This window comes from Nocardia sp. NPDC002869 (assembly GCF_046764065.1).
Classification (GTDB): Bacteria; Actinomycetota; Actinomycetes; order Mycobacteriales; family Mycobacteriaceae; genus Nocardia; species Nocardia rhamnosiphila.
The window spans coordinates 1-56,750 of record NZ_JBKOOL010000012.1; the positions used below are offsets into that span (position 1 = coordinate 1).

Here is a 56,750-nt window from a genome sequence, read left to right on the forward strand (position 1 = left end):
TCCCCCCATCTCTCCCCGTGGACGATATTCAAAAGGACGGGGTGGCCGTGCGCGCCACGGGAGTGGGTCCCCGCGCGGCCCCGCGGCGCACCACGATAAGGGTTGCGTGGTCCGCCGCGCAGCGGGTTCAGCGACGACCGAAGAGGCGGCCGCGTGCCGGTTGCCCGGCGCGTAGTACCGCTCCGCCCGGCCGCGCCTGCGGCCGGCGCCCGCGCAACAGGCGGTCGAAGGCCTCCGCGCTGCCCGCGGGTTCGGGTAGGCGGCCCGCGTTGAAATCGTCGGCCAGCTGCTGGACCGTCTCCTGCGCACAGGATTTGTTGGTACCGATGAACCCCGTGGGCCCCCGCTTGATCCAGCCGGTGACATATGTGCCCGGGAACACCGCCCCGTCCGGCGCCTCCAGCACCCGCCCGGCCTGGTTCGGGATGATCCCGCGCTGTTCGTCGAACGGCAGGCCCGGCGTGGGCACCCCCCGGTAGCCCACCGAGGTGAGCACGAGCCCGGTCTCCAGGAGATCGAGATCGCCGGTGGGCACCGCGCGTACCCGGCCGTCGTCGCCGAGCACCGGATCGGTGCGCTCCACCTCGATCCCGGTGACGGCATCGGGGCCGAGAATGCGGCTCGGCGCGCTCTGATAGCGGAAGACGATGCGCCGCCGCCCGCCGGACGGCCGCTCGGCGGCCCGGCGCAGCAGATCCAGTTTGCGCTCGACCTGATAGGGCAGGCCGTCCGTGGGCGGAGGCAGTTCGCCGTCCACGACAATATCCACCTCCGCGCCCAGCAGCCCGACGAACTCCGGGACGGTGAACGCCGATTCGGCAGGGCCGCGCCGGCCCAGCACCACGACCTCTTCCACGCTGCTGCGCCGCAGCGCCTCGAGCGCGACCGGCGAGATGTCGGTCCCGGCCAGCGCTTCCGGGTCGCTGGTCAGGATGCGCGCCACATCGAGCGCGACATTGCCGTTGCCGACGATGACGACCCGGCGCCGGGAGAGATCGAAATCGTGATCCAGATGGTCGGGGTGACCGTTGTACCAGGCCACGAAATCGGTGGCGGAGACATTCCCGGCCAGACCTTCGCCCGGGATGCCGAGTTTGCGGTCGGTCGACGCGCCGACCGCGTAGACGACCGCGTGATGATAGGCGAGCAGTTCCTCGTGCGAGATGTGCTTGCCCACCTCGACGTCGAAGTAGGACCCGAAGCCCGGCTGCTCCGACATCACCTCGAAGAGGTCGGCCACCTGCCGGGTCTTCGTATGGTCCGGGGCCACACCGTATCGGGCCAGCCCGTAGGGCACCGGCAGCCGGTCGAACACCGTTACCCGCACCTCGGGTTGGGTGAGCAGTTCGTCGGCCGCGTACATGGCCGAGGGTCCCGAGCCGACCACGGCCACCCGCAGCGGCCCGCGCCCGGCGGTGTCGATCGCCGCTGCCGGCACCGGTGGCGCCAGCAGCGGGCGCGGGCGTGCCTGCCGGTAGAAGTCGGCGTTGATCTCGATGAACGGCTGCTGCTCGGCGGTCAGTTTCTTCGAGGAGGTGATCGCGTCCACCGGGCACGCCGAGGCACAGGCGCCGCAGTCCACGCAGGCCGCCGGATCGACATAGAGCATGTCCGCCGTGCGGAAATCCGGCTCGTCCGGGGTGGGATGGATGCAGTTGACCGGACAGGCGTAGACGCAGGACGCGTCGCTACAGCACGACTGGGTGACGACGTAGGGCATGAAGGTACTACCGCCGCTCAGGCCGCTTTGCCGGAGACCGCGCGCAGCGGCTCGGAGCGGTACCGGGTGGTGTGGCCGTCGATCCCCAGCGCCTTCCATACCCGCTTGGCGACCGGGTTCATCAGGCCGATCTCCTCGGCCAGGGCGCGCACGTCGCCGAAGTAGTCGCTGAAGGTCTGCTTGGCGTCGGCGGACCCGTAGAACAGTTCCTTGCGCACGCTCTCCGGAATATCGAACTCGTCGAAGAACGCCTTGGGCGGCGTCACGATGGCACGGCCGAGGATCCACATGACGATCGGCATGGCCAGCGACAGCACGAACTTGTTCCGGGCCGAGGACTCCGGTACATGCTTCTTGAGGAATTCGTGCGCGAAGGAGATGTGCCGCGCTTCTTCGGCCACATGGATGGCCATCACACCGCGCATGATCGGATGCACTTCCTCGCCGGAGCGCAGAACTTCCTTCTGGATGTGATCGATCGGCTCCTCACCGCCGAGAACGGCCATGAAGAACAGGTTCGGGAAGGCCACCGCCACCGGGACGGCGATATGCCGGATCTGACGCACCAGCGGGCCCATACCCGGGACGTCGACCCCGATCCGGTTCACCATCTCCTGGAACATCAGGGTGTGGTTGTGCTCCTCGATCATCTCGTGGGAGCAGTAGCGGAACTCCGGGTCACCGTTGGGCAGGCCGAAGATGTGCTGCATCATGCCGCTGATCAGGATGGCCTCGAACTGCAGGCCCACTTTGGCGACATTGGCCTGGCGGTACTTGCCGAGCGCGATCTTCTTCTCGTACGGCAGCGCCTGATACCAGGGATGGCGGCCGACCGTATCCCCCGAGACCGGCAGGATCCAGCGCTCCGGCCGGGCATCGGCGGCGAAGTCGGGATTGTCCCAGTCGATATCGGTGAACGGATCGAAGTTCCGGTTGACCGAACCCTCCGACAGCAGCAACAGCTTCTCCGCGTATTCCTGAGCCTGCGCGACCAGTTGGTCGTCGGAGACCGTGGTGGCTGAAGACGTCATCGTCACTGCCTCTCGTCGATGATTCGGGCTTAGCTGTTTCCCATAGTTACAGCTACGCCGGGGTACGTCAACACGACTACCCGCGGGGACCGGATCACACCGTGGACGTGGCGAGGATCACTCCAGCTCAGCGCGGGGTGGGCGGTGGCCGAACAGTCCAGGAGTACGGAATACAGGTCGTGGCCCACGGTGGTACCCGGGCACCGCTCGCGTCCGCTCCGGATGAACGACGCCGGTGGGGCCGCCCCGGTCCTGGAGCGACCGAGCGGGCGTGATGCGCGAAGCCCGCAGAGATCGGCGGCCATCGGGACCTACCCGGCCGGGGCCTACTCCGGCTGATGGCGGTGGATCTCCGTGCCGCGGCGCCGAAGGCGACCGCCCTCGATCACCGCACCGGCAGCTGCGGGATCCGGGTCGCGCGGGCGTAGACCGTCTCCCCCTCCGCCAAGCGCAATGCCTCGGCGTCACCGCGGGTGACCTGGGCGGTGAACAGGTCCCCGGTTGCGGCGTTGCGCAATTCCACCCGGACCTCGAACCCGAGCCGCACCACCCGCTCGACCGTCGCCCGGGTGACGCCCGCCGATTCCGCGGTGCCCTCGTAGGCGGCCAGCGCCATATTCGAATCCCGGCCCACCCGGATATCGTGCGGCCGCACCAGATGCCCGTTGAGTCGCGCCACCGCACCCAGGAACGACATGACGAACTCGCTGGCGGGCCGGTCGTAGACATCTTCGGGACTGCCGACCTGCTCGATCCGGCCGGCGTTCATCACCGCGATCCGGTCGGCCACGTCCAGGGCTTCTTCCTGGTCGTGGGTGACCAGCACGGTGGTCACGTGCACTTCCTCGTGCAGGCGCCGTAACCAGGTGCGCAGATCCGCGCGGACCTTCGCGTCGAGCGCGCCGAACGGCTCGTCCAGCAGCAGCACCTGCGGGTCCACCGCCAGCGCCCGGGCCAGCGCCATCCGCTGCCGCTGCCCGCCGGACAGCTGCGCCGGATACCGGTGCTGGAAACCGTCGAGACCGACGATGCCGAGCAGTTCGTCGACCCGTTTCGCGATCTCGGGCTTCGGCCGCTTCCGGATGGTCAGCCCGAAGGCCACATTGTCGCGGACGGTCATATGCTTGAACGCCGCGTAGTGCTGGAAGACGAAACCGATATCGCGTTTCTGCGGTGGTACCCGGGTCACATCCCGGCCGCCGATGGTCACCACCCCGGAATCGAGATTTTCCAGCCCCGCGATCGACCGCAGCAGGGTCGACTTCCCGGACCCCGAGGGGCCGAGCAGCGCGGTCAGCTCGCCGGAGGGGATATCCAGGCTGACATCGTCGAGGGCGGCGAACGAACCGTAGTTCTTGCGCGCATTGGTCACGGTGATCATCGGCGGCCTCCGGCATACACAATCAAGACGCGTTCCGCTTACGTTCCAGGAGCGTCATCAACAGCAGGGTGACGAGCGCGAGTCCCATCAGCAGAGTGGCGGCGCAGTACGCGCCGAAATCGTTGTGATCGTTGATATAGCGTTCGTGCACCAGCAGCGTCAGCGTCTGCGATACACCCGGGAACCCCGACGACACCATGATGACCGCGCCGAACTCCCCCAGCGCGCGGGCCACGGTGAGCACCACGCCGTAGGTCAGCCCCCAGCGGATGGCTGGGACGGTGATCCGCCAGAAGGTCTGCCGGCGTGATGCCCCCAGGGTTGCCGCCGCCTGTTCCTGATCGTCGCCGATCTCGTGCAGCACCGGTTCCACCTCGCGCACCACGAACGGCATGGTGACGAAAATGGTCGCCAGCACCATGCCCGGCAGCGCGAAGATCACCCGGAAACCCCGGTCGGTGACCACACCGAACCAGCCGTCGACCCCCCACAGCATGATCAACGCCACGCCGACCACCACCGGCGAGACCGCGAAGGGCAGGTCCACGATGCCCTGCAGCAACCGGCGGCCGGGGAAATCGCCACGTACCAGTGCCAGGGCGATCACCACGCCGAGAATCACGTTCACCGGCACCACGATCACCAGGATGATCATGGAGAGGTTGAAGGCCGAGATGGCGGCGGGCGTACTGATCTGATCGATGAAGGCCCCGACCCCCTGGCCGAACGCCCGGTACAGGATGATCCCGAGCGGCAGCACCAGCAGGACGAACAGGTAGCCGAGGGCCAGCACGCGCAGCGTGATCCGGCCGGGAGCGGACAGGTTCATCGGGCCTCACGTTCCTTGCGGGCCGTCCGCTCGGCGAACACCCGCAGCACCAGCAGCGCGACGAATGCGATCAGCAGCAGCGCCACCGAGACCGCCGCCGCGTTCACCGGCCGGTCGATCTCGATCTGCTGCTGGATGTATTGGGAGGCCACCTGCGTCTCACGGGGGATGTTGCCGCCGATCAACACCACCGAACCGAATTCACCGATGGCGCGCGCGAAGGCCAGGCCGCCGCCGCTGATGATGGCCGGCGCCAGGGCCGGCAGCACCACGTGGCGGAAGGTCGTCCAGTTGTCGGCGCCCAGCGACAACGCCGCCTGTTCCACCTCGCGATCGGCCTCGATGAGCACCGGCTGCACCGAGCGCACCACGAACGGCAGGGTCACGAAGGCCAGTGCCACCACCAGGCCCGGCCGGGTCGCGTTGAGATGGACGTCCACCGGACTCTGCGGTCCGTACAGGGCCAGCAGCACAATGCTGGCGACAATCGTGGGCAGCGCGAACGGCAGGTCGATGAGCGCGTTCACCAGGCCCTTGCCCGGGAAATCGTCGCGGACCAGCACCCAGGCGATCATCGTGCCCATCACGACGTTCAGCAGCGCCACCGCCAGCGAGACCAGCACCGTCACCCGCAGCGACGCCAGGGCCGGGGGGTCGGTCACCGCGCCCCAGAACCCGGACCAGCCGTCGTCGAACGCGCTGAAGGTCAGCGCGGCCAGCGGCAACAGCACGATCACACTGAGCCACAGCATCGCGGTGGCGATACCGAGCGGGCCCACCGAACCGGTGAACCGCAACCACGACCGGATCGGCCGGCGGGTGGACACGTCCGGGCCGACGCCGCCGGCGGGCGCGGGCTCGGTGGCGGTGCTGCGATCGGTCACGAGTATCGAGTATCGCGTGTGGGCCGGGTCACCCGGCTACTCGGTCGCGTTGTCGTAGGCGACGGCGATGGTGCCGGATTCGGGCGCGAACAGTTCCGCTTCCACCGCCTCCCAGCCACCGAGGTCGGCGACGGTGTACAGGGTGGGCGGCTGTGGGAAGACATCGGTGTACTCGGCGGCCACTCCCGGATCGACCGGACGGAAGCCCGCGTCGGCCCAGGCACGCTGCGCTTCGGTCGTATAGAGGAAGTCGCGGAAGGCGACCGCCTTCTCCGGATGCTGGGCATGGGTGAGCACCGCGACCGGGTTCTCGATCTTGAAAGTGTTCTCCGGCACGAGGTGCTCGACCGGGTCGCCGTGCCGTTCGGCGAAGATCGCCTCGTTCTCGTAGCTGATCAGCACATCGCCGGCGCCCTGCAGGAAGGCCTCGGTGGCCTCCCGCCCCGATTTCGGCTGCACGCGCACATGGGTCAGCATCTGGTTCAGGTAGTCCACCCCGGCCTGCGGGTTCTGCCCGCCCGCGCTGGCCGCGGCGTAGGGGGCGAGCAGGTTCCATTTCGCGGAACCGGAACTGAACGGATTGGGGGTCACCACCTCGACATCGGGGCGCAGCAGATCGTCCCAGGTCCGGATGTTCTTCGGATTCCCGGCACGCACCACCAGCGCCACCACCGAGCCGAAGGGCACCCCGCGAGTGGCGTCGGCGTTCCAGTCGGGATCCACCAGTCCGGCGTCGACCAAGCGGGTGATGTCGGGTTCGAGGGAGAAACTCACCACATCGGCGGGCGCGCCGCGCGCGATCTTGCGGGACTGGTCCCCCGACGCGCCGTAGGACCGGCGCACCTCCACGCCCGCGCCCACCTCGGTCTCGTTGAACTTCGGGACCACCTCGTCGTAACCGGACTTGGGGATGGCGTAGGCGTACAGGTCGACGATTCCGCCGCTGCCGTCGGCCCCGCCGCCGCCGACCTCGTCACTGGATCCCCCGGCACAGCCGGCCAGCAGCATCGGCACCGCGACCAGCACCGCCAGCAGGCGAGGCACAGCCCGCGTCACCGGGTGAACAGCCAGGCGACGATCACCAGCACCAGCAGTGCCAGCAGTGCGATCTGCACCCGTGAGCGCGGCATCAGCACACCTCGTTTCCGGCGTCGCGGTCCCCGTCGGCGTCGTCGCGGCCCAGCGCGACGCCCGCCACGTGCAGGAGCCGGTCGATCAGGTAGGCGATCGCGAAACTGATCGGCACCATACCCACCAGCACCACGAGGAACTGAGGGATGAACGGCAGCCCCGCCACCCACATCTCGAACCCGTCCCACCAGTCGGCAATACGCTCCACGGCGACCAGCGTAGAACACCGCGCAGTGGCCACCCCGACCCGCGCCTTGACCTCAACCCGACTCGAGATTGCAGGCTGGGGTCATGACACAGGCACCAGAGGTATGGAACTCCGCCTACGACAACGACACCGCGCCGTGGATCATCGGCGAACCCCAGCCCGCGATCGTCGAACTGGAACGGGCCGGCCGGATCCGTGGCCGCGTCCTGGACCCCGGCGCGGGCGCCGGCGAGCACACCATCGCGCTCACCGCCCTGGGCTACGACGTGCTCGGCGTGGATCTCTCCCCGAGCGCGGTCGCCTACGCCCGCCGCAACGCCGCGGCCAGAGAGGTGCCGGCCGCACGCTTCGACGTGGCCGATATGGTCGCGCTCGCCGATGCCGGCGACAACCCGCTCGGCACTTTCGACACGATCGTCGACAGTGCGCTGTTCCACGTGTTCGTCTCCGACGCCGAGGCGCGGGCCGACTACGTCCGGACACTGCACCGGCTGTGCGCGCCGGGCGGCTACGTGCACATTCTGGCGCTCTCGGACACCGAGCCCGGGTTCGGCCCGCGGATCGGCGCGGCGATGATCCGCGACTCGTTCACCGGCCCGGACTGGGAGGTCGAGGACCTGCGGCCCGACCACTACTACGGCCGGATCACCGAGACGGTCGCCGACCGGGCCGGGGACCTCACGCCCGACGCCGCGGGCAAGGTGGAGCTCGCCGCCTGGCTGGCCCGGATCCGGCGCGTCGGCTGAACCGTGGTGGACGGCTCGGGCCGCGCGACCCATGATGGGGTATGCCGAGTCCCGAGCACGCACCGTCGGCCGACGGGAAACCGGGCACCTTCCCGGCCCTTCCGCCGGAGACCAAGCTGCCGCAGAGCAACTTCCCGGTCATCGACGACTATGCCTTCCTGTCCGACTGCGAAACGACCTGTCTGATCGCCAGCAACGGCTCGGTCGAGTGGATGTGCGTCCCACGCCCGGATTCACCAAGTGTTTTCGGCGCCATCCTGGATCGCAGTGCCGGCCATTTCCGGCTGGGCCCCTACGGGCGCACCGTGCCCGCCGCCCGCCGCTATCTGCCCGGCGGAATGATCCTGGAGACCACCTGGCAGACCGAAGCGGGCTGGCTGATCGTCCGGGACGCGCTGGTGCTGGGCCCGTGGCACAGCACCGACCAGCGCAGCCGCACCCATCGCCGCACACCGACCGATTGGGACGCCGCCCATATGCTGCTGCGCACGGTCAAATGTGTGAGCGGCACGGTCGAACTCGAACTGAGCTGTGAACCGTCGTTCGACTACCACCAGGCCTCGGCCACCTGGGAGTACACGGGCAAGGTGTACGAGGAGGCCTCCGCGGTCTGTGCCGCCGACCCCACGGCCGGGCCCACCCTGGTACTCACCACCGATCTCCGGCTGGGCCTGGAGGGGCGCGAGGCCCGGGCGCGGACCCGGATGCACGAGGGCGATTGCGCCTATGTCGCGCTCACCTGGTCGGAACTGCCCGCGCCGCAGAACTTCGCCGAGGCCACCGAGAAGATGTGGACGACCATCGAATGCTGGCGGCAGTGGGTCACCCTCGGTGATTTCCCGGACCATCCCTGGCGTCGCTATCTGCAACGCAGCGCCCTCACCCTGAAGGGCCTCACCTACGCCCCTACCGGCGCCCTCATGGCCGCCGCCACCACCTCGCTGCCCGAGTCCCCGGGCGGGGAGCGCAACTGGGACTACCGGTACTCCTGGGTGCGCGATGCCAGTTTCGCCCTGTGGGGTCTGTACACCCTGGGCCTCGACCGGGAAGCCGACGATTTCTTCGCCTTCCTGCACGACGCCACCACTGGACCCGATGGCGAGCCGGTACCCCTGCAGGTGCTGTACGGCATCGGCGGGGAGCGCGAACTCACCGAGCGCACCCTCGATCACCTGTCCGGGTACGGCAACGCCCGGCCGGTCCGGATCGGTAACGCCGCCTACAACCAAGAGCAGCACGACATCTGGGGCACCATGCTCGATGCGGTCTACCTGCACGTGAAATCCCGCCAGCACGTACCTGAAACGCTGTGGCCGATGCTGGAACGCCAGGTCGGCGCCGCCATCGACCACTGGCGCGAACCCGACCGCAGCCTCTGGGAGGTCCGCGGCGAACCCCAGCACTTCACCTCCTCGAAGGTGATGTGCTGGGTGGCGCTGGACCGCGGTGCGCGAATCGCGGAACTGCACGGTCAGGCGCATATCGCCCAGGAATGGCATCGGATCGCCGAGGAGATCCGGGCCGATGTGCTGGCCCACGGCGTGGACGACCGCGGTCGCTTCACCCAGGTGTACGGCGGCACCACCCTCGACGCCTCACTGCTGCTGGTGGTACTCACCCGTTTCCTGCCCCCGGACGACCGGCGGGTCCGCGCCACCGTGCTCGGCATCGCCGACGAGCTCACGCAGAACGGCCTGGTACTGCGCTACCGCAACGAGACCACCGACGACGGGCAGGTCAGCCCCGAGGGCAGCTTCACCATCTGCTCGTTCTGGCTGGTCTCGGCGCTGGTGGAAATAGGCGAGATCGGGCGCGCCCGCAGACTGTGCGAACGGCTGCTCACCCATGCCAGCCCGCTCAAGCTCTACGCCGAGGAGATCGACCCGTCCACCGGCCGGCATCTGGGCAACTTCCCGCAGGCGTTCACCCACCTCGCGCTGATCAACGCGGTCACCCACCTGATCCGGGCCGAGGGCTCCCAGGAGGCCGGAACATTCCGCCCGGCGCACAACAAGACCGGCGGCACCCCGTGGCGCAGCCGCCCCCGGCGCTGATCGGGCCCGGTCAGGCGGCGACGAAACTGTCGGCCTGCTGGCGCAGGTCGCGCAATTTACCCATCTCGCTGTCCAACCGGGCGAGCCGCTCCGCACCCCGATCGCCGTACTGGGCGCCCGCTTCCTCGGCGACCCGCAGCGCCTCGTCCGCGGTACGCAACGCGTCGGTGGCTATATCGGTGAAATGATCGCGCAGCACCCGCTGCACCTCACGCAGGCGGGTCCGGGATTCCTTGCCGACCTGGAACACCACATCGTCCATCAGACGCGCCAGCGCCACCTTGGCCTCGGCCTGCCGCCGCTGCCGGCGGGTGCGCCGGTCCTCCCACAGGGCATGCAGACCGAGCAGGATGCCGGCACCGGCCGAATACCAGTTCACCAGGGACATGCCGAGCAGACTGGTGGCCAGGCCGACCATCAGGATTCCGCCGTAGGAACCGCGCAGCGCGGTCAGGAACTGCTCGGTGACACCGGCTTTGGCGCTCTGCAGCGGCTCCAGCGGCGCGACGTTCTCCAGCAGTTCGGCGGGATACTGCGGACGGATATCGGGCAGATCCGGGCGACGGTGGTCGGCGGGAAACCGCGCGGCCACCTGTTCACCCAGTTCCTCGGCACGATAGTTGGCCGTGTCGAAATTCTCCGCGATCGCCCCGGCGATCCTGGTTTCCAGATCGGTGCCGAAGCGCGCCCAGTGGGCCGCCGGGTCGGTACGCGAGATCTCGGCTTCGGCCTCGCGCACCAGGATCCGCAGCCGGTGCCGGAGATCGTGTTCGATATCGGCCATGAGTTCGGTGCTGCCGTCGGCGAGCGTGATCTGCCAGGTCGCGGTGCGCTGGCGCAGCTGATCGGCCTGGTCCCGGGCGATTGCCAGCTGCTGGGTCACATGTGCCCGGCGACGCGGATCACGGAGCGCGTCGGCCTCGGTGCGCAGCGTGACACCGAGATGGTCGCCGACCAGCCGGATATCGCGTACCGCGGACTGTACGGCTGCCGCGTCGGCGTGGGCGACCACGTAGTCGCGCAGATGTTCGACCAGTTGCGGCAGACCCGATTCGATCGCACGCTGCTGATCGCCCGACTGCTGCGCCTCCTGATGGATGGCGGCCGAGACCGGCGCCACCGCGAAACCCAGTCCGGCGGCGTCGAGCAGTTCGCGGTTGCGTTCCTGCACATGCGTCCAGTGCGGGTTGCGGTCGATCTTGTTGAGCACGCAGATCACCGTGGGGCACACCTGCCCGATCCGGTGCAGATGCGCGATCTGATCCCGGCTGTACTCGTTGTCCGCGTCGCTGACGTAGAGCACGGCGTCGGCGGCGGCGATCATCGACCAGGTGCTGCGTTCCTGCACGGAAGCGCCGGGCGCGTCCATCAGCACGATCCCCTCGGCCAGCAAGGGACTGGGCTGAGTGAAATCGGCCCGGATCACCCCCTTGGCCGTGAGCGCCGGAGCCGGATTCAGCGGATCGACGGGCTGCCGACGGATCCGCCCGCCGCCCTCGCGGCGGATGAGCGTGGCGGAGGGTTCCGGGCCGTACTCCACGATCGCGGGCACGCTGATCGCGCTGTCGGTGGCGCTGACCGGCGCCCCCGCCATGGTGTTGACCAGGGTGCTCATCCCGCTCTTCGGCGGACCGACCACCACCAGCCGCACCCGGGTATCGGCCACCCGGGCACGCACCATCCCGAGCCGGCCCCGCAAGTCGTTACGACTCGCGGTACGTGATACGTCCCGCAGCTCATCGATGATCTGGATGAGGGGGGCCATCACATCCGGGTTCTTCACCGTGGCGGCCCGCGGTCCGGCTACGGCAGACAAGCCCTGCTCCTCACTGTCGGTCACAACATCCCGTCATCGACCGAGCCCGGTCGAATCACCCCCTGTACGACCGGACAGCACCCCCGCCGGTCGTGAACCGTCACATGAATACCCAGTGGCCGTGATCGGCAATCGGGTCCTCGGTCACCGCCACTGGATGTGGCAGTAATCCGCCGGACAGATCACCGGTCAGGCCACCGCCCGCGATACCGAACGCGGCGTGTTCGGTATGCGGCGTGACGGCCACCGCGTGCACATCGTACGGAACCGGCGAACCGTGATCGGCGATCGGCTGCACCTGGGGCGCCACCGGGAGTGGTGTCGGCAACGGATGCGGCGCCACCGGCGCCGGGGCATCCGGCAGCGCCGGCTGCTGGGTCGGCACGCTCACGGTGGGCACCGGGGCCTGTGGTTGATCCGCGGTGGGCACCTGCTGGGTGGGCACCGGCCGGGTGGGGACATCCACCGTGGACGGGGTTCCGTCCGGTGTCTGATCGCCCGGGCCCGGGACGTTCGGGCTGGTTCCACCGATAGGGTCGGTGGTGGTACCGCCGGTCGCGGTCTCGCCGGTGGAGGAGCCGGGGCCCGTGGTGGTGGCGCCGGTCGATTCGTCGGTACTGCCGGTGGACCCGCCCTCGGAGGTGGGGGTTTCCGGCGATGTGGTGCCGGTGGACGGGCCCCCGGTGCCGGTGGTGGTTTCCGGTGAGGTGGTCGAACCGTCCGGAGACGTGCCGGTGCTCCCACCGGCCGACGGTGTGGTGCTCCCGCCCACCGTGGTGCTGCCGTCCGGAGACGTGGTCGTACTGCCGTCGGGGCCGGTGGTCGTGGGGCCGGTGGTGGACGTGGCGTCGCCGGTGGTCGTCGGCGCGGTGGTGGTCGGCACGACCGGAGTGGAGGACCCGGGCAGGATCGGCTCGGCCGGCGGCTGCGGGTCCGGCGCCTGCGGCGGCCGGTGGAACAGATCCGGGAGCTGCGCGGCGGGCGCGGTGAGCGGCGACGGTCCCGCCGGCGCATGAAGGACATGGGCCATCGGGGTGGTCGCCGCATCGGGTTGAACCGCGGTCTGCAGCGGGGTCGCCGCGACCGGCTGCACAGCCGGTGCCATGGCAGCCGGTGCGACGACCGGCGGCGGGACCGGCGCCGGAGCCATCGGAGCCGGCGCGACCGGAGCCGCCGCCATCGGTGCCGGCGCCATCGGAGCCGGGGCGATCGGCCCGGGAGCGACGGGGCCCGGGGTCATCGCTGCGCCCGGGAGCGGCCCGGGAGCCGCGGCGCCCGGGGCCATCGCTGCCCCGGCGCCGGTCGACGCCGCGGCGCCGGAGGCCGCACCGGCGCCGGAGGCGACACCGGGAACCGCGGCGTCCGCCCCGGCCGCGGTACCGGTGTCGGCGCCGCGAGCCGCGGCCGCCGCACCCGCGTCCGCCCGTGCGGCGGCGTCCAGCGGATCGCGGCCGGCGGACTGCCACAAATCGGACGCGGCGGTGTCGGACTGGGCCCAGTCGAGGTACTGATCGAGCCGATCATCGAGCAGGCTGCCGTCACCGACGGTGATATCGAGATCCCAGTCGCTGGTGACCCAGAAACCGTCGGCGCCCGCCGAGACGTCGAGTCCCATACGGGAATCCATGGCCGCCGCATGACCGAACCCGTCGGCGACGACGAACCCGCCGTCGGCCCCGTAGTCGATGGCCAACTCACCCGTCGGACCGCCCTCGCCGTACCAGCCGGACGCCGGATCACCGGCCGGGCGCGCGAGAAGATCGGCGAGGTCGAAACCCCAGTCGCCGTCGTCGGCGCTGCGCGCCACCGCCTGCGCCGAGGAATCGGGACTCAGGTCGAACCGGGGCAGGTCGAAGATATCGGTCTGAAAGGCGTCGCCCGGTGCCGGAAGCTCGAATTCGCCCGGGGCACCCGCACCTTCGTTACCGGGCAACGGAAATCCCTGTCCCCATCCGGGGATACCGCCGAAACCCGGGATGTTGTCGGGCGGCAGACCCGGATCCGGCGCGCCGAACTCGGGCATACCCGGGATCTTGGGTTCGGGTATCCCGGTACCCGGCATGTAGTCGGCACCGGGCGCACCACCCTCGGGCGAGCCGGGTACCAGTGCCAGTCCGGGGATGTCCTCGGTGTGGACACCCGGGTAGTAGTCGTCGAGATCGAAATCGCCGGGGCGGCCGACCTGGATATCGAATGTCGGACCGTGCGGGAGCGGCATGGTCGTGCTCGCGTCACCGGCGGAGCCCGGCGCCTCGGGCCGCACGGGATCCGGATCCGGGAAGGTGATCACCGGACTGGGGACGTCGGGATCGGGATCGGCGCTCGAGGCCCAGCCCGTGTTACGGCTGTCCAGCTCACTGGGCGGCGCCGGGACCCCGCCGCCGTTGTTCGCGATCAGCGCGCCGCCGGTCACATAGGCGCCGCCGCGCGCGACTCGCGATGTGGCGCTGGCAATGCGATAGGCGGTGTCAGCACCGCGTTCGGTGACCTCTTCGTCGCCGTCGAACGGCAGATCACGCGCCATTCCAAACTCCACTCTCGCGTTCAACAGCAACCACGCCGGGGGCCGCCCCGGCGCGGATCCGCTCTCAGCCTATTGTCGACATCTGCGGCTGTCACATTTTCGTTATCAGCCGATTTCGTAGGCCGGATGGAGGCGCGGCGCAGATCCGGCTGCCGCACAGCGAAATTCCCGCGAGCGGGGAGGGTGGACCGCTACTTCTTGTCCTTCGGCTTATCGGACTGCGCGTCCGAGGACAGCGCCGCGACGAAGGCCTCCTGCGGGACGTCGACCCGGCCGATCGTCTTCATCCGCTTCTTGCCCTCTTTCTGCTTCTCCAGCAGTTTGCGCTTACGGCTGATGTCACCGCCGTAGCACTTGGCCAGCACGTCCTTGCGGATGGCGCGAATGTTCTCGCGGGCGATGATCTTGGACCCGATGGCCGCCTGGATCGGCACCTCGAACTGCTGACGCGGGATCAATTCGCGCAGTTTGGTGGTCATTTTGTGCCCGTAGGCCTGGGCGGCGTCGCGGTGCACGATGGCACTGAACGCGTCGACCGCCTCACCCTGCAGCAGAATATCCACCTTGACCAGCTGCGATTCCTGTTCCCCGGACTCCTCGTAGTCGAGCGAGGCGTAGCCGCGGGTCCGCGATTTCAACGAATCGAAGAAATCGAAGATGATCTCGGCCAGCGGCAGGGTGTAGCGCAGCTCGACGCGGGTCTCCGACAGGTAGTCCATCCCGCCGAGGTCACCGCGCCGCGACTGGCACAACTCCATGATGGCGCCGATGAATTCGCTCGGCGAGATGATGGTGACCTTGACGACCGGCTCGAAGACATCGCGCACCTTGCCTTCCGGCCAGTACGACGGATTCGTCACGATATGTTCCGCGCCGTCTTCCATCACCACCCGGTAGACAACATTCGGCGCGGTGGAGATCAGGTCGAGACCGAATTCGCGTTGCAGGCGCTCCCGGGTGATCTCCATATGCAACAGACCCAGGAACCCGCAGCGGAAACCGAACCCGAGCGCCACGGAGGTCTCCGGGTCGTAGGTGAGAGCGGCATCGTTGAGCTGGAGTTTGTCCAGCGCGTCACGCAGATCCGGGTAGTCCGACCCGTCCACCGGATATAGCCCCGAGTAGACCATCGGACGTGGTTCGCGGTAGCCGGTGAGCGGTTCGATCGCGCCGTTGCGGGCGGCGGTCACGGTATCGCCGACCTTCGACTGCCGGACATCCTTCACACCGGTGATCAGATAGCCGACCTCCCCGACCCCGAGGCCCTGGGTGGGCTTGGGTTCCGGTGAGACGATGCCGATCTCGAGCAACTCGTGGGTCGCCCCGGTGGACATCATCTTGATCTTCTCGCGCGGTGTCAGCTTGCCGTCCACCACCCGGACGTAGGTGACCACGCCGCGGTAGGTGTCGTAGACCGAGTCGAAGATCATCGCCCGCGCGGGGGCATCCGCGTCCCCGACCGGCGCCGGCACCCGCTCGATCACCCGATCCAGCAGTTCGATCACGCCCACCCCGGTCTTCCCGGAGACACGCAGCACATCCTCGGGCTCGCAGCCGACGATATGGGCGAGTTCGGCCGCGTAACGCTCCGGATCGGCGGCCGGCAGGTCGATCTTGTTCAGGACCGGGATGATCTCCAGGTCCTTGTCCAGCGCCAGGTACAGATTCGCCAGGGTCTGCGCCTCGATTCCCTGCGCGGCATCGACCAGCAGGATCGCGCCCTCACACGCCTCCAGCGCCCGTGACACCTCGTAGGTGAAGTCCACGTGGCCCGGCGTATCGATCAGGTGCAGGACGAAATCCTCGCCCTCGTGCTCCCCGGACCGCGACGTCCACGGCAGCCGCACGTTCTGGGCCTTGATGGTGATCCCGCGTTCTCGCTCGATATCCATCCGGTCCAGGTACTGCGCACGCATCTGCCGGTCCTCCACGACACCGGTGAGCTGCAGCATCCGGTCGGCCAGCGTCGACTTGCCGTGATCGATGTGCGCGATGATGCAGAAGTTCCGGATCCGCGACGGATCGGTGAACGTCGTATCGGCGAAGCTGGCGGGCACTCCACTCCTCATGGGGTATCGGGCGTACTGCCGACCATCGTCCCATGCTGGACCCCGCCCGCCGCCGCCCAGGTCCCGCCGCGGCCCACCGGAGGCGATATCTTCGGCGGCGGCGTGACGTTATTCTCCTGAGATGGCCCGAAGTTGGAACAGTCTCGGCAAGCAACTCACCGCGATCGCGAAACAACAGGGTCCGAAGATCGTCAAGCGGCAGGCGCCGCGACTGGTCGAGGCCCTACTCGACCGCTGGGGTGCCCGCGACGGTTCGGGCCGCGGCCGCCGTCCGGCCGCACCCGGCGGCGTCCCGGTACGGCCCGCCGCCTCCACCCCGGTACCGACCGCCCACCGCGCGCGGCGCGTGGTGTACGCCCCCCAGTTGGACGGCCGCGCCGACCCCGGCGAGATCGTCTGGACCTGGGTCCCCTTCGAAGAGGACCCGAGCAACGGCAAGGACCGTCCCGTGCTGGTGGTCGGACGTGACGGACATACGCTGCTCGGGCTCATGCTGAGCTCCAACCCGGTGCGCGGCGACGATCCGGACTGGATCGGGATCGGCGCGGGCACCTGGGATCACCAGGGCCGGGACAGCTGGGTCCGGCTGGACCGGGTGCTCGATGTCCCCGAGGACGGTATCCGCCGTGAGGGCGCCATCCTGCCGCGCAAACTGTTCGACCTGGTCGCCCACCGGCTCGTCCGCGAATACCGCTGGAGCTGACGAGCGCCCGGTCAGACCTCCAGATACCGGGAACGGCCGAAGAGCATTCCGTACACCAGCGCGCCCAGCACCCCGCCGATCAGCGGGAACACGATGAAAGCCCACAGCTGGGCCGGCGCGCCGTCCTGGAACGGGGCCACCGCCAGACTGCGCGCCGGATTGACCGAGGTGTTGTCGACCGGGATCGAGATCAGGTGGATGACCGCCAGGGTGAACCCGATGGCCAGACCCGCCTGGGGAATCTCGGAGATCCGGTCGGTCGAGGCGAGCACCACGAAGACCAGCAGCGCGGTGAGCATCACCTCCACGATGATCATGGCGGCCAGGCCGTACCCGTCCTGGATCACCACATCCCCCGCCGGGCCGGTGACCGCCGACGGGCTGTGCGAACCCCAGCCGTTGGCGCCCAGGCCGTCGGCGGCGCGATCGTAGGAGGGCAGGTTCTTCGCGATCGCGAACAACACCAGCCCCGCCACCAGACCGCCCACCACCTGCGCGACGAGGTAACCCACTGCGCTGACCGGCGACAATCGGCCCATCAGGTAATGCCCCACGGTGACGGCCGGATTCACATGACACCCCGAAACCGGTCCGATGGCGTAGACCAGGAGCAGCAGGGACAGACCGAAGGCCAGCGCGACACCCAGCGGGCCCACCTTCTCTCCCGCCAGGACGGCGGTCCCCACGCCACCCATCACCAGGACGAACGTGCCGAACGCCTCGGCGGCCCATTTCTTGGGATCGGACGGAACCGCTGGTTCGACGCCCTCGAGGATCGCTTCCTTTTCCTGCGCAGTGGGAGACATACCGGTCCGCCTTCCGAGAGGATCGCCGCCCCGCCTGGTGCCGGGGCGCACACCGGGAAACACCTGGGTCCTGCTGGGAAAACTCAACTCCTGTGCCGATCGTGGGGCACGATACGCGGGGCGTTCGACCGGCACAACGGCATCGCCTCGCCCGCGATGTGACGATCCGCCCACGATTTCGTCGCGCCGCCACGTGCTGGTAACCTGGCCAATCGGCGTTGCCTACCCCGTGCCCGGCTGTTCCCTTCGGTGGACGAGCACCAGGGCGGGGGTGCACACAGACTTTCCGACCGAACCAAACAGGAACCAGAGGATACCGGCGTGGCCAACATCAAGTCCCAGATCAAGCGGATCCGCACCAACGAGGCGGCGCGTCAGCGCAACCAGTCGGTGAAGTCCGAACTGCGCACCCATATCCGCGCCTTCCGGACCGCCGCCGCGACCGGTGACAAGGAAGCCGCCGCCGAGCGTCTCCGTGTGGTGAGCCGCAAGCTCGACAAGGCCGCCTCCAAGGGCGTGATCCACGCCAACCAGGCCGCCAACAAGAAGTCGGCGATGGCCACCGCGCTGAACAAGATCTGATCAACTGATCTCTTTCGACAACCGGCCGCCGCGGCATTGAGGACCACGGCGGCTTTTGGTGTTCCCGGCGCCCGGTCAACGCGGTTTTTCCGGCCGTTCCCGGATGGCGCCGATCCGGTTGTCCCCTTCCTGCCGTAGCATGCGGCGCATGGTTACGGTGTATGCGAACCAATCGGTAGTCCAAGCCGAGGACCTGCCCGGTGTGATCCGGGCCGCCGAAGTCCTCGGTATCGGTGTCAGGATCGAGAACGTGCTGGTCCCGGCCGACGACGATGGCGGTCCGGTGGTGGTCTGGATGGTCACCCGGGACGAGGAGACCCCCGTCTACGAGGAGTGGGACGGCCGCTACGACGAAGCGGCCGAGGAAGCGCTGGGGCTCAGCGCGGTCGAATAGCGACCACCCTTCCGCCGGTCCGCGCCGGCCCCGTCAGCTGCGCCCGTGCAGGGCGAGCAGCTTCAGTACGGCGTCCTCGAGCGCGAACCCGGAATCGGCGGCGCCGCCTTTGACATCAGCGTTCAGCGTCGCCACGACCTGCAGCGCCGACCCGATCGTGGCCGGAGTCCAACCGCGGGCCTGTGACTGGGCCTTCTTCACCTTCCACGGCGGCATACCCAGCGGACCCGCCAGTTTGAACGGATCCCCGCGCCCCGCGGACCCCACCTTCGCGATGGTGTGCACGGAATCGGCCAGTGCGTCGGCCAGCACCACATGCGGCACCCCGCGGTCCTGCGCCCAGCGCAGCGCCTCCACCGCGCCCGCCCGGTTTCCGGCCACGGTCAGGTCCGCGACCTCGAAACCGGACACCTCGGCCTTGCCGGAGTAGTACCGGCGGACCGCCGCGACATCGAGCTTCCCCCCGGTATCGGCGACCAGCTGCGAGCAGGCCGCCGCCAGTTCACGCAGTTCCGAACCCACCGCGTCGAGTACGGCCTGCACCACATCCGCCGACACCCGCGCCCCGGCGCCCCGGAATTCGGCCCGGACGAATTCGGCCCGCTCCGAGGCCTTGGTGAGCTTCGCGCATTCGTGCACCACCGCCCCGGCCTTCCGCAACTCGGGCACCATGGCCTTGGCGCGTCCCCCACCGGAGTGCACCACCATCAGCACCACCCCCTCGGGTGGCGCCGCGGCGGCTTCGGAGATCACCGCGACGGCGTCCTTACCGGCCTGATCCGCCGCCTCCAGAATGATCACCCGGTCCTCGGCGAACAGCGAGGGGCTCAGCAGTTCCGCCAACTCCGCGCTGCCGGCATCACCGGCCCGCAACCGGTCCACCGGGACCGCGTCCGGATCCGGCGCGACCGCCCGCACCTGCCCGGTGACCTCGGCCACCGCACGCTGGATCAGCAGTTCCTCATCGCCCAGCACCAGATGCAGGGCCGCAGGTCGCTCGCTCACGCTCCGATCGTACGGCTGCCCTCCGACCACCGGCCGCAGCCCGGGCGGAGCGGACTCGAGGGCGCTCGAGATCCCACAGCGGCTGCGCGCGGCAGATCGAAATACGCGGCCGGCGGTGCCGCCGTCGCCGTCGTCCCGGGGCCGTCGTCGAGCGCCTGACGATTGCGTTCACCCGTCCCGCGGTCTCGTCATCGATCCGGTTCGGCGATCCGGCGGCCGTGGCGGCGACACCGGGCGGTCCGCGGCGGGTTCGCCTGCCGGGCGGCAACGCGCCGTTGCCGTTCGAGCTACCGAGCAAGGTGGCCGGTCGGCACCCACGCCCGGGTCCGACCCGGTCACAAGTCCGCGGGAAGGGGTTCCGGCCGGCCCAGGGAAGGTTCCGGCCGGCCCAGGGAACGGCGGATCAGCCGAACCCGAAGACCAGTAGCAGGTACGCGGCGAGAACTCCGAGTGATACGGCCGACAGCATGCGCCGGAAACGGGTCCACCGCAGGGCCGCGATTCCACCGGCGACGACCACGGCGGCGAGCATGCCGCCCGGTGTACCGCCGGGGACCGTGACGAGCGCGCCCGGTACGGCGGCCGCCTCGGTCGCCACGGTGAGCAGCCACCACATCGGCGGCCCGATCGGCCGCAGGACGAGGTGCGCGAGTGGGTCCCAGCAGGTGGCCGCCACGGCCGCCAGGGCTCCGCCGATGGTGATCGGAGCGATCACCGGAGCCACGAGAATATTGGCGGCCACGGCCACCAGGCTGAGCTGCCCCGAGATCGCGATGGTGAGCGGTGTGGTGACAACGAAGGCCGCGGCCGCCACCGCGACCAGTTCGGCGGGGAGCCGCCACCAGCCACAGGCCCGCAGATGATCGGCCCAGCCGGGGGCGAGCAGGAGCAGCGCACCGGTCGCGAGGACCGAGAGCGCGAACCCGGCCTGAACGGCGAGCGCGGGCCGTAGCGCCAGCAAGGCGATCACCGCGGCGCAGAGGGCGGGCAGGGCTTGTTTGCGGCGGCCGGTCAGCAACGCCAGAAGCGTCACCGACCCCATGGCCGCGGCGCGCAGCACGCTGGGGTCGGGCCGCGCGATGATCACGAAAGACACCAGGGCCACCGCGGCACAGAGCAGCGACAGACGCGGACCGAGGGTGAGCAGTCGGGTGGTGGCGAGCACCGCGGTGAGCAGGATCGAGAAGTTCGCCCCGCTGACAACCGTCAGGTGCTGGAGGCCCGCGGCGACGAAGTCGTCGTGTACCCGGTCGCTCAGCGCCGAGGTGTCTCCGGCGACGAGCGCGGGCAGCAGTCCCGCCGCGTCCGGCGTGAGTGCCCGGCCGGCTGCCGCGACCAGATCCGAACGCACCGAGTCGGCGGCCGCCTGCCACCACGGCAGCGGGCCCGCGGTGTCCGGTTCGTCCACCGGCCGCAGGGTGGCCACCGTCAGATCGTGACTGCGCGGGGGCGCGGGCCGGGCCCGGAATTCGATCGGTTGCCCCGGCAGTAGTTCCGCCCAGGCCGGCCCCGCGGCCAGCACCACCACCGCCCCACCGCCGCGTACCACCCGGTCGCGATAGCGGAACTCCCGGAGTTCGCCGCGTACCACCCAGAGCCGTCCGCGCCCGGACCCACTGCTGCGCACCGGTTTCGGATCGTCCCCCGGCACCATCACCACCTCGACGGTCGCCGCGGCCGGCACCGAGCGCAGCGGATGAGCGCCGGCCCGGTGCTCCTGCCACGCGCCGGCGCAGGCGAACGCCGAACCGATCAGCGCGGCACCCAGCACCACGGTCGCCACGACACGGCGGCGTTCGCTGCGGTGGGCGATCCCGGTCCACAGCAGTGCCCAGGACATCAGGGCGAGCACGGCCAGCGCGAGCGCGACGACCACCCCGGCAACCCAGCCGGCGCCGACCGCGAGGACGGTGACGAGCCAGCAGGTCAGCGCGGCCGGCAGCAACCGCGCGTCCAGCACCGTATCCGGGCCCGCCGCATCATCTTTCGCTCCCGCTGCTCGTTGCCGGAGCTCCGTGCCCGGCGTCGCGCTCACCGGCACACCTGCGCGAATATCCGCCCGAGCTGCCAGAGCAGCCGCCGGCCGCGCCCGCGGACAACAGAGCGGCCGGTGAAGTCATCGATGAGGGCGGCCCCTACCGTGCGGACCGCACCCGTTCCCTGGGTGCCGCTCCACCGCCCGGACCGGACTCCGAACCCCGCGCCGCCGGGTAGGTGCCGCGGGTGTGGTTCACAACCGCCCGACCGGCGTCCGGTTCGCCGACCGCGGACCACTTGCGCGTAGCGCCGACCTCGTATCGGGAGCGCGCCGCGACCCGGATCGCGACCCGGTCTCGGTCCAGGTTCGGCGCCCGCGCCACGCACCCGCATGGGCAGCGCCTTCATACCGTCACCATCTCGCGCAGCCGGGCCAGCCGGGCGGGACCGATACCGTCCACCTCGGCCAGCTGCTCCACATCGGTGAACCGTCCGTTGGTTTCGCGCCAGGCGATGATCGCCTTCGCGGTCACCGGCCCGACTCCGGGCAGTGCGTCGAGCTCGGCTTCGGTGGCGGCGTTCAGATCCACCGGTGCACCTGCCGCGGCCCCACCACCGTTCGGATCGGCGGCGGGCGGGGAGCCCGCGGAACCGCCGCTGATCGTCGCGCTCCCCGGCAGCGGGCCGCCGGGTTCGCCGGGACCCACCCGGACCTGGTCGCCGTCGGCCAGCCGCTGGGCCAGGTTCAGTCCCGCCAGGTCCGCGCCGTCGAGCGCACCGCCCGCCGCCGAGATCGCGTCGGCGACCCTGGCGCCGGGTGGCAGCCGCACCAGACCTGCCCGGTTCACCAGGCCCACTACACTCACCACCAGTTCGGCGGGCTGCGCTCCGGTCGGCGCCGGCTCCGCCGCGCGAGGCGCCGGCCCGGCTGCCGGGGAATCCACCGGCATCGCGGCCGCCGCCACCGCGGGCAGCGGGGGAACCGATTGCGCGACCGGACGATCCCACAGCACCATCACGACCGTCAGCAGCCCGGCGAGCAGGCCGATACCCGCCATGGCCGCCACCCCGCGCCGGCCGCTGTCCAGGCGTGCGCCCCGGAACCGGTCGGGGACCAGGCGGTCCCGCCAACCGGGCGGGGCGGGTTCGTCGTCCAGCCAGCGCGGGGTCCGTACGGCATCGGCTTCGGCGAACGTGGGGTCCGGCCTCGGACGTGCCCGGCCCTCCTGGTCGTCCCGCGGTAACTCGCCGAGGTGGCCGCCCAGTTGTCTGCGTACCCGTTCGCGCTCGTCGTGTGGTGCCATGCCCGTGACGCTAGGCCCGGCCTGTCACCGAAAACCCGGACCCACCTGGAATTTCGACAGGTCTGTGGACAACTCCGGCCTGTGGATGAACTGGCCGTGGCGGATACCGCGGCCGGTCAGCCGCACCCGCCGGGGAGTACCAGTACCCCGACCGCGCCGACCCCGAGATGGACGGCCAGTGCCGGCCCGAATTCGGCGATGTGAACCTCGGCGACCTGCGGAAGACGGTCGCGCAGTTGGCTCGTCACCGTCTCGGCGGCCTCGGCGGCCGCCAGATGCTGCACCCCCACCGCGGCCGGACCCGCCCCGGCGGCCTCCTCGGCGGCCGCGACCAGCTTCGCGAACGCCTTCGACCGGGTACGCACCTTGTCCCGTAACTCCAGCCGCCCCTGCACCAATTGCAGTACCGGTTTGCTGACCAGCTCGCTGCCGAAGAAACTCGCTGCCGTACTGAGCCTTCCCCCGCGACGCAGTTGCTCGGTGCGATTCACCACGAAGAACGTGCGGGAGCCCGCCGCCGCCCGCACCGCGGCCTCGTACACGGCCGCGAGCGTGCCGCCGGCGCCCGCGCACCGCGCGGCGGCCAGTACCGGGAAACCGGTCGCCAGCCCCGCGCCGAGCGAATCCACCAGCAGCACCGACTCCGCGGCGTCCATATCCCGGACGGCCTGCCGGCCCGCCTCCCAGGTCGCCGAGAGCTGCCGGGACAGATGCACCGCGACCACACCGTCGCCGCGGCTGCGCCGCAGCGCCTCGGTATAGGCGTCGCGCAGTTCACCCGGCGACGGCGCCGACGTGGTGACGTCATCGGCGGCGTAGTCGACGGCGAGTTCGTCGACACCCTCACGGATCTGCGTATCCCCCACCAGCACGTGCAGGGGCACCACCTCGATACCCAGCTCGCCGATCAGCTCCGCGGGCAGGCTGGCGGACGAATCGGTGACGACCACGACCGCCACGTCTCACCCGACCTCTTGCAGCGTTTTCACCATCGCCTTGGCGACCTCGGTGTGCCCGTCCCAACCCCAGTGGATCCCGTCGGGGTTGGCATCGCCGGAGTAGATGTTGTCGTGGACCGCCGCCTTCAGATCCACCAGCGGGACGCCGCACCGCCGCGACCAGGCCTGCAGGGCGCGCACCGCCGGTTCGCGGCCGCTGTGCACCCGGCCGTATGCCGCGCAGTCGTGCACCGACGGCAGTACCGCGACCACGGGCAGTTCGGGCCGGAGCTGACCCAGGGCCGTCCGGCACTGCTCCAGATAGTCCACGCTCACCTCGGGCGGAAGTGCCACCGGGCGGCCGAGTCTCGCGGCGCGGGGCTGGATCCACTGGTACGCCGAACGCACCACCCGGCGCAGACCCGACGGCCGCACATAGCGGATCAGTTCCCGTAGTGCGGTGGGCAACGGTGAGGGCAGCGAATCCATGCCGCCCACCGCGAAGACCACGGCACCGGCGCGCGGGACAGCCGCCCAGACCCGTGGGTCACCGATCAGCGCCCAGTAGGCGTCCCGGCAGGTCCAGCCGATCCGGGCGACGAGTTCGACATCCCAATCGAGTTCGGCCGCCACCAGATTCGGCCAGATACGGGGATGATCGGCCGGCAGCCCCCCTTTGGGGCCGAAATAGGACAGCGAATCGGCGATCACCAGCAGAACCGGTCGCGGGACGCCGGGATCCGCGGAGCCGGTGGGGACAGCGGGATCCGTTGTGACCTCCACGTCCGGCGCGATCAGTGGCTCGGTAACTGCCTCCGCGACGGGACCCGTTTCCGGGCCGGTGTTCTCCGCTTCGCTACCCGGACCGGGCGCATGCGTACCCGCCGACGTGGATGTCACTGCGGAATCCTCCTGGGGTCAGACGGCCTTCCGGACGTCGCCGGCCTCGGCGGCACCGGTGTCGTCGGCGGTCCCGCCCGCCTCTCGTTGGGGCGCCGGGCCGAACAGGGCATCGGGTAGCGCACGCTCCGGTTTCGCGGATACCTTCCGGAACAGTTCGTCCGGTATCTGGCGGTTCAGGTCTTCAGATGACATCGGGTGCTACTTTCGCCGCTGCGTTCCACACATCGAGACGCCAGCCGGGCTTGTCCGGGCTCGGGCCGTGGCTGCTCAGCTGCACCCAGCTGGCATTGGCCAGGCCACCGAGGGCCGGCCAGTTCCGAGGCGGCAGATCGAGCAACGCGGCCGTGAGCGCGGCGATCAGCCCGCCGTGCGCCACGAGAATCATAGTGGCGCCGGGCCAATCCTGCCGCTCGTCGAACAACTCCTGTACGACCGGCAGTGCGCGAGCGCCGACCTCCAGTTTCGATTCCCCATTGGGCGGGGTGAACGTGGCGTCCATCCGCCACTCCAGCCGGGCACCGGGATAGAGTGAATCGACCTCGACATCCCCCATCCCCTGCCAGTCACCGAGGTGGGTCTCCCGGAGCCGCGGCTCCCGGACCACTTCGAGTCCGGAATGCTCCGACAGCGCCAGCGCGGTGTCGTAGGCGCGGCGCAGATCGGAGGAGATCAAGCCGACGGCCTTGTGGGACATCAGTTCCCGCGCCGCCTCTTTCGCCTGCCGCCGTCCCAGATCGGTGAGATCGGTGTCGATCTGCCCCTGCATCCGGTCGTTGGCGTTCCATTCGGTTTGCCCGTGGCGCAACAGGATCAGGGTGCGCACACCGGTTTTCTGTCTCACTCGGTTTCTCCAGCACTTTCGTCTCCGGCGGCCGGTGGCGCGCCGATCCCCTCGACCGGAACGATGGGGCAGTCTTTCCACAATCGTTCCAGCGCATAGAAATTACGTTCGTCGTTGTGCTGGATGTGTACCACCACGTCGACGTAGTCCAAGAGTGCCCAACGGCCCTCGCGGGTCCCTTCCCGGCGTACCGGTTTATGACCGGCCGCGCGCAGTTTCTCTTCGACATTATCGACGATGGCATTGACTTGGCGCTCGTTCGGCGCCGAAGCGATCACGAAGCAGTCCGTGATCACGAGTTGTTCGGAGACGTCCAGCACGACCACATCGGCGGCCAGCTTCTCGTCCGCGGCCAGCGCGGCGACGGTCGCCATCCGCACCGCTTCCTCCGTCGCGCTCACGCTGTCACCTCCGGGCACGGGCGCCGCACGGCCTCCGTGGTCACGCAGGCTGCCGCCTCCGGGCGTACACCGCTCATGCCAGCACCTCGTTCACGTTTCCATCACCTTCCGCTCGAGCGGGCACGTAGAGATGCCGCTTCGATATGTACTGCACGACCCCGTCCGGTACGAGATACCAGACCGGCCGCCCCTCGGCCGCGCGACGGCGGCATTCACTCGACGAGATGGCCAGCGCGGGGACCTCGATCATGGTGACCGCGTCCTCGGGCATACCTCGTAGATGGTCGGCGAGATGGTCGATGTTCAGCTCGTACCCCGGCCGGCTGACCCCCACGAATTTCGCCAGCTCGAACAGTTCGGCCCAATCCTGCCAGGTGAGGATGCTGGCCAGCGCGTCGGCCCCGGTGATGAAGAACAGTTCCGCACCCGGGTACTGGGCGTGCAGATCACGCAGGGTGTCGACGGTGTAGGTCACCTTGCTCCGCTCCACATCCGCCCGGCTCACCGAGAACCGCGGGTTGGAGGCGGTGGCGATCACCGTCATGAGATACCGGTCCTCGGCGGGGCTGACCTGGCGATCGGTCTTCTGCCAGGGCTGTCCGGTGGGGACGAAGATCACCTCGTCGAGGTCGAACCGGTGCGCGACTTCACTGGCCGCGACCAGGTGTCCGTGGTGGATGGGGTCGAAGGTGCCGCCCATCACACCCAGCTTGCGTCCACCCCGGCCCGTTCCGTGCATGAGTGTCGAGCTTAACGGGTCGGCCACCGGCCCCCGCCGACCGATCGGCCTTCGCCGGTGGGGGGCCTGCGGTCCGCGGCGGCCGAAACGCCGGCGAAGGCATTCAGACCGGTAGCAAACGGGAGACCACAGCCGTGAGCTGCGCCGCCGACCGGCATTCGTGCATTTCGATGACCTGCTGGTACCGGTCGGCGGCCGAATCCCCGGATCCCCAGTTGGTGCGCGGTTCCGGGTTCAGCCAGTGCGCGTGCTTGGCGACCTCGACCAGCTCACGCAGGGTCGGCAGTTCGGGGTCGCGGTAGTTGGTGCGGGCATCACCCAGGATCAGCAGGGAACTGCGGCTGGTGACGGCGTCCGGGAACGCCTCGGCGAAGCTCGTCAGCGCGCTGCCGTAGTCGGAGTGGCCGTTGAAGCCGACGATATCGGCCTCGGCGAAGATCCGCTGCATGGCTTCGTCGAGCTGGGTGTGCGGATCGAAGAACCTGGTCACTTCGTCGGTGTGATCGACGAAGGCGAAGATCCGGACCTTCGAGAACTGTTCACGCAACGCACTCACCAACAGCAGGGTGAAATTGCTGAAACCGGCGACCGAGCCCGACACATCGCAGAGCAGGACCAGTTCGGGCCGGCCGGGCCGGGGTTTGCGGTTCACCAGATCGATCGGTACCCCGCCGGTGGACATGGACTTGCGCAGGGTTTTGCGCAGATCGATCTCGCCGCGTTTGGCGTGCCGGCGCCGCACCGCCAGCCGCGATGCCAGGATCCGGGCCAGCCGCTGCGTGCTGCGCCGCAGTTCGGCCAGCTCCGCCTGCGAGGCCCGCAGGAAATCCACTTCCTCGGCCTGCCGCGGGACCCCGTAGGAGGCGACCCGTTCCTTACCGATGCGTTCGGCCACCCGCCGCCGGGTCTCGGCCTCCACGGTGCGCCGGAACTTCTCGATACGGGAGCGGGCGGCCCGGCGCGCGATCTCGGTGTCGAAATCGCTCATACCGGGCGTGGCCATGGCGGCCAGGATCTGTGCGAGCAGCGTCTGCGGCTGCACCTCTTTCAATGCCTGATACGACGAGAAGGACGCGCCCCGCGCCGACCGGTACTGCCCGAGCTGTTCGACCAGCTGGGCGGCCATCAGCGCCTGCTGCTGTCCCGAACCCTCGTCGGCGAGCATCTCGGCCAGCATGCGCCGCAGTCCGGGAATATCGACCTGCCCGTCGTCGCGGTACGGGATCTCGGCTTCCGCCGCGGCGGCACGGTCCCCGATGGCCACCGGGAACCACAGGTCGAAAAGCCCGTCGTAGGTGCCGCGATGGGTGGTGCGCCGCAACAGGGCGCAGGCCAGTCCCTCGCGAACCGACTCCCGGTCCAGCAGATCCAGGATCGACAGCACCCGGCCCGCGTCCACCGTCTCCGACGGGCCCACGGGTATCCCCCGCGCCCGCAGCGCCTCCACGAAACCGACCAGATGCCCCGGCAGACCGTGCGGGGCGAGGGGCTGGTCGTCGGTGGCCACCACGGTCAGGCCGGTTTCAGATCGGCCAGCGCCCGCTGGTGGTCGCTGCGGTGTTTGAGCACCACGCCCAGCGTTTCCCGGACGGTGGCGTCGTCGAGCTCGGTATGCCCGAGCGCGAGCAGGGTGCGGGCCCAGTCGATGGATTCGGCGACCGAAGGCAGTTTCTTCAACTGCATGGCGCGCAGCACGTGCACGATCCGCACCAGCTGGGTGGTCACCGCCTGGGGTAGTTCCGGGACCCGGCTCGCGAGGATCCGCCGTTCGAGATCCTCGTCCGGGAAGTCCAGGTGCAGATAGAGGCAGCGCCGCTTGAGTGCCTCGGACAGTTCACGGGTGGCGTTGGAGGTGAGGACCACGAACGGGGTCCGGGTCGCGGTGATGGTGCCCAGTTCCGGCACGGTCACCGCGAAATCGCTCAGCACCTCGAGCAGCAGGCCCTCGATCTCCACATCGGCTTTATCGGTCTCGTCGATGAGCAGTACCGTCGGATCCGTACGCCGGATCGCGGTGAGCAGGGGCCGGGACAGCAGGAATTCCTCGGTGAACACGTCGGATTCGGTCTCGGCCCAGTCGTTTCCGCTGGATGCCTGGATCCGCAGGATCTGTTTGGCGTGGTTCCACTCGTAGAGCGCCCGCGCCTCGTCCACACCCTCGTAGCACTGCAACCGCACCAGCCCGGCGTTCGCCGTCTGTGCCACGGCCCGCGCCAGCTCGGTTTTACCGACCCCCGCCGGACCTTCGACGAGCAGCGGTTTACCGAGCCGGTCGGCCAGGAAGACCGAGGTCGCGGTGGCCTTGTCGGCCAGGTATCCGGTCTCGGCGAGGCGGTGCACCACATCGTCGACCGATGCGAAGATCGGCTCCTGAACCGGCGGGGTGGGGGTACTCGCGGGCTCCATCGGGCCGTCCTTCCGTCGAACTCTCCACCCCACGCTACCGGGCGGTTACGCGCCCGGCGTCGTCCCCCGGGGCCACGGGACACCTCATCCAAGGTAGGGCGTGCTTCGCCCCTCCAGATAATGGGTCAGCCGGAGTCGCTGCGTATGGTGCATCTCGAGGCTTTCGAGTTGGGCGGGGGCAACGAACCGTAGTTCGGTGGACTCGTCGGAGATAGCGAGGCCGCCACCGATGACACGAGCCCGGAAACATACGTTGAACTGGCGGCGGACCTCGCCGTCGCTGTAGAGGATCACGTGGCGGGGGTCGGTGTAGGTACCCACGAGTCCGGTGATCTCGATATCGAGGCCGGTTTCCTCTTTGACCTCGCGCACAGCGCAGCCGGGAAGACTGTCGGCCATCTCCATGCCGCCACCGGGTAACGCCCAGAGTCCGCTGTCGGAGCGCCGCTGTAACAGGATGCGGCCGCTGTCGTCGCAAACCACGGCGGACGCCGCGACTACGAGACTGTTCGGCTGTGGCGCAGCTGGGTCGTCGTAGAACTCGGTGCGCGCCATTGGCTTACCTTCCCACCGGTCGGGATGCGTGCCAGACCGCATCGAAACTCTCGGTGTAGGTGTCGAACAGCCCACCGCCGATGGTACGGCGCAGATGCCAGACAGGCGCACCGTAAGCGTTCACCCCCCACACATGGGCGTTGACCAACATCTGGTCGTCGGCGCGGTAGATGCTGTTGTAGAGCGTCGTTTCATGCGTCCGCAACTCGATACCCGGCGTTGGTTGCAGCGCCTGATAATGCATCAACGCGAGACGGCACCGGGATTCGATGCCGTGCCCGAACTTCTCTTCCCTGCCGCGTTGCTGGACGTTGGCACTATCTGCATCACCCACGGCTATCCGTATCGCGCACCCGGCCTCGGCCCGTTCGATCAACAGGTCGTTGAGCCGTGGGTACGCCTCATGGAGGAACACGGCTGCGTAGACCAGGACGTCGATACGGTCGCTTGCTGCGGCGAACAGGTTGATGAACATCGACGCCGGAACGTCGGCTCTCTGGTCATGTAGGGCGAGGAGCTCGGGACTGACGGCGCGGGCTGTACGCGCCTGGCGTAGAGCGGGCCACAGGACATGAACGTCCTCCCCCAAACTTTCCGCGGCTTGGATCGCGGTACGCCGACGTGGGATCCGGCCGAGGTTCACCCAGCGTTCGACCGATTTCGGATCAACGCCGGCGGCCTCGGCCAGGCTCGCGTGGGTCCACCCTCCGGTCGCCATGGCGACCCGTAACCGCTCATTCGACATAGGGACGTTGTACACCCTCAGGACGTCCCCAAGTGGGAAACGTACGAGGTTCCGCCGTCCCGATGAACAACGAGACGCTGTCTGTGGCAGGCGGGGTGGGTGAGTGGTCATCTGCCCTGCTGCCGCAGTGCTCCACAGCCGACCATGGAGGGGATCAGTGAGTAGTCAGTTGGAGAATCGACCCGCTTACGCCGTCCCGGTGCGAAGTCCGGACAATGCCTTAGCCCATCAGCCGGATCGCCGGGCGGCGCTTCCGCTGCCGGAAGGTGAACCCACCATCGACCTCGCGACACTGGAGCGGGTCGCCGCTGCCCTGCGTGCACAGCCCGACGGCCGACACCGCGCCCGCCCGGGGACCCCAGCCGATATCACGCGTCTACGGCGGGACATGGGAAACATCATCGGCGACCTTTGGGCAGCTCCGCCGGACGAGGTACGCGATGTCTGCTGACATGAGACGCGCAATCCTTCTACGCCGGTCCGACGGTGCCGTTCGCGTGATCGAAGAGCTGACACAGCTGCATCGTCTGACAGTGGTGTACACGGTGGTCGCGGATACGGCCGTGCCTCGGTTGGCGGTGATGATCGCAATGGACCATGTCCGCTACCACGGTGCGGAAGCTGTGGTCGTGCCGCATCTGCGGGCGCGAGATGTATGGGTGGGCCGGGAGTGGCACGCGCTCGCCGAGTTGGTCGATGTGGTGATCGCCGATGGCGCGATTCTGAGGGGTGGCGCGATAGTGTCCAGAACCCGCATCGTCCGGAGCGACGCGGATTACACAGGTCGAATCTGACCCGACCCTCGGACCACCCATTTCGAGGAGGTGAGTTCCGGCAGCCCCATCGGGCCGCGGGCGTGCAGTTTCTGGGTGGAGATGCCGATCTCGGCGCCGAAACCGAACTGTTCGCCGTCGGTGAAGGCGGTGGAGGCGTTCACCATGACCGCCGCCGCGTCCACCCGGCGCGAGAATTCGTCGGCCGCGGCCAGTTCACCGGTGACTATGGCCTCGGTGTGCCCGGTGCCCCAGGTGTTGATGTGTTCGATCGCGGTGTCCAGATCGTCGACGACCTTCACCGCGATATCGAGGGTCAGGTACTCCTCGCCCCAGTCCTTGTCGGTGGCCGGCACCATCCCGTCGAGATCGCCGTGCAGGGTGACTCCCTTGTCGGCGAGCGCCTTGCTCAGCCGCGGCAGCGCGGTCTCGGCGATGGCCGCGTCGATCAGCACCGTCTCGGCCGCATTGCACACACTGGGGCGGCGGGTCTTGGCGTTGACCAAGATCTCTTCGGCCATATCCAGGTCGGCGCCGGAGTGCACGTAGACGTGGCAGTTGCCGGTACCCGTTTCGATGGTCGGGACCTGGGCGTCGCGCACCACCGCGTTGATCAGTCCCGCGCCGCCGCGCGGGATGACCACGTCCACCAGGCCCCGGGCCTGGATCAGGTGGGTGACGCTGGAGCGATCCGAACTCGGCAGCAGCTGGACCGCGTCGGCCGGGATACCGACCCCGCTCAGCGCGTCCCGCAGCACGGCGACCAGCGCCGCGTTCGACCGCGCCGCCGACGACGAACCGCGCAGCAACGCCGCGTTCCCGGACTTCAGCGCCAGCCCGAACGCGTCGACGGTGACATTCGGCCGCGCCTCGTAGACCATGCCGACCACGCCGAGGGGCACCCGGATCTGGCGGATCTCGAGTCCGTTCGGCAGCGTCGAACCGCGTTCCACGACACCCACCGGATCCGGCAGTCCGGCCACCTGGCGCAGCCCCGAGGCGATACCGTCGATCCGGTCCTTGGTCAGCCGCAGCCGGTCCAGCAGCGAGTCCTCGGTGCCGGCCGCCTTCGCCGCGACCAGATCTTCGCCGTTGGCATCCACCAGGGTGTCGGCGGCGGCGAGCAGCGCGTCCGCCGCGGCGTGCAGCGCCTCGTTCTTCCGGTCGGTGGTGAGCTGGGCGAGGACCCGGGAAGCGACCCGCGCCCGGCGGGCGGCCTCGTGCACGGCCGCACGCATATCGAACTCAGCGGTGGTCTCTACCGTCATGGCCTATAGCCTACGCACCGGAAAAGTCGGTTCTACCGGCACTCGCCGCGCTAGGTTCTCCCCGTGACCACCCCACTGATCGCTGTACTCGGCAGTATCAACATGGATCTGGTGACCACCACCGATCACCGGCCCGCGCCCGGTGAAACGGTCCTGGGCCGCGGCTTCACGATGGTGCCCGGCGGAAAGGGCGCCAACCAGGCGGTCGCGGCGAGCCGGGCGGGTGGGCGGGTGATGTTCCTGGGCGCGATCGGCACCGATGTCTTCGCGCCGCGACTGCGCGCGGTGCTGACCGAGGCCGGGGTCGATACCACCGGGTTGCGCACGATCGAGGGCCCCAGCGGTATCGCCTCGATCGTGGTCGACGCCGGGGGCGAGAACTCGATCATCGTGGTGGGCGGTGCCAATGCCGAGTTGCGCGCCCTGCGCGCCGGCGATCTCGCCGCCGTCGCCGCGGCCGATATCCTGCTGTGCCAGCTCGAGGTCCCGATCCCGACCATCGGGGAAGCGGTACGGCACGCCCGGGACAACGGCACCACCGTGATACTGAACCCCTCTCCGGCACAGCGTCTTCCGGCGGAGTTGTGGAGCCGGGTGGATGTGGCGGTGGTGAACCGGGGCGAGGCCGAGGACCTGGGCGGCACGCTCGACCGGGTACCGCATCTGGTGGTCACGCTCGGCGCGGACGGCGCGCGCCACCGCGGGCCGGACGGCACACAGACCTCCGTCACCGGGCCGGCGGTCGATGTCGTCGACACCACCGGCGCGGGCGACGCCTTCGCCGGAGCCCTGGCCGTCCGCTGGTCGCGGGGCCCGGCCGAGGCATTACGGTTCGCCTGCGCCGCGGGCGCCCTGGCCACCACCGTCCTGGGCGCCAGCGCCGCCATCCCGTCGCGCGCCGATATCGAAGCCGCCCTGTCCGCCGGGCCGGGCGAACCCCCTCTGTGAGACGTCGCAGTCTGCGCACGCCGCGGGCTCGGACACCGCCCACACCCACCCGGAAATTCGATCGCCTCCCCGTATCCGGTGGCCTACCGTGGAATTACGGCGGCGGATATCGGTCCGCCCCGGAGGGAAGGAACGAGACGATGTTTCCCGTCGAGCTGTCCGGCACCCGGGCACGGACGTTGATGTGGGCCCATGAGCACGATATCGAGGCGCAGGCGCTGCAACAGCTGCGCAATATCGCCCGGCTGGAATGGGTCCACGGCGTCCGGGTCATGCCGGATGTGCACCTCGGGAAAGGCGCCACGGTCGGTTCGGTGATCGCCATGCGCGACGCGGTCGCCCCGGCCGCGGTGGGGGTGGATATCGGTTGCGGGATGGAGAGCGTTCGCACCGATCTCACCGCCGCCGACCTCCCCGACGATCTGCGCGCCCTGCGGTCGGCGATCGAGGCACTGGTGCCTGTCGGCTTCGCCGCGCACAAGAATCCTGTCCAGGTGACCAAGCTGGCGCCCGGGCGGTCAGGCGTCGCCACCCCGACTCTGCGAATCGGCTGGGATCGATTCTGGTCGGAATTCAACGACCTCGACGACTCAGTAGCACCACGGGAGTCCAAGGCGCACAAACAGATGGGTTCGCTGGGCTCGGGCAACCACTTCATAGAAGTTTGCCTGGACCAGGACGACCAGGTGTGGGTCCTCCTGCACTCCGGCAGTCGCAATATCGGCAAGGAGCTCGCTGAGCGGCATATGACCGTGGCCCGCAAGCTCCCACACAACCAGAACCTGGTCGATCGCGATCTTGCCGTTTTCTTGGCGAACACCCCGGAAATGGCCGCCTATAGGCACGATCTGACCTGGGCCCAGGAGTACGCGGCCCGCAACCGCGCCGTCATGCTCGCACTGGTGTGCGAAGCGGTGCGGAAGCAGTTCCCGAACCGGAGTGTCCAGTTCGATACGCCTATCTCATGTCACCATAACTATGTGGCCGAGGAGGAGATCGACGGTGTGCCCATGCTGGTGACCCGTAAGGGCGCAGTCCGGGCCGGCGTCGGCGATATGGCGCTCATTCCGGGCTCAATGGGTACCCGCTCTTACGTGGTGCGCGGTAGAGGCAACCCGGACTCGTTCCGGTCCGCATCACATGGAGCAGGTCGACGAATGAGCCGGAATGCGGCCAAGAGGCAGTTCAGCGTCAAGGACCTCATCGCCCAGACCGAGGGGGTGGAATCACGCAAGGACGCCGGCGTCCTGGACGAAATCCCGGCAGCGTATAAGGACATCGATCAGGTGATCGAAGCCCAGCAGGACCTGATCGATGTCGTGGCGACCCTACGCCAGGTGCTGTGCGTGAAGGGCTGAACGTGAGTGGGGCCGGGATATCCGTCCCCACTCACGTGAGTCATGCCGTCGGGCAGCATCTGATCAAGTTTTCATATTCCGCAATCGCCACCGGCGCATGGAAACGCTGGAAATCGTGCGCCCCAAGACAAGCGCGGCTTCTGTCTGGCTGTGGGTCATGACGATATGGTCATCGCGCGCCGTCCAGGGTGTCCGGACAGCGCCGTACCGGCCGGCCTTCTCACTTGGTGGCATCCAGTTCGCAACTTGCCTGGCGGATATGAGCTTCCTTTCGATACCGAGCACATCAGGCGAATACCACGCCCAACCAGCCAGCCGGGCAGCAGCATGGTTGAGCAGAAGAATGTTGAAGGATCCATCCCGTCGGTTGCGACCCGGTCTCCTTGTTACACCACAAACCCTTCTTACTACTTCGCAGTAGAAATACGCGGCCGTTTCGCTCACCGTGCCGAATCCCACAAATGGCTCACCCTTCTTTGTAAAGCCAACGGACCCATCACCATCGAGTAGACCTCGCACATAGTCCGGTTCAGCAAAGGGGCCATCGGGTGGCCTAATTTTCTCCGACTTACGACCAATTGTTACACCGAAACCTGCGAATTGCCGACGGGTCTCACGGTCGTAGAACCGCAATACTGCACTCCGATGCACGTCCGCAAAGTTGGTCTTGCGCGTCCTATATCCAATCGATGTGTAGCATGGGATAATTTCTGCCAAACTTGCAAGGATCCTTTGGTCGCGAATTGATAGTTCCAGCGAGATACGACCCTTCCCCTCGACACTTCCATCATGAGAGCCATCGGTCTGAAATAGCCCTATGGCATATGCCACGGCAGGTGATGAAGGGTCCAGTACGCACATAGAATAATTCCTTTACCGCCTGGCATTGACATTACATTTTGATGCGGTTCGGCGAGATTGAAAAGAGTGCGCGAATAACCGGCCATATTGGGCGGTATCCACACACACCTCATAAAATAGACCGACGCTGGCGAAATCGGAATTCCGTGACACATTTACGCCAGCCATCAGCGCCGAACCCCTCCTGGCATCGGCGATATACGGATAGTGCACAGCAGCAGAGCCGCGGCGCACCCAGCCCTGAACAACAAGCACGCCGACGAGCAGGACGATCCCACCGACGGCCAGGCGTACAACATGCCCTCCAGATCGGCACACAGACCAGACACGGCCGCGATCCTCGGGTTTCGCGATTTCCCGATCCGGCAGGGTTTTCTCACACCAGCACCGCCATCGCGGACCCCCGGACAGAGGTCACGACCGCAGGTTCGAACGCGGCCGGTCCAGCGACCACCGATAACAGCGCCGTGCCAGCGACCGCCGTTTGCCGCGCCCGTTGTCGCGACACCAATCGAAACAGCGCGGCGTCGGGATACATATTGACTAGTTATCATCCGATGCATAACATCTGGGTCGTTATCAGTCGATAACCACAAGATCTGCCCGGCGCCGTGCGACCGGACAACCGACTCCCGCCTCGCAGGAACCGCATGTTCGACACCCTGATGCTGTTCGTGGTCCCCACACTGGTCCTGCGGCTACTCGGCCGGATCGGCGTCCGGCGCTTCGACACGTGGCGGGCCAGCGCCGCCCACGGACTGGCGTTCCTGTTCACCATGACCGGACTCGCGCATTTCGTACCCGACTCGGTCACCGTGATGCCCGGCCACGACGACCTGACGGCCATGGTCCCGTCCTTTGTTCCGTTCGCGGACTTCGCGGTCTACGCCACCGGTGTCCTGGAACTGGCCGGCGCCGTGGGGTTGGTGGTGACCGCCACCCGCCGCTGGGCCGGCCTGGGTCTCGCGGCGCTGCTCGTGATCATGATCCCGGCGAATATCCATGCCGCGCTGAACGATATTCCGCTCAACGGCGACGCGGCCACGCCGCTGTGGTTCCGGATCCCCGAGCAGATCGTGTACTTCACCCTCGCCCTCTGGGTGGGCGGGATCCTGCCCGCGGTGCGCCGGGACCGCGGCGCCGAGCGGTCGCTGGTCGCGACGGCGCGCTGAATCCGTCCGCTCGGGCCCCGTTCCCGCCCGGCACCGGGCGGGAACGGGGCCTTTCGCCCGGAAATCAGCCCTGCTGCGTGGGCACCAGGATCAACTCGGCCACATTCAGCCGCGCCGGCACCGAGGTGGCGAACGCGATCGCGTCCGCGATATCCCCCGGCTCCAGGATCGTGAAAGCCGTACGCCACTCCGACAGCTGGGCCTGCTGCTTCTCCCCGCGCATACCCGCGCCGAGTTCGGTGGCCACGAAACCGGGTTCGACGTTCTTCACCCGGACTCCCCGGGGACCGAATTCGGCGCGCAGGTTGCGGGTCAGATGCGCCACCGCGGCCTTGGTCGCGGTGTACACGGCGTACTCGGGGAATACGGCGTGCCCACCGACCGACCCCACCAGCACCAGATCGGCCCGGTTGCCGGCGCCGGCGGCCGCGAGCAGATCATCGATGAAGGCCCGTGCGGTGTGCAGCAGGCCGGTCACATTGGTCCCGACCATCTGATCCCACTCCTCGACATCGGCGGCTTCGAAGGGCGCGCCGAGCATCACGCCCGCATTCGCCACCACCAGATCGACCGGCCCCAGCGCGGCCCGCACCGTGGCGGCGGCATCGCGCACCGAATCGCGATCGGTCACATCGGCGACCACCGCGATCGCGCCGCCACCGAGTTCGGCGGCCAGTTCTTCGAGGCGTTCCTTGCGGCGGCCCAGCACAGCGACCCGCACGCCGTCCGCGGCGAGCCGGCGCGCGGTCGCGGCACCGATCCCGCTGGAAGCTCCGGTGACCACTGCCACTCGTCCGTTCGGATTCTCGTTGTTCGTCATGCTTCGACCCTCGCTCCCGGCCGGGAGTGCTGCCAGGTCGCGGACTTCCTGGTAGTCACAGGGCCACCCGGCCGGGCAGGGCCGCCCCTACCCTGGAACACATGCATTCGGACAACCGCCTGGGCGCGTTCCTGCGGGCCCGTCGTGAACTGGTCCGGCCGGAGGACTTCGGATTGCCCGGCGGCGGGCAGCGGCGGGTCGCCGGACTGCGGCGGGAGGAGATCGCGTTATTGGCGGGGGTGAGCGCGGACTATTACATCCGGCTCGAACAGGGCCGGGATAAACATCCGTCGGAACAGGTGGTCAGCGCCCTGGCCCGGGTGTTCGCGCTGGACGAGGAAGGTACCGAGCATCTGCGGGAGCTGGCCCGCCCGGCGCCGGCCCGGCCGAAGCGACCCCGCCGGCCCGAACGCGTGGCGCCCGGGCTGTTGCGGCTCATGGATCTGTGGGAGCGGACGCCGGCCCTCGTCCTGGGGCGCAGCCTCGACGTCTTGGCGGCCAACCCGCTGGCCGTCGCGGTGAACGCGTGCTCGGTCCCCGGTATCAACCAGGTGCGGATGGTCTTCCTCGACCCGCGGGCGCGCGATGTGTACCCCGAATGGAACTCGATCGCCGCGGATACGGTCGCCAGTCTGCGCGCGACGGCGGGCACCGATCTGGACGACCCGCAATTGACCGAACTCGTCGGCGAACTCTCGCTCAAGAGCGAGGATTTCCGGCAGTTGTGGGCCCGGCACGATGTGCGCACCAAAACGGCCGGGAAGAAACGGTTCCACCATGAGATGGTCGGCGAACTGACCCTCTCCTACGAGAGTTTCACCGTGAACGGTGTATCCGGGCAGACGCTCATCGTCTATCACGCGGAACCCGGTTCACCGTCCGAGCGCGCGCTGTCGCTGCTGGGCAGCCTGACGGCCGCGGAGTCCGCCGACGGCGGTTCGTCCCTGCCGCCCGCGACGCCGAACCGGGCCATCGATACGACGCTCGGCTAGCGTGCCCGGCACGTCGGTATCGCATGGGAATGCGTCCGGTCCCCGGGGGCCCGGCCCCGGCGAGCCGGAAGATCAGATCACGGTCGGAGTCGCTCAACCGCAGCGCCCGCGCCAAGGTGCCGAGCACCTGATCGGAAGGTTTGGAGCCGCGCCCTTGTTCGAGCCGGACGGTGTAGTCGACGCTGAGCCCGGCCAGTTGCGCGATTTCCTCGCGCCGGAGCCCGGACACTTGTCGACGGGGTCCTGCCGGAAGGCCCACCTCGGCCGGTGCGATGCGGTCGGGAAACCGTGCGCAGACCGGCCGGATCGGGCTGGGAGGTGTTCCTCGGTGCACGCGATCCCGCACGCGGTGGCGCCGCAGTGGCGGAGCTGGCCGAGCAGGGCGTGCGGGTCCGCCTCGTCACACTGGACGTGACCTCCGACGAATCGGTGGCCGCCGCGGCAGCCACCGTGCGGGCCGTGGTCCGGCCGCCTGGACGTGCTGGTCAACAATGCGGCGATCGCGGACCCGGACGGGGCCGAGGCGAAGCTGCGCGAATACGCGGCGGACCGGTCGTTCGGGGTGGCGATGATCGGCGCGGGCGTACGCATGGCGGCCGGGCGACCGACGCGCCACGGACAACCGAACCCGAACCGCGTGCGGCGGCTAGGGTCGGACCATGGCTGGCGGTGCGGGCGCGGCGGTGGAATTGACGGTCGGAGAACGCGACGTGCGTATCTCCAACCCCGACCGGGTCTATTTCCCGGAGTCCGGCGTGACGAAACTCGATCTGGTGCAGTACTACCTGAGCGTCGGCGACGGGATCGTCAACGCGCTGCGGGATCGGCCCTGCATGCTGCACCGCTTCCCGAAGGGGCTGACCGGCGGGAAAGTGCACCAGAAACGGCTGCCCGCGGGCGCACCGGACTGGGTGTCGACCGTGCGGGTGTACTTCCCGCGTTACGGACGGCACGCCGATGAGCTCTGCGTCGGCGAACTGGCGGAAGTCATCTGGGCGGTACAGATGTCCACGGTCGAGTTCCATCCGTGGAATTCGCGCCGGGCCGATACCGAGAGTCCGGACGAATGGCGGATCGATCTCGACCCCATGCCGGATTGTCCGTGGTCACGGGTGCAGCGGGTGGCCGGGGTGGTCCGCGAGGTGCTCGACGAGATCGGCGCGGTCGGCTGGCCGAAGACCTCGGGCGGCAAGGGCTTGCACATCTATGTGCGGATCGCGCCGGAGCACGGATTCCAGCAGGTGCGCCGCGCCGCCCTGGCCTTCGCCGAAGAGGTCCGCCGCCGGGCTCCCGACGATGTGACGACGACCTGGTGGCGGCGCGACCGCGATCCGGGCCGGCTGTTCATCGACTACAACCAGAACGCGCGCGACCATACGATCGCCGCCGCGTATTCGGTGCGCGGCAATCCCGCGGCCACTGTCTCCACCCCGGTGGGCTGGGACGAGATCGAGGACATCCACCCCCGCGATTTCACCGTCGCCACCGTGCCCGCCCGGTACCGCCGACTCGGCGATCTGCACGCGGGAATCGACGACGCGGTATTCGATCTGCGGCAGCTGATCGAATGGGCCGACCGTGACGAGGTGGATCTCGACGAGGAGCCCGCCCCGCAATCCTGACCGGTCCGGGCCCCGCGCCGTTCACCGCCGGGGAATTATTTCCAGGGTTCCAGCAGTCGTTTCGCCTCCACCGCGAGCGCGGCCTGCAGGAACGGCCCGAAGCTCACGCGCGCCGCCCCGGCTTCCGCGAAATAGGCCTTGTCCCCCTGCTCCGGCACGGTGACCGCGTTGACCGGCAACGGCAATTCGGCGCACAGCCGGGCCAGCACATCGGGCCCGTAGCGGCCGACCGGATACAGCACATCGGCCCCGGCCGCGGCCGCCAGCCGCAACCGTTCGATCGCCGGGCCGACGAGTTCGGCCGGATCACCGGACGGCGCGAGCAGCAGATCGGTGCGGGCGTTCACGACGACGTGCACACCGCTGTCGTCGGCCGCCTGCCGCAACCGGCCCACGAGATCGGCGTGCTCCTGCGGTTCGCGCAGCCGCCCGCCTTCCTTGTGCACGGTGTCCTCCAGGTTGAAGCCGACCGCACCGGCCTGCAACAACCCGTCGATGAGCGCCGCCGGCTCGACACCGTACCCGGATTCGAGATCGACCGAGACCGGCACGTCCACCGCGGAGGTGATCTCCCGGACGCGGCCGAGCACATCGGTGAAGGCCATACCCTCGTGATCGGATTTGCCGAGCGAATCGGCGAGCGGATGGCTGCCGACCGTGAGCGCCGGAAAACCGGCCTGCTGGACGAGGTCCGCCGACCAGGCATCCCACACCGTGGGCAGGATCACCGGGTCACCGGGGCGATGGAGTTCGAGGAATGCGGCGGCCTTCTCGGGCAATGTGGTCACCGTACCGATCCTGCCGCACCCGGGCCCGGTTACGCATCCGCTGTCGCGTGTCGCTGTCACGAGCGCGGCCGGCCGGTCCGGCCGCCCGGCTGCTGTTCGGGCCCCGGCCCCGGGTCGACCGGCGCACGGTCTCCGCCGCGCTGATCTGGCCGGTCGCCTGGATCGGTTACACCTTCGCCCACGGCACCGTGACGGACTGGTACCCGTATCCGTTCCTGGATGTCACACGAAACGGATACGCGACCGCGGTGACCAACACACTTCTGGTGGTCGTCCTGGCCGTGGTGCTGATCGGCCTGTTCGCGCTGCTCGACCGGCTGCCCACCGCCAAGGGGCGAACCCGGCGGGCGGACATCCCGGACGCACCGGTCAGGCCGGGGTCGCCAGGGCGAACGGGAGAACCGCCGGGGCGCCCGCCCGGCGTAGCGCCCACGCCGCGACGGTGAACGTCCAGCCGGTGTCGGTGAGGGCGTCCACCAGCAGGACGGGACCGTCCGCCGCCCCGAGGTCGGGAACCTCCCACCCGTCGTACAGGGCGGCGACCCGGTGGGCCGAGTTGACGGCGGAGACCGGTGGCCGGTCCGGACGAATGCGCAGGGTGCCCAGGTTACGCAGCCGGCCGATCCCGGCGAGACGTTCGGCCAGCGATCCGGTGAGCACCGGATGCGTCTCGGACTCCAGGGCCATTACCGCGGTGGGCCGGACGGCCCAGTCCCATTCCCGCAGGACCGGAACGCACGCGTCGACCACCTCGTCGGGAACCGGGCCGTCGGGACCGTCGAGGATCGGGCGCAGCCGCCGGCCCCAGCCCAGCGAATTCAGCCGGCCCAGCACCCGTCCGGTCTCGGCGCCCTCGGCGATCTTGCCGGACAGCGGCACCCCCAGTTTCGCCATCCCGGTCGGCCACTGTTTACGCGGCGCGAGATCGATACCGGGCCGGTCGAGCCGGGCCCGGGTGGCGGCCACCGCCGCGGTGTCGACGGTGGTCTCGCGATACTCGCCGGTGCAGTTGTCGCAGCGGCCGCAGGCGCCGGTACCCGGCGCGGCGGCCAGCAGCGCCGGATCGTCGAGCTGACGGCGCAGGAATTCCATCCGGCAGCCGGTGGTGCTCTGGTAGTCGAGCATGGCCTGCTGTTCGGCCGTGCGGGCGGCCTCGAGCCGTTCGTACCGGTCGGCGTCGTAGGTCCAGGGCTCGCCGGTGCCGAGCCAGCCGCCACGCACCCGGCGGACCGCGCCGTCCACATCGAGCACCTTCAGCACCATGTCGAGCCGGGAGCGGTTCAGTTCGACCAGCGGTTCCAGGGCGGCGGTGGACTGCGGACGCTCCCGGTCCAGCGCTTCGAGGACGGACCGGACCACATGTTCGCGGGGAAAGGCGACCGAGGCGAAGTAGCTCCAGATGCGGGTGTCCTCGGGACCGGGCAGCAGGACCACCTCGGCGCGTTCGGTCGCGCGCCCGGCACGGCCGACCTGCTGGTAGTAGGAGATCGGCGAGGACGGCGCGCCCACATGGACCACGAAACCCAGATCGGGCTTGTCGAAGCCCATGCCCAGCGCGGAGGTGGCGATGAGCGCCTTGACCTCGTTGTTCAGCAGGGCGGCCTCGAGGGCTTCCCGTTCGGTGGGGTCGGTCTGGCCGGTGTAGGCGGCCACCTTGTGGCCGTGGGAGTTCAGCACATCGGCGAGGTCGTGGGCGCCGGCCACGGTCAGGGTGTACACGATCCCGGAACCCGGCAACCGGTCCAGCCGACCGCTGAGCCAGGCGGTGCGCTCCACCGCGTCGTCGAAACGGACCACCGACAGGTGCAGCGACTCACGGTCGAGGTCCCCGCGCAGGACCAGGGTGTCGGTGCCGATCTGCCCGGCCACATCGGTCACCACCCGGTCGTTGGCCGTGGCGGTGGTGGCCAGAACCGGTACGTCGGCGCCGAGGTCGGCGATCAGCGTACGGATGCGGCGGTAGTCCGGGCGGAAATCGTGGCCCCAGTCGGAGACGCAGTGCGCTTCGTCGATGACCACCAGCCCGGCGTCGGCGGCGAGCCGGGGCAGTACCTGGTCCCGGAAATCGGGGTTGTTCAGTCGTTCGGGGCTGACCAGCAGTACATCCACCGAACCGGCGGCCACCTGCTGGTGGATCTCGTCCCATTCGGTGACATTGCCGGAGTTGATCGTCGCCGCGACCACTCCGGCCCGCTGGGCCGAGGCGACCTGGTTGCGCATCAGGGCCAGCAACGGCGAGACGATGACGGTGGGCCCGCGACCCCGCGCGCGCAACAGTTTCGCCGCGATGAAGTAGACCGCGGATTTACCCCACCCGGTGCGCTGCACCACCAGAGCCCGTCGTTTACCGACCACGAGCGCTTCGATCGCGGTCCACTGGTCCTCCCGCAAGCGGGCGCCCGGCCCGGCGAGCTCGCGCAGCAGCGCCTCCGCGTGCTCTCGTAGTTCGCCGGCGACTTCGCCGGCCCCGCCCATGGTGCTGCCCGGTGCTGTCGTCATGGCGCCCATCCTGCCGCAGGCCACCGACAGCGGCCGGCCCCGCCCGCCGCTGTCGCCCCGGCTGCCGGAATCGCCCCGGGACACCCCGGTGCCGCCCGAGCGCTGTCGGGTAGCCGGCGGACAGGGCCGGCTGTCGCTGCCGATCCTGCGGGGCCGATTCGGGCAGCTGGTCGCCCCGCACCACCTGGAGGTCCGCTCTCGACCGCGGGGCCCGAGCGATCCCGGGAACCGGCACGCTCACCTGCGTCGCCCGCGACGCCGGGTGCGGCAGTCCCGGACCCGGCCGCACACCGGTGGATACCGCGCGCCGAGAGAGGCCGATCGAGGTCAGCCGAGGAGTTCGTCGACATAGCACCAGCGCCACGCCTCGCCGGGCTCCACGCTGCGCATGACCGGATGATCGGTCGAGGTGTAGTGCCCGGCCGCGTGGTTCCCCGGCGAGGAATCACAGCAGCCGATATTTCCGCAGGTCAGACACATGCGCAGATGTACCCATGTCAGGCCCTCCGCCACACACTGCGCACACACGTCCGGCCCGTCGGATTCGCACACCAGCGGGGCTGCCCGCAGATGCGCGCAGTCCTCGGCCGCGCCGCCCGGGACCGCCAGCGGCTCGGGCCGCTCCTCCTCGTCGCCCTCGTCGAACCGGTCGATCATGGACTCCTCGAGATCCAGCCGGGCCAGGACGTGCTGCAGGATCTCGTAGTCCACCCCGCCCGAGTCGCGGACCCGCAGCACCGTCTCCCGTTCGGCCCGCAACATCTCCAACCGCAACCGGCGGTATTCGGCGGTGGGGGTCGCCAGCTCGGATTCCGGCCGGCCCAGGCGCTCCCAGGCCGCATTGGTCCGCCAGGTGACCCGGTCGCGCAGGGAGTGCACGACCTCCTCCGGGGTGTCCGGACCGATCGCCGCGTCCAGCGCGGCGAGCCCCGCGTTGGACGCCTGGGTCAGCAGATTCGCCTTCTGCAGCGCGTCCTCGGCACGGCTCGGCCCACGCAGCCGCAGCCGCCGGACCAGCCACGACAGCGAGGTGCCCTGGAGCAGCAGAGTGCCCGCGACGACGACCAGAGCCAGCAGTTTCAATACCGGCAGCTGTGGAGTGTTCGCGGGCAGCAGCAGCACGGCGGCCAGGGTCACCACCCCGCGCATCCCCGCCCAGGAGACCACGGTCGAATGGGCCGCGGGCGCCGGCGACCGCCCGAACACCCGCTCGAGGAGGGCATAGCCGAAGATCCAGACCGGTCGCGCCAGAATCACCGCCAGCAGCACCGCGATCGCCGTGACGATCAGGGTGCCGTGGTCCAGCCCGCTCGCCCACGCGTCCCGGACGATCGTGTTCACCTGCAGCCCGATGATGAGGAACACCGCGCTCTCCAGGATGAACTGCACGGTGCCCCAGTTGATGCGTTCGGCGGTACGCGAGGCCGCGCTCTGCCACACCGGTGCCCCGTGCCCGAGGATCATCCCGCAGGTCACCACGGCGATCACGCCGGAGGCGTGGATCTCCTCGGCCGGCAGATAGGCCAGGAACGGCGCCAGGAAGGACAGGGTCGTATCCAGGACCGGGTCGGTGATCCGCCGGCGCAGCAGGGCGAGCGCGTACGCGACCGCGATTCCCACCACCGCGCCGCCACCGGCGGCGAGCAGGAAATCACCGCCGGCGTTCCACACCGAGACCGCACCCGCCGACGCCGCGATCGCGGTGCGCAATGCCACCAGTGCGGTCGCGTCGTTGAACAGCGACTCCGCTTCGAGAATGGACACGATCCGGCGCGGCATCCCGATCCGCCGCGCCACCGCGGTCGCGGCCACGGCATCCGGCGGCGCCACCACCGCGCCCAGCGCCACGGCCACGGCGAACGGCACCGGCAGCAGCCACCAGACGACCGCGGCCACCGCGAACGTACTGAACAGGACCAGCCCCACCGACAGCAGCGCGATCGCGCCGATATTGGCCCGGAAATCCACCAGCGAGGTACGGATCGCCGCCGTGTACAGCAGCGGCGGCAGCAGGCCGAGCAGCACCACCTCCGGTTCCAGATGGACCTCGGGGACGAACGGCAGATACGACGCGGCGACCCCGGCCACGGTCAGGGCGAGGGGCTCGGAGATGCCGGCTCGGCGCGCCAGCGCCGCCACGGCCGCCGCCGAGGCCACCAGGACAACCAGGCCGATCGCGATGTGCATTCGCGAATTCTCGCAGGTGGCCGATTACCGGTGACACGCTCGTCGGCATACCCGGGGTCAGCGCGCGCCGGCCCGCCAGTCGGCCGCGGTCACCGAGCGCAGGGCCCGTGGTCCGGCGTCGGCCCGCATCGGCAGCACCTCCGCGCCCAGGACGACCGCCGACCACGGGTCGATATCCAGTCCGGCCGCCAGCGCCCGGGTCAGCATCGCGGCGCAGGCGCCCGCGGACCCGGTATCGAAATCCGCCGGCGCGGGCGCGCCCGCACGATCCAGATCGCGCAGGAGGCGATCGAGCGCGACGGACTTGTCGAAGGAACGGCACGGCGTCCGGGCGTAGAGGGCATCGGCGAGGGTCCGGGCGGTCTCGGCGCTGTCGGCGCCGGTGTAGGCCCGCGAGATCACCTCGGCACGGCGGGTCTCGGGGAAGAAGATGGCCAGTTCGCGCACGACATCGGCGGGGTCTTCCGGGGTGTGCACGGGGTTGAGCACCGTGCTGCGCTGTCCGAGGAGATAGCGCAACTGTCCCGGGCGGCGCTGCGCCGGATCGTCGGGACCCGCGCCTTCGGCCAGCCGCACCGGGGCCGGAAGCTCACCGTCGGGTCCGGTGACGACCAGCAGCAGCGCCTCGGATATCCCGGCCAGCAGATCGGTGAGCCGGCGCCGCTCCGGTGAGGCGGTATTCCAGCTGTAGCGCCACAGGGCGCGCACCAGATGCCGGTTCAACGGCACGGCGGCCGCGTCGACTACCCGGAAGCCGTTGCCGGACAGCCATTTCAGCGTCGGATCCACCGCCCGGGAGACGATGGCGCCCGGCGCCAGCAGCAGCAGCGAATGGCGGGACGCGAACGCGGCGGGGTCGACCCGCAACCGCCGCAGCTGATCGATGCATTCGAGCACATAGGTGTCGCCGTGGTAGGCGCCGGCCTTGTCCTCGGCCGGGGTGAGTGCCGACAACAGGGCCGCCAGCGGGTCCGGCGGGGGCGGCGCGGCGGGTTGCGCGGTCTGCGGATCGGTCATCTGTTCCACCTCATCTCCGGCCCACCCCGGACAACACCGTCACCGTGCCCGCGGACCCGTCCACCCGCAGGCGCATACCGGTCCGCAGTTTCGCGGTACATCCCGGCACCCGGACCACCGTGGGCACACCGAGCGCACGGGCGATGGTCGCCACCACGGTGAGCGGGCCACCGTGTTCGATCACCAGGGCCGACGCCGAGGGTAGTGCCGCCACCCAGTGCGGATCGGCGCCCTCGGTGACCAGGACCCCCGGGGCCGGATCGCCCGATCGGTCCGCCACCACCGCCGTCCCCTCGGCCACGCCCGCGGCGGACGCGGTTCCGGTGAGCACATCGCCGTCGCGCGCGGCCGCGATCCGGTCACGCGGCGACCAACCCTGTTCTGCCAGTTCCCCATCCGAGAAATCCGGGCCTTCGGTACTGAAACGTACCGGAGCCGAGAGCTCGCCGGCGGCGTGGGCTGCCTTCCGGACCGCGATCCGGGCTTGCAGATCCGGTATCGGCACCCGGTCGTAGCAGGCGCGCAGTTCGCCGGCGGTGAGATACCGGATATCGGCGGGCTCGCGGAGAATCGCGCGCCCGGCGAGGTCACCGGCCATCACCCGGATCATGGCCTCGACGAGGCCCGCCGCACGGGTCCGGCTCGACCGGATGGTGTCCCGGTGCGCGGCACAGCGTGCCGCGCGCACCCGCACCAGGTCGTAGAGCCATCGGCGCGGACCGCCCAGCATCCGGTCGAGGTAGGCGTCCGGGTCCTCTCCGGTGACGACCGGCTCCCCGACGGCCGGGTTTTCCGATGCGCCGGGTGATCCGGTATCCGCGGGAGGCCGCAGCGCCGCGTACCGGAACGACGCGGGCGCCTCCGGCAGATAGGCCTCGGTCAGCGCGACCACGGCGCCGGTGAGGATCAGCGCGAGGGCGTCCAGGACCGTCACGGGACCCCACAGCAGGACCAGCTCCCGGTCCAGGCGCCGATACTCCGCGTAGGCGTGCTCCCCGTGCGTGTAGTCCGTCGCCTCGTAACGGTCACAGACGCGGTCGAACTCGGTGCGGAACTCCCGCATCATCGATTCCGTCCGCAGCGCCCGGTGCACGAAGGCCGCGGTCGTCCGGACCCGCGAGCGGACCCGGCGCGCCCCCGACTCGAAGGTGAAGGGACGCAGCGTTTCCGCGATCTCGTCGAGCAGCGGGTCGGGCGCGCCCAGCACCGCCTCCAGTCCGCGCCGGTTCAGCCGGTGGCCGGGCGCGATCGCCGCAAGCCGATACCAGTGCAGCAGATCGAGATAGACCCGTCCGTGAAAACTGCCCAGCAGATACGGCGTCCACGCATCCGTCTGCGCCAGCTGGTCCGCCGGGACACCGAGCGAACGCGCGTATTCGCGGCAGACCCGGCCGTAAATACCGGCGGCGAGGGTGAAGGTCAGCGGTGCGGTGGCCCCGGGGAAGACCTCGGCGGTGGTGGCATCGTCCCAGATCCGCGGTTCCCCCGGCGCCACCGGCTCGCCCGCGCCCCGGATCACCCCCGCCATCGCCCGCTCCCGCGGCGGAAAGCACACGCGACGCCCGTCCACCCCGGTAGTCGCTCCCCCGGCGCGCACGGCCGGGGGGCCGCACCACACCGCGCCCTGATCTCCGTCTCGGTATCGTCCGTCCCGAGCACCCGCAAGAACCGACCTCCAACCCGGTCTGCCACAACAGGACATCGTCGTCCGTGCCGACGAGTAAACCCGAGAACGACCTCGTCCACCGCGTATTCGGGTTTTGTGTCCGACCGCGGGGTCCACCGGCCCCGGCCGTGCCGAGTCGGGTCCGCGCGAAACAACCGATAGTCTGAGAAGGCCCGCGCAGGTTTCGGTGAGGATGTGATTCCGCGTGAGTTGGAGCCTGACCCCCGACGAGTTCGCGCATGTATGGCGCCGCGCCGACCTGGACCGGATCCCCTATCCGCTGCGGATACTCGAATCGCCGCGCACCGAGCGCGACGCCCGGCTCCTGCGCGCCGAACTCGCCCAGCGGTTCCCGCCGGACCCCGATCTCGATGCCTGCCTGCGCATTCTCGCGCTGCCGCAGACCCGGGTGATCGCCATCGGCGGGGCCCCCGAACCGGGCCGGGAACTGCGCGTACTGGGTTGCGTCGTCTACGATCGCGCGGTCCTGGCGGTTCAGGCCCCCGGACGCACCCGGGAATTCGGCGGGCCGGTCCAGCTCTCGATCGGGCACAGGACGAAACTCGGCGCCCGGCTGGCGGCACTGCTGCCGAAGGCGCCCGCCGGCCGCCACCCGGCCCGCACCGCCTCGGCCGCGGCGGTCCGCGATACCGAGACCGTCATCCAGGAAGAACGTGCCGCGCCGCTGATCCGGAAACTGCTGCGCGCCCCGCACACCGCCGACGGCCACATCCGGATCGAACCGCACCTGGACCGGCCGAATCCGCCGCCGCCGCTGCACTACACCTGGCTCGATGTCGAAAACGACGGCCGCTACCTGCTAAAAGTGGATGAGAACGTGCACATGGTGCCTGCCTCCCCCGAACAACTCGCCGCGCACCTGCAGAAGCGGATACCCGGCTGAGCCGGTATCGCGCCGGACCGGCTGCCCCGGGCCACCGTTCCGGCTACGCTGGACCTGACCGACGGAGGGGTACGCCAGTCAATGAAGATCGAAGACAGCCGCGCCGAGATCGTCCGGTTCCGCCAGGCAGCCCATACGGGGACGATCAAGTTCGATCCGGAGGCGGCACGCCGCTGCGCGGAACTCTACGACCGCCAGGCCGACCGGCTCATCTACCTGCGACAGCGCCTGGAAGACGCCTCCGACCCGCACGGTTTCGGTGGTCTGGTCTCGGCGCAGCAGCTTCAGGCCGGGTTCGGGCACAAGGCCCGCGACGCCGCCGCCCTGCTCGACCACTACATCGAAGCGGCCTACCGGATGAAGGAAGCGTTCCTGGTCAGCGGCGGACTCTACGACGAGGCCGACGCCGCGAACGCCGCCGCGGTACGCGCCCTCGAAGCGAGGCTCGACCGATGAGGGGCGATACCTCCGCCTTCGCTGCGGCCTCCGCCGACACATGTACCCACCGGAAGAAGGTTCGGTGCAGCGATACCTTCACCTTCGCTGCGTCCGCCGACACATGTACCCGCTACGAAGAAGGTTCCATGCGGCGGAACCTCCGCCTCCGCGGACCGCATGCGACCGCTTCGAAGGATGCTCTATGACAGGGACCGATCCCGATTACATCAGCGCCATGGAGCATTTCGAGGCCATGCGTCACGAGGACATCTACCAAGCCACGCAGCAGATCGATGCCGGTGAGATCCTGCGGACCTCCGGCACCTGGATGCACGCCGCCACCACCTTGCAGACCTCGCTGCCGCTGACCCGTGCCGGCGCGGACCGGGTGATGAACGCGATGGAATGGGATGGTGAGGCCGCCGACGCCGCCTTCGCCAGTACCCGAAGTTTCGCCGATTCGGTGGAGGAACTGGCCGGCGTGCTCGGTCAGGTGGGGTTGCGCCTGGGTGCGGTGGCCGCGGCCGCGGAAGCGGTGAAGATCGCGGTGGTACCGCCCGGAGATTCCGGCCCGGTCGGCGCGCTGGCCCGGCTGCTGGAGGCGGCCAAGGTGATCGACGCGCAAATGGTGCAGGAGGTGCTGCGCCAGGAGGCCATCCTCACCATGAACATGGTCTACAAACCCGCCTACCTTGCGGCGGGTACCGCGGTGCCCGCGCTGCCCGAGCCGCCGGCCGCCCCCGGTCCGTTGCCTCCGCTCGGGCCGGCGCCGGCGCCCCGCGCTCGAATCGATTCGGCGGTCGGCGCGGAATCTGCACCGGCGGCAGGAGATTCCACCGCACCCGGCGGTGAGGCCACCGAGTCCGGGGATGGCCCCGATCGGCCGGTGCCGCAGGGCGACTCGGCTCCGACGGCTCCCACGCCGGAGGGTCCCACGGCACCGGAAGATACCCCCGCGCCGTCCCCGGAACACGGCGGCGGATCCCCGCGGCCACCAGCACCCGAGGTTCCGGAGCCGACCGACGGCTCGGCGCCCCCTCCCGGGGATACCGCACCGGCACCACCCCCGGCGCCACCCGTCCAACCGCCCGCGGCCGAACAACCACCCGCTTCCCCGAATCCGGCGGAGCCGGAACCGCCCGCGGCACCGAATCCGACCGCGGTACCGCTCTCGGATCCGGCCGGGCAGCCCGGTATCACCGGACCGGTGCCCGGACAGCGCGCCCCCGACCAGCCCGGAGTCATTCCGCCACAATCCTGAGGCGGCCCCGCGGAGCACTACTGACCGGGATAGTCCTGCACCCAGTGGAACCGCGGACCGTTCAGCGGGAAGGCAGCGGGATCGGTCGCTCGTAGATCGATGGTCACCGGCCCGCCGTCCAGTTCTCCGTCCAGTCGCAGGATGCCGGGTTCCGGACGGGTATAGGCGAAGTCGGCGGTCGGGATGCCCGCCGGGCCGGTACCGGCCGGAGCGGCGACCGTGAGGGTGTGCGCGGTTGCGTCGACCTGTGCGGGCACCGTCACCAACGCCCCGTCCATCCGCTGCCACGACACCGCGCCATGCTCACCACACTCAGCAGCGCGCCGAGGGTCGCCGTGCGCGGTACCAGCAGCAGCAGGCCACCGATCAGTTCCGCTACCCCGAGCAGGATCTCGTATACCGGCGCGCTACCCACCTGCAGCCACAGCACCGCCATCGGGGAGAGCTGACCGAAGGGCTGGATGAGCGCCGAGAACGGCGGCGGCGGCATCTGGGTCGGCACCGCCTTGGCGATGCCGTAGAACAGCATCTGCCCGGCGACGCACCAGCGCAGGATCGTCAGGAACCACGCGCCGGCCCGCGGGTACGCGAGGCGCCGCCGGTCGAGCACCGACCACAGCGCCGCCGCCACGCCCGCCACCACCAGCGCGGTGAACACCATCACCCAGATGATCGCCTGGTCACCACTGCCGGAGTCGCGGTGGAACTGCACCTCGATGCCGAATACCGTCTGCCCCACCCACGTCAGCACCGATTCGGCGGCCATCAGCGGCCACATCGGCGCGGTATCGGGCAGGAAATGGTGGGCGAACCCGGCGAAGACGAACAGGATCTGCCCGATCATCACGCAGAAGATCACGCTGTAGACGACTCCGAACCGGAACGCCACCCGCGCGGGCCACGACCAGCGCACCGGCTGCGGGTCCTCGGGTCCGGACAGCTCTCGCCGGGAACCGGTGACCGTCCGAACCGCACCCATGCCACGACCTCGCTGTTCCGACTTGTCCGACGACCCACCCCGGCCGGCCCGAGCCGGACCGCCACTCGAACCTAGACCACCTGCCCGGTCCGGCGCCTCCGTGACAACCCCGATTCCGCTGTCCTCCCTCCGCACGACGTCGTGCACCACGAAGGGGCCCTGCGGAGTACGAAGCACCCAGCGGCGCGCACTGTCCCGGAGTGCAATACCTCGGCCCGGCGTGGACGGTGACGAGCGCAATGCCGTCCTGACGCCGGCCCGGATGTGGATCACCGCGGAGACCGGGGCGGTGGTCTCCAAAACCGAAGCGGCCCAGCGACCGGCGGCCCGGGCGCCGGCGCGCACGCCGCGTTGCTGCGCCGCGCGCGGGACGGCTATCTCGGTGCGGCGGTGGATGATTGGGCCGGGCACCGGGACGAGGTGGCGGCGTTCGTGCGATATGCCGCCGCGGGGATCACGGCCGCCGCGGTCGCCGGCCGGGGTACAGCACTGAGCACTCCCCCGGACCCGTTACCAGGCGATGGCCCCCTGCGCGCCGACGAAGGAACCGTCGGTGGACACCTCCGGCGATTCCGCCGCCGCGAGGACGACCTGGGCGGCCTGCTCCGGCGTCGTCGGCGCGTCGGCCGACGCGGGAGCCAATTCGGTCGCGACGAAACCGGGGCATACCGAGGTCACCCGGACGGCGGTATCGGCGAGCGATTTCGCCAGCCCGACCGTGAGGCTGTTCAGTGCCGCCTTCGACGCCTGGTAGCCCGGGACCACCATCGAGTAGTACGCCGACTCCGGGTTCCGCTGCTCGGTGAGCGAGCCCATCTCGGTGGAGATGTTGACGATCCGCCCGGCCGGTGCGCGGCGCACCAGCGGCAGCAGCGCTTCGATCACATTGGCGGGGCCGAAGGTGTTGGTCATCAATGTCTCGGTGAACGCGCCGGGATGGGCGAAGTTCACCGTGCCGGTGGCGGTGGCCTCGGGCAGGATGCCGGCATTGTTCACCAGGACATCGATGTGGTCGTGCCGTTCGGCGAGGGAATCGTGCAGGCACCGCGCGCTGTCCACCGAGCACACGTCGAGGACCTCCCCTTCGGCCGCCAGTCCCGCCGACCGCAGTTCGGCCACCACGGCCTCCACCGCCGGCGCGCGGCGTCCGGTGACGATCACCCGGTAACCCGCGCGGGCGAACGCCGTCGCGGTGGCGCGTCCGATTCCGCGGGTCGCCCCGGTGACCACCACGATCTTCTCCGACATGTCGTTCCTTTCGTCATTTCCGTTCGTGCCCTATGAGCATCGCGGAGGGCATACGGTGCGCGCTGGCAGGAAATCGCCGTCGCATTCGCCCGCGGCCGGTACGCCGGCTCGAGCGGGTCGAACGTCCAGTTCACTGTCGGATAGCATGGTCGGCGGCCGCACTGCGGTCGCGGCGTGATGAGGGAACCCGGTGGAAATCCGGGACTGGCGCGCAACGGTGACACCCACATGGTGGAGTCCGATCACTCATCCGCCGAGCTCGGTTCCGGCCTCGCGCACAGGCCCAGACGCAAGGAGTCCACGCCGTGACGCGGTCCTTTTCTTCGGCGGTCACCGCCGTGGTATCCACCCTCCTGCTGGCCGGATGTGCCGGTGCGCCCGACTCGGACGGTCCGGCCGCCGGGTCCGCCGCCGGCTATCCGGTGACGATCGAGAACTGCGGCGTCGAGGTCACCGTGGCGGCGCCGCCGCAGCGGGCGGTCGCGCTCGATCAAGGGGCGGCGGAGATCCTGCTGTCGCTCGGTCTGGCCGATCGGATGGCCGGCACCGCCACCTGGACCGATCCGGTGCGGGAGAACCTGGCCGCCGACAACGCGCGGGTGCCGCGGCTGGCCGACAACCGACCCTCGTTCGAGGTCGTCCTGGACAAGGAACCGGATTTCGTCGCCGCCTCCTTCGGCGGCACCCTCGGTCCCGGCGGCGTGGCCGAGCGGCAGCAGTTCACCGAACTGGGTGTCCCCACCTACCTCTCGCCGACCGACTGCGACGGCAAAACCGATATCAGCGTCAATGCCGACGGTGCTCGCACCGAACCGTTGACCATGGATTCGGTCTACCGGGAGATCCGCGACCTGGCCGCTGTCTTCGATGTCGCGGACCGCGGGGAGCGGCTGGTCACCGAACTGCGCGACCGCTACTCGGCCGCGTCCGGGCGGATCGCCGCGGAGCGGGTCTCGCTGGCCTACTGGTTCGCCGACACCTCCACGCCGTATGTCGCGGGCTGCTGCGGCTCATCCGGGATCATCACCGACGCGGTGGGCGCGAAGAACGTTTTCGATGACACCACCGACGAATGGCCGCAGGTCGGCTGGGAGACCCTCCTCGACCGCGACCCCACCGCCCTGGTCCTGGCCGACCTGAGCCGGCGCAGCCTCGCCGGGGACGCGCTGGACAGCAAGATCGCCTTCCTGGAATCGAATCCGGTGACGGCGAAACTGACCGCGGTCCGCGAGCGGCGCTACATCGTGGTCAACGGCGCCGATATGAACCCCTCGATCCGGACGGTCGACGGGGTCGAGAAGGTCGCCGACGCCCTGGAGCGGTGGGGTTACGGTTCGTGAGCTCCGCAGCGTCGAGCACCGCCGACCGGCTCGCCCGCGCGCCCGCGACGGCGGCGCTGGTGATGGTCGGGGCGGCCGTACTGGTCGTCTCGATGGCCTTCACCATCACGATCGGTCCGGCCGAGCTGTCGGTCGGGGAGGTCTACGCGGTGCTGTTCGAGAAGCTCGGTTTCGGCACCGCGGCCGTCTCGCCGATCCGCGAAGGCATCGTCTGGCAGTTGCGGCTGCCACGAACCCTGCTGGCCGCGGTCTGCGGTGCCGGCCTGGCGGTGTGCGGGGTGGTCATGCAGTCGCTGTTGCGCAATCCGCTCGCCGATCCGTTCGTGCTCGGGATTTCCTCCGGCGCGTCGACGGGGGCGGTACTGGTGGCGGTCCTCGGTGTGGGCGGCGGCCTGATCTCGTTGTCCACCGGCGCTTTCCTCGGTGCGCTCGTATCGTTCGGGCTGGTGCTGGTACTGGCCGCGGGAGCCGGAGGCGGCACCGCGAAGGTGGTCCTGGCCGGGGTCGCCGGAACCCAGCTGTTCTCCGCGCTCACCTCGTTCGTCGTGCTGTCCTCGGCCGACGCCGAACGGACCCGCGGCATCCTGTTCTGGCTGCTGGGTTCACTCGCGGGCGCCACCTGGACCGATGTGGGCACGACCGCGGCCGTATGCGTCGCCGGGCTGGCGCTGTGCCGGTGGTACGCCTCCGCACTGGACGCGTTCACCTTCGGCTCGTCGACCGCCGCGACCCTGGGCGTCGCGGTCGGCCGGACCCGGCCGATCCTGCTCGTGATCACCGCGCTGATGACCGCGGTAATGGTCAGCGCGACCGGAGCGATCGGTTTCCTCGGCCTGGTGCTACCGCACGCCGCGCGTTTCCTCGTCGGTCCCCGGCACAGCCGGCTGATCCCGGTGACCGCGGTACTGGGCGCGATCCTGCTGGTCTGGGTCGACGCGCTCGCCCGGACCGTGTTCGCGCCGCAGGAGGTACCGGTCGGCGTCGTCACGGCACTCGTCGGTGTCCCCGCCTTCGCCCTGCTGCTGTTCCGCACCCGGAGCGCGCCGTGACCGGCCGGGCAGCCACGAACCGGACACCGAGCCCGCGGAGCGCACGGTGACGCTGCACGCACAGGATCTGTCCTGGACCCGCGGCGGCAACCTGGTCGTCGATGCGGTGACCGTCCGGCCGGAACCCGGGCAGACCGTGGGTCTGCTGGGACCGAACGGTTGCGGTAAATCGTCGCTGCTGCGCCTGCTGGCCGGTGTTTCACGACCGGATCGCGGCAGCATCACCCTGGACGGAACACCCCTGCACCGCCTCGGCCGCCGCCCGCTGGCCCGCCGGATCGCCATGGTCGGGCAGCACGCGCACACCGAGGTCGATATCACCGTGCGGGATGTGGTGCGGCTCGGACGCATCCCGCACCGCGATGTGTTCGGCCAGGACGGTGACGAGGAGCCGGCGATCGACCGGGCCCTGCGCGACACCGGGCTCACCGGCCACGCACACCGCTTCTGGAGCACCCTCTCGGGTGGCGAACGGCAGCGCGCCCAGATCGCCCGGGCGCTGGCCCAGGAGCCCGCTGAGCTGCTGCTCGACGAACCGACCAATCACCTCGATATCGCCCATCAGCTCGATATCCTCGACCTGGTTACGCGGTTGCCGCTCACCACCGTCGTCGCCCTGCACGATCTCGATCTCGCCGCGATGTTCTGCGACTACCTGCTGGTCCTGGACCGGGGCCGGGTCGCCGCGCACGGCACCCCCGCCGAAACCCTCACCGAGCAACTCGTGCGCGACGTCTACGGTGTGGCCGCCACGATCACGGTCGACAACGGTGTGCCGGTCGTCCGCTACCGCCGCGCCGCGACACCTCACGGGTCCACCGGCTGAGTCCGGATCATGGCCCCGAGAAACCGGGTGGCCGACCGGTGC

The 56,750-nt window shown here is 69.5% G+C and carries 54 protein-coding genes, 1 pseudogene and 1 riboswitch; of the genes and pseudogenes, 19 read left to right on the forward strand and 36 right to left on the reverse strand.

Translation table 11 applies throughout. From position 1 onward, the window contains the following. Positions 1–127: 127 nt before the first annotated feature. The 7 genes from ACLML9_RS03505 to ACLML9_RS03535 all read right to left on the reverse strand — a co-directional run bounded on the left by ACLML9_RS03505 (position 128) and on the right by ACLML9_RS03535 (position 7,184). On the reverse strand, positions 128–1,720 hold the full coding sequence (locus tag ACLML9_RS03505) for an FAD-dependent oxidoreductase (RefSeq protein ID WP_411944101.1): 1,593 nt from the start codon (positions 1,718–1,720) through the stop codon (positions 128–130). Between the two features lie 17 nt (positions 1,721–1,737). Further along, positions 1,738–2,751 carry an AurF N-oxygenase family protein gene (locus ACLML9_RS03510; protein ID WP_411944102.1) on the reverse strand — a complete coding sequence of 338 codons (1,014 nt, stop codon included), beginning with the start codon at positions 2,749–2,751 and terminating at the stop codon, positions 1,738–1,740. Between the two features lie 385 nt (positions 2,752–3,136). Next, positions 3,137–4,132 carry a sulfate/molybdate ABC transporter ATP-binding protein gene (locus ACLML9_RS03515; RefSeq protein ID WP_030523176.1) on the reverse strand — a complete coding sequence of 332 codons (996 nt, stop codon included), beginning with the start codon at positions 4,130–4,132 and terminating at the stop codon, positions 3,137–3,139. Between the two features lie 22 nt (positions 4,133–4,154). Next, complete coding sequence (gene cysW, locus ACLML9_RS03520) at positions 4,155–4,961, reverse strand: sulfate ABC transporter permease subunit CysW (protein WP_411944103.1); 807 nt, start codon at positions 4,959–4,961, stop codon at positions 4,155–4,157. After that, entirely contained in the window at positions 4,958–5,713 is a 756-nt protein-coding gene (gene cysT / locus ACLML9_RS03525) for a sulfate ABC transporter permease subunit CysT (protein ID WP_411944148.1), read from the reverse strand. The genes cysW and cysT overlap by 4 nt, the downstream gene beginning before the upstream one ends. Before the next feature lie 168 nt (positions 5,714–5,881). Beyond that, complete coding sequence (locus ACLML9_RS03530) at positions 5,882–6,901, reverse strand: sulfate ABC transporter substrate-binding protein (protein ID WP_411944104.1); 1,020 nt, start codon at positions 6,899–6,901, stop codon at positions 5,882–5,884. Positions 6,902–6,974: 73 nt separating this feature from the next. Further along, entirely contained in the window at positions 6,975–7,184 is a 210-nt protein-coding gene (locus ACLML9_RS03535) for a hypothetical protein (RefSeq protein WP_030523180.1), read from the reverse strand. An 83-nt stretch (positions 7,185–7,267) separates the two neighbouring features. On the opposite strand from ACLML9_RS03535, the gene ACLML9_RS03540 reads away from it, so the two are divergent. Both ACLML9_RS03540 and ACLML9_RS03545 read left to right on the forward strand, forming a co-directional pair. Further along, positions 7,268–7,930: a class I SAM-dependent methyltransferase gene (locus ACLML9_RS03540; protein WP_411944105.1), complete on the forward strand. Its 663-nt coding sequence runs from the start codon at positions 7,268–7,270 to the stop codon at positions 7,928–7,930. A gap of 41 nt (positions 7,931–7,971) precedes the next feature. Beyond that, positions 7,972–9,984: a glycoside hydrolase family 15 protein gene (locus ACLML9_RS03545; RefSeq protein WP_411944106.1), complete on the forward strand. Its 2,013-nt coding sequence runs from the start codon at positions 7,972–7,974 to the stop codon at positions 9,982–9,984. 10 nt (positions 9,985–9,994) lie between these two features. On the opposite strand, the gene ACLML9_RS03550 is transcribed toward ACLML9_RS03545, so the two are convergent. The 3 genes from ACLML9_RS03550 to lepA form a co-directional block, all read right to left on the reverse strand. Continuing rightward, positions 9,995–11,800, reverse strand: coding sequence for a dynamin family protein (locus ACLML9_RS03550; RefSeq protein WP_411944107.1), 1,806 nt, complete (start codon positions 11,798–11,800; stop codon positions 9,995–9,997). 100 nt (positions 11,801–11,900) lie between these two features. Beyond that, positions 11,901–14,324: a hypothetical protein gene (locus ACLML9_RS03555; RefSeq protein ID WP_411944108.1), complete on the reverse strand. Its 2,424-nt coding sequence runs from the start codon at positions 14,322–14,324 to the stop codon at positions 11,901–11,903. A gap of 191 nt (positions 14,325–14,515) precedes the next feature. After that, a complete protein-coding gene (lepA, locus tag ACLML9_RS03560) occupies positions 14,516–16,393 on the reverse strand; it encodes a translation elongation factor 4 (protein ID WP_411944109.1) in 1,878 nt (625 codons plus the stop codon). A 121-nt stretch (positions 16,394–16,514) separates the two neighbouring features. Here lepA and ACLML9_RS03565 point away from each other — a divergent pair, with 121 nt between their 5' ends. Further along, positions 16,515–17,096 carry a type II toxin-antitoxin system PemK/MazF family toxin gene (locus ACLML9_RS03565; protein ID WP_411944110.1) on the forward strand — a complete coding sequence of 194 codons (582 nt, stop codon included), beginning with the start codon at positions 16,515–16,517 and terminating at the stop codon, positions 17,094–17,096. A gap of 11 nt (positions 17,097–17,107) precedes the next feature. On the opposite strand, the gene ACLML9_RS03570 is transcribed toward ACLML9_RS03565, so the two are convergent. Further along, the gene (locus ACLML9_RS03570) at positions 17,108–17,902 is read right to left on the reverse strand and encodes an aquaporin (protein ID WP_411944111.1); all 795 of its coding nucleotides are present in this window, start codon (positions 17,900–17,902) and stop codon (positions 17,108–17,110) included. Positions 17,903–18,223: 321 nt separating this feature from the next. On the opposite strand from ACLML9_RS03570, the gene rpsT reads away from it, so the two are divergent. Next, positions 18,224–18,484 (forward strand): 30S ribosomal protein S20, encoded by a 261-nt coding sequence (gene rpsT / locus ACLML9_RS03575; RefSeq protein ID WP_030523188.1) that lies wholly within the window; start codon positions 18,224–18,226, stop codon positions 18,482–18,484. Between the two features lie 148 nt (positions 18,485–18,632). After that, positions 18,633–18,878: a hypothetical protein gene (locus ACLML9_RS03580; RefSeq protein WP_030523189.1), complete on the forward strand. Its 246-nt coding sequence runs from the start codon at positions 18,633–18,635 to the stop codon at positions 18,876–18,878. A 33-nt stretch (positions 18,879–18,911) separates the two neighbouring features. Here ACLML9_RS03580 and holA read toward each other — a convergent pair whose 3' ends face one another. The 13 genes from holA to ACLML9_RS03645 all read right to left on the reverse strand — a co-directional run bounded on the left by holA (position 18,912) and on the right by ACLML9_RS03645 (position 30,692). Further along, on the reverse strand, positions 18,912–19,883 hold the full coding sequence (gene holA / locus ACLML9_RS03585) for a DNA polymerase III subunit delta (RefSeq protein WP_411944112.1): 972 nt from the start codon (positions 19,881–19,883) through the stop codon (positions 18,912–18,914). A 403-nt stretch (positions 19,884–20,286) separates the two neighbouring features. Beyond that, positions 20,287–21,918 carry a ComEC/Rec2 family competence protein gene (locus ACLML9_RS03590; protein WP_411944113.1) on the reverse strand — a complete coding sequence of 544 codons (1,632 nt, stop codon included), beginning with the start codon at positions 21,916–21,918 and terminating at the stop codon, positions 20,287–20,289. A gap of 346 nt (positions 21,919–22,264) precedes the next feature. Then, positions 22,265–23,164: a helix-hairpin-helix domain-containing protein gene (locus tag ACLML9_RS03595; RefSeq protein WP_411944114.1), complete on the reverse strand. Its 900-nt coding sequence runs from the start codon at positions 23,162–23,164 to the stop codon at positions 22,265–22,267. 116 nt (positions 23,165–23,280) lie between these two features. Beyond that, entirely contained in the window at positions 23,281–24,123 is an 843-nt protein-coding gene (locus tag ACLML9_RS03600) for a DegV family protein (RefSeq protein WP_411944115.1), read from the reverse strand. A gap of 3 nt (positions 24,124–24,126) precedes the next feature. Continuing rightward, complete coding sequence (octT, locus tag ACLML9_RS03605) at positions 24,127–24,885, reverse strand: diglucosylglycerate octanoyltransferase (protein ID WP_411944149.1); 759 nt, start codon at positions 24,883–24,885, stop codon at positions 24,127–24,129. A gap of 135 nt (positions 24,886–25,020) precedes the next feature. Beyond that, positions 25,021–25,197: a hypothetical protein gene (locus ACLML9_RS03610; protein ID WP_411944116.1), complete on the reverse strand. Its 177-nt coding sequence runs from the start codon at positions 25,195–25,197 to the stop codon at positions 25,021–25,023. Then, positions 25,187–25,846: a histidine phosphatase family protein gene (locus tag ACLML9_RS03615; RefSeq protein WP_411944117.1), complete on the reverse strand. Its 660-nt coding sequence runs from the start codon at positions 25,844–25,846 to the stop codon at positions 25,187–25,189. The genes ACLML9_RS03610 and ACLML9_RS03615 overlap by 11 nt, the downstream gene beginning before the upstream one ends. Then, positions 25,843–26,247: a ribosome silencing factor gene (rsfS, locus tag ACLML9_RS03620; protein ID WP_030523197.1), complete on the reverse strand. Its 405-nt coding sequence runs from the start codon at positions 26,245–26,247 to the stop codon at positions 25,843–25,845. The genes ACLML9_RS03615 and rsfS overlap by 4 nt, the downstream gene beginning before the upstream one ends. A gap of 73 nt (positions 26,248–26,320) precedes the next feature. After that, positions 26,321–26,986 (reverse strand): nicotinate-nucleotide adenylyltransferase, encoded by a 666-nt coding sequence (gene nadD, locus ACLML9_RS03625; protein WP_357054373.1) that lies wholly within the window; start codon positions 26,984–26,986, stop codon positions 26,321–26,323. A 103-nt stretch (positions 26,987–27,089) separates the two neighbouring features. Continuing rightward, entirely contained in the window at positions 27,090–28,496 is a 1,407-nt protein-coding gene (locus tag ACLML9_RS03630; protein WP_411944118.1) for a vWA domain-containing protein, read from the reverse strand. A 2-nt stretch (positions 28,497–28,498) separates the two neighbouring features. After that, positions 28,499–29,392, reverse strand: a complete 894-nt coding sequence (locus tag ACLML9_RS03635; RefSeq protein ID WP_411944119.1) for an AAA family ATPase — start codon at positions 29,390–29,392, stop codon at positions 28,499–28,501. Between the two features lie 84 nt (positions 29,393–29,476). Further along, positions 29,477–29,947 (reverse strand): NUDIX domain-containing protein, encoded by a 471-nt coding sequence (locus tag ACLML9_RS03640; RefSeq protein WP_411944120.1) that lies wholly within the window; start codon positions 29,945–29,947, stop codon positions 29,477–29,479. 4 nt (positions 29,948–29,951) lie between these two features. Next, entirely contained in the window at positions 29,952–30,692 is a 741-nt protein-coding gene (locus ACLML9_RS03645) for an XRE family transcriptional regulator (protein ID WP_411944121.1), read from the reverse strand. Positions 30,693–31,189: 497 nt separating this feature from the next. Between ACLML9_RS03645 and ACLML9_RS03650 the strand changes: the two genes are divergently transcribed. Then, positions 31,190–31,486, forward strand: a complete 297-nt coding sequence (locus ACLML9_RS03650) for a hypothetical protein (RefSeq protein ID WP_411944122.1) — start codon at positions 31,190–31,192, stop codon at positions 31,484–31,486. Here the strand turns inward: ACLML9_RS03650 and ACLML9_RS03655 are convergent. Beyond that, entirely contained in the window at positions 31,468–32,733 is a 1,266-nt protein-coding gene (locus ACLML9_RS03655) for a glutamate-5-semialdehyde dehydrogenase (RefSeq protein WP_411944123.1), read from the reverse strand. The two genes, ACLML9_RS03650 and ACLML9_RS03655, sit on opposite strands and share 19 nt — an antisense overlap. Before the next feature lie 63 nt (positions 32,734–32,796). Between ACLML9_RS03655 and ACLML9_RS03660 the strand changes: the two genes are divergently transcribed. Together ACLML9_RS03660 and ACLML9_RS03665 are read left to right on the forward strand one after the other, a co-directional pair. Continuing rightward, complete coding sequence (locus ACLML9_RS03660) at positions 32,797–33,681, forward strand: ribokinase (RefSeq protein ID WP_411944124.1); 885 nt, start codon at positions 32,797–32,799, stop codon at positions 33,679–33,681. A 140-nt stretch (positions 33,682–33,821) separates the two neighbouring features. After that, positions 33,822–35,039: an RtcB family protein gene (locus ACLML9_RS03665; RefSeq protein WP_411944125.1), complete on the forward strand. Its 1,218-nt coding sequence runs from the start codon at positions 33,822–33,824 to the stop codon at positions 35,037–35,039. A gap of 63 nt (positions 35,040–35,102) precedes the next feature. Here the strand turns inward: ACLML9_RS03665 and ACLML9_RS03670 are convergent, their stop codons facing one another. Next, complete coding sequence (locus ACLML9_RS03670; protein ID WP_411944126.1) at positions 35,103–35,900, reverse strand: hypothetical protein; 798 nt, start codon at positions 35,898–35,900, stop codon at positions 35,103–35,105. A gap of 650 nt (positions 35,901–36,550) precedes the next feature. Between ACLML9_RS03670 and ACLML9_RS03675 the strand changes: the two genes are divergently transcribed. Beyond that, positions 36,551–37,072 carry a hypothetical protein gene (locus ACLML9_RS03675; protein ID WP_411944127.1) on the forward strand — a complete coding sequence of 174 codons (522 nt, stop codon included), beginning with the start codon at positions 36,551–36,553 and terminating at the stop codon, positions 37,070–37,072. Positions 37,073–37,136: 64 nt separating this feature from the next. Here the strand turns inward: ACLML9_RS03675 and ACLML9_RS03680 are convergent, their stop codons facing one another. Next, the gene (locus ACLML9_RS03680) at positions 37,137–37,892 is read right to left on the reverse strand and encodes an SDR family oxidoreductase (RefSeq protein WP_411944128.1); all 756 of its coding nucleotides are present in this window, start codon (positions 37,890–37,892) and stop codon (positions 37,137–37,139) included. Positions 37,893–37,993: 101 nt separating this feature from the next. Between ACLML9_RS03680 and ACLML9_RS03685 the strand changes: the two genes are divergently transcribed. Beyond that, positions 37,994–38,884, forward strand: coding sequence for a helix-turn-helix transcriptional regulator (locus ACLML9_RS03685; protein ID WP_411944129.1), 891 nt, complete (start codon positions 37,994–37,996; stop codon positions 38,882–38,884). An 88-nt stretch (positions 38,885–38,972) separates the two neighbouring features. Here the strand turns inward: ACLML9_RS03685 and ACLML9_RS03690 are convergent. Then, positions 38,973–39,230, reverse strand: a pseudogene (locus tag ACLML9_RS03690) (helix-turn-helix domain-containing protein); the annotation flags it as partial. A 313-nt stretch (positions 39,231–39,543) separates the two neighbouring features. Here ACLML9_RS03690 and ligD point away from each other — a divergent pair. Beyond that, positions 39,544–40,506: a non-homologous end-joining DNA ligase gene (gene ligD, locus ACLML9_RS03695; protein ID WP_411944130.1), complete on the forward strand. Its 963-nt coding sequence runs from the start codon at positions 39,544–39,546 to the stop codon at positions 40,504–40,506. A 35-nt stretch (positions 40,507–40,541) separates the two neighbouring features. On the opposite strand, the gene ACLML9_RS03700 is transcribed toward ligD, so the two are convergent. Then, complete coding sequence (locus tag ACLML9_RS03700; RefSeq protein WP_030523212.1) at positions 40,542–41,294, reverse strand: isocitrate lyase/PEP mutase family protein; 753 nt, start codon at positions 41,292–41,294, stop codon at positions 40,542–40,544. Positions 41,295–41,341: 47 nt separating this feature from the next. Here ACLML9_RS03700 and ACLML9_RS03705 point away from each other — a divergent pair, with 47 nt between their 5' ends. Continuing rightward, positions 41,342–41,740 carry a Pr6Pr family membrane protein gene (locus ACLML9_RS03705; RefSeq protein WP_411944131.1) on the forward strand — a complete coding sequence of 133 codons (399 nt, stop codon included), beginning with the start codon at positions 41,342–41,344 and terminating at the stop codon, positions 41,738–41,740. Here ACLML9_RS03705 and ACLML9_RS03710 read toward each other — a convergent pair. The 4 genes from ACLML9_RS03710 to ACLML9_RS03725 form a co-directional block, all read right to left on the reverse strand. Further along, a complete protein-coding gene (locus tag ACLML9_RS03710; protein ID WP_411944132.1) occupies positions 41,664–43,793 on the reverse strand; it encodes a RecQ family ATP-dependent DNA helicase in 2,130 nt (709 codons plus the stop codon). The genes ACLML9_RS03705 and ACLML9_RS03710 overlap by 77 nt on opposite strands. 327 nt (positions 43,794–44,120) lie before the next feature. Next, entirely contained in the window at positions 44,121–45,980 is a 1,860-nt protein-coding gene (locus ACLML9_RS03715; protein ID WP_411944133.1) for a Na+/H+ antiporter, read from the reverse strand. Between the two features lie 57 nt (positions 45,981–46,037). Then, positions 46,038–46,997, reverse strand: coding sequence for a nucleoside-diphosphate kinase (locus tag ACLML9_RS03720; protein ID WP_411944134.1), 960 nt, complete (start codon positions 46,995–46,997; stop codon positions 46,038–46,040). A gap of 10 nt (positions 46,998–47,007) precedes the next feature. Further along, a complete protein-coding gene (locus tag ACLML9_RS03725; RefSeq protein WP_411944135.1) occupies positions 47,008–48,525 on the reverse strand; it encodes a PEP-utilizing enzyme in 1,518 nt (505 codons plus the stop codon). Positions 48,526–48,868: 343 nt separating this feature from the next. Between ACLML9_RS03725 and ACLML9_RS03730 the strand changes: the two genes are divergently transcribed. The 3 genes from ACLML9_RS03730 to ACLML9_RS03740 all read left to right on the forward strand — a co-directional run bounded on the left by ACLML9_RS03730 (position 48,869) and on the right by ACLML9_RS03740 (position 51,266). Next, positions 48,869–49,567, forward strand: coding sequence for an ESX secretion-associated protein EspG (locus ACLML9_RS03730; protein WP_411944136.1), 699 nt, complete (start codon positions 48,869–48,871; stop codon positions 49,565–49,567). 81 nt (positions 49,568–49,648) lie between these two features. After that, on the forward strand, positions 49,649–50,023 hold the full coding sequence (locus tag ACLML9_RS03735) for a hypothetical protein (protein ID WP_411944137.1): 375 nt from the start codon (positions 49,649–49,651) through the stop codon (positions 50,021–50,023). Positions 50,024–50,207: 184 nt separating this feature from the next. Further along, on the forward strand, positions 50,208–51,266 hold the full coding sequence (locus ACLML9_RS03740; RefSeq protein ID WP_411944138.1) for a hypothetical protein: 1,059 nt from the start codon (positions 50,208–50,210) through the stop codon (positions 51,264–51,266). Positions 51,267–51,283: 17 nt separating this feature from the next. On the opposite strand, the gene ACLML9_RS03745 is transcribed toward ACLML9_RS03740, so the two are convergent. Both ACLML9_RS03745 and ACLML9_RS03750 read right to left on the reverse strand, forming a co-directional pair. Beyond that, positions 51,284–51,559 carry a hypothetical protein gene (locus ACLML9_RS03745; protein WP_411944139.1) on the reverse strand — a complete coding sequence of 92 codons (276 nt, stop codon included), beginning with the start codon at positions 51,557–51,559 and terminating at the stop codon, positions 51,284–51,286. Then, positions 51,526–52,245, reverse strand: coding sequence for a hypothetical protein (locus ACLML9_RS03750; RefSeq protein WP_411944140.1), 720 nt, complete (start codon positions 52,243–52,245; stop codon positions 51,526–51,528). The genes ACLML9_RS03745 and ACLML9_RS03750 overlap by 34 nt, the downstream gene beginning before the upstream one ends. On the opposite strand from ACLML9_RS03750, the gene ACLML9_RS03755 reads away from it, so the two are divergent. Continuing rightward, positions 52,244–52,738: an aminoglycoside adenylyltransferase domain-containing protein gene (locus ACLML9_RS03755; RefSeq protein ID WP_411944141.1), complete on the forward strand. Its 495-nt coding sequence runs from the start codon at positions 52,244–52,246 to the stop codon at positions 52,736–52,738. The two genes, ACLML9_RS03750 and ACLML9_RS03755, sit on opposite strands and share 2 nt — an antisense overlap. A 17-nt stretch (positions 52,739–52,755) precedes the next feature. Here ACLML9_RS03755 and ACLML9_RS03760 read toward each other — a convergent pair whose 3' ends face one another. Further along, the gene (locus ACLML9_RS03760; protein ID WP_411944142.1) at positions 52,756–53,493 is read right to left on the reverse strand and encodes an SDR family NAD(P)-dependent oxidoreductase; all 738 of its coding nucleotides are present in this window, start codon (positions 53,491–53,493) and stop codon (positions 52,756–52,758) included. A gap of 136 nt (positions 53,494–53,629) precedes the next feature. After that, positions 53,630–53,763, forward strand: a riboswitch (cobalamin riboswitch). Between the two features lie 35 nt (positions 53,764–53,798). On the opposite strand from ACLML9_RS03760, the gene ACLML9_RS03765 reads away from it, so the two are divergent. The 3 genes from ACLML9_RS03765 to ACLML9_RS03775 all read left to right on the forward strand — a co-directional run bounded on the left by ACLML9_RS03765 (position 53,799) and on the right by ACLML9_RS03775 (position 56,708). Next, entirely contained in the window at positions 53,799–54,833 is a 1,035-nt protein-coding gene (locus tag ACLML9_RS03765; RefSeq protein ID WP_411944143.1) for an ABC transporter substrate-binding protein, read from the forward strand. 62 nt (positions 54,834–54,895) lie between these two features. Further along, entirely contained in the window at positions 54,896–55,882 is a 987-nt protein-coding gene (locus ACLML9_RS03770) for a FecCD family ABC transporter permease (protein ID WP_411944150.1), read from the forward strand. Between the two features lie 46 nt (positions 55,883–55,928). Continuing rightward, the gene (locus ACLML9_RS03775) at positions 55,929–56,708 is read left to right on the forward strand and encodes an ABC transporter ATP-binding protein (protein WP_411944144.1); all 780 of its coding nucleotides are present in this window, start codon (positions 55,929–55,931) and stop codon (positions 56,706–56,708) included. Positions 56,709–56,750 lie beyond the last annotated feature (42 nt).

What these genes read in the sequence shown, in the direction of transcription:
- ACLML9_RS03515 (WP_030523176.1), bottom strand. Translation starts at nt 4,132, where the DNA reads ATGATCACCGTGACCAATGCGCGCAAGAACTACGGTTCGTTCGCCGCC.
- ACLML9_RS03725 (WP_411944135.1), bottom strand. Translation starts at nt 48,525, where the DNA reads ATGGCGGGGGTGATCCGGGGCGCGGGCGAGCCGGTGGCGCCGGGGGAA.
- ACLML9_RS03610 (WP_411944116.1), bottom strand. Translation starts at nt 25,197, where the DNA reads ATGTCATCTGAAGACCTGAACCGCCAGATACCGGACGAACTGTTCCGG.
- ACLML9_RS03685 (WP_411944129.1), top strand. Translation starts at nt 37,994, where the DNA reads ATGCATTCGGACAACCGCCTGGGCGCGTTCCTGCGGGCCCGTCGTGAA.
- ACLML9_RS03675 (WP_411944127.1), top strand. Translation starts at nt 36,551, where the DNA reads ATGTTCGACACCCTGATGCTGTTCGTGGTCCCCACACTGGTCCTGCGG.
- ACLML9_RS03595 (WP_411944114.1), bottom strand. Translation starts at nt 23,164, where the DNA reads ATGGCACCACACGACGAGCGCGAACGGGTACGCAGACAACTGGGCGGC.
- ACLML9_RS03580 (WP_030523189.1), top strand. Translation starts at nt 18,633, where the DNA reads ATGGTTACGGTGTATGCGAACCAATCGGTAGTCCAAGCCGAGGACCTG.
- ACLML9_RS03640 (WP_411944120.1), bottom strand. Translation starts at nt 29,947, where the DNA reads ATGGCGCGCACCGAGTTCTACGACGACCCAGCTGCGCCACAGCCGAAC.
- ACLML9_RS03760 (WP_411944142.1), bottom strand. Translation starts at nt 53,493, where the DNA reads ATGTCGGAGAAGATCGTGGTGGTCACCGGGGCGACCCGCGGAATCGGA.
- ACLML9_RS03510 (WP_411944102.1), bottom strand. Translation starts at nt 2,751, where the DNA reads ATGACGTCTTCAGCCACCACGGTCTCCGACGACCAACTGGTCGCGCAG.
- ACLML9_RS03555 (WP_411944108.1), bottom strand. Translation starts at nt 14,324, where the DNA reads ATGGCGCGTGATCTGCCGTTCGACGGCGACGAAGAGGTCACCGAACGC.
- ACLML9_RS03735 (WP_411944137.1), top strand. Translation starts at nt 49,649, where the DNA reads ATGAAGATCGAAGACAGCCGCGCCGAGATCGTCCGGTTCCGCCAGGCA.
- lepA (WP_411944109.1), bottom strand. Translation starts at nt 16,393, where the DNA reads ATGAGGAGTGGAGTGCCCGCCAGCTTCGCCGATACGACGTTCACCGAT.
- ACLML9_RS03545 (WP_411944106.1), top strand. Translation starts at nt 7,972, where the DNA reads ATGCCGAGTCCCGAGCACGCACCGTCGGCCGACGGGAAACCGGGCACC.
- ligD (WP_411944130.1), top strand. Translation starts at nt 39,544, where the DNA reads ATGGCTGGCGGTGCGGGCGCGGCGGTGGAATTGACGGTCGGAGAACGC.
- ACLML9_RS03720 (WP_411944134.1), bottom strand. Translation starts at nt 46,997, where the DNA reads ATGACCGATCCGCAGACCGCGCAACCCGCCGCGCCGCCCCCGCCGGAC.
- ACLML9_RS03665 (WP_411944125.1), top strand. Translation starts at nt 33,822, where the DNA reads ATGTTTCCCGTCGAGCTGTCCGGCACCCGGGCACGGACGTTGATGTGG.
- ACLML9_RS03750 (WP_411944140.1), bottom strand. Translation starts at nt 52,245, where the DNA reads ATGGGTGCGGTTCGGACGGTCACCGGTTCCCGGCGAGAGCTGTCCGGA.
- ACLML9_RS03715 (WP_411944133.1), bottom strand. Translation starts at nt 45,980, where the DNA reads ATGCACATCGCGATCGGCCTGGTTGTCCTGGTGGCCTCGGCGGCGGCC.
- ACLML9_RS03505 (WP_411944101.1), bottom strand. Translation starts at nt 1,720, where the DNA reads ATGCCCTACGTCGTCACCCAGTCGTGCTGTAGCGACGCGTCCTGCGTC.
- ACLML9_RS03570 (WP_411944111.1), bottom strand. Translation starts at nt 17,902, where the DNA reads ATGTCTCCCACTGCGCAGGAAAAGGAAGCGATCCTCGAGGGCGTCGAA.
- ACLML9_RS03770 (WP_411944150.1), top strand. Translation starts at nt 54,896, where the DNA reads ATGGTCGGGGCGGCCGTACTGGTCGTCTCGATGGCCTTCACCATCACG.
- ACLML9_RS03540 (WP_411944105.1), top strand. Translation starts at nt 7,268, where the DNA reads ATGACACAGGCACCAGAGGTATGGAACTCCGCCTACGACAACGACACC.
- ACLML9_RS03635 (WP_411944119.1), bottom strand. Translation starts at nt 29,392, where the DNA reads ATGGAGCCCGCGAGTACCCCCACCCCGCCGGTTCAGGAGCCGATCTTC.
- ACLML9_RS03740 (WP_411944138.1), top strand. Translation starts at nt 50,208, where the DNA reads ATGACAGGGACCGATCCCGATTACATCAGCGCCATGGAGCATTTCGAG.
- ACLML9_RS03565 (WP_411944110.1), top strand. Translation starts at nt 16,515, where the DNA reads ATGGCCCGAAGTTGGAACAGTCTCGGCAAGCAACTCACCGCGATCGCG.
- ACLML9_RS03655 (WP_411944123.1), bottom strand. Translation starts at nt 32,733, where the DNA reads ATGACGGTAGAGACCACCGCTGAGTTCGATATGCGTGCGGCCGTGCAC.
- ACLML9_RS03645 (WP_411944121.1), bottom strand. Translation starts at nt 30,692, where the DNA reads ATGTCGAATGAGCGGTTACGGGTCGCCATGGCGACCGGAGGGTGGACC.
- ACLML9_RS03680 (WP_411944128.1), bottom strand. Translation starts at nt 37,892, where the DNA reads ATGACGAACAACGAGAATCCGAACGGACGAGTGGCAGTGGTCACCGGA.
- ACLML9_RS03755 (WP_411944141.1), top strand. Translation starts at nt 52,244, where the DNA reads ATGCCACGACCTCGCTGTTCCGACTTGTCCGACGACCCACCCCGGCCG.
- cysW (WP_411944103.1), bottom strand. Translation starts at nt 4,961, where the DNA reads ATGAACCTGTCCGCTCCCGGCCGGATCACGCTGCGCGTGCTGGCCCTC.
- ACLML9_RS03670 (WP_411944126.1), bottom strand. Translation starts at nt 35,900, where the DNA reads ATGTGCGTACTGGACCCTTCATCACCTGCCGTGGCATATGCCATAGGG.
- nadD (WP_357054373.1), bottom strand. Translation starts at nt 26,986, where the DNA reads ATGCACGGAACGGGCCGGGGTGGACGCAAGCTGGGTGTGATGGGCGGC.
- cysT (WP_411944148.1), bottom strand. Translation starts at nt 5,713, where the DNA reads ATGCTGTGGCTCAGTGTGATCGTGCTGTTGCCGCTGGCCGCGCTGACC.
- ACLML9_RS03710 (WP_411944132.1), bottom strand. Translation starts at nt 43,793, where the DNA reads ATGACGACAGCACCGGGCAGCACCATGGGCGGGGCCGGCGAAGTCGCC.